Origin of the sequence: Bradyrhizobium sp. F1.13.3 (assembly GCF_040548265.1) — a bacterium.
Taxonomy (GTDB): domain Bacteria; phylum Pseudomonadota; class Alphaproteobacteria; order Rhizobiales; family Xanthobacteraceae; genus Bradyrhizobium.
Genome location: NZ_JBEPRI010000001.1, coordinates 681,207 through 738,877 on the forward strand (window position 1 = coordinate 681,207; position 57,671 = coordinate 738,877).

At 65.8% G+C, this 57,671-nt stretch carries 39 protein-coding genes, 1 pseudogene and 1 riboswitch (1 of these 41 only partly in view); of the genes and pseudogenes, 28 read left to right on the plus strand and 12 right to left on the minus strand.

What is annotated here, in order from left to right; translation table 11 throughout:
- The first annotated feature begins 39 nt into the window (after positions 1-39).
- From ABIB66_RS03135 to ABIB66_RS03145, 3 genes are read left to right on the plus strand one after another with little or no spacing between them, the layout of a single operon-like run.
- Entirely contained in the window at positions 40-813 is a 774-nt protein-coding gene (locus ABIB66_RS03135; protein ID WP_354206614.1) for an SDR family NAD(P)-dependent oxidoreductase, read from the plus strand.
- Positions 814-851: 38 nt separating this feature from the next.
- Positions 852-2,498 (plus strand): FGGY-family carbohydrate kinase, encoded by a 1,647-nt coding sequence (locus ABIB66_RS03140; protein ID WP_354206612.1) that lies wholly within the window; start codon positions 852-854, stop codon positions 2,496-2,498.
- Between the two features lie 5 nt (positions 2,499-2,503).
- Positions 2,504-3,439, plus strand: coding sequence for a carbohydrate kinase family protein (locus tag ABIB66_RS03145; protein ID WP_354206610.1), 936 nt, complete (start codon positions 2,504-2,506; stop codon positions 3,437-3,439).
- 6 nt (positions 3,440-3,445) lie between these two features.
- Here the strand turns inward: ABIB66_RS03145 and ABIB66_RS03150 are convergent, their stop codons facing one another.
- The gene (locus ABIB66_RS03150; protein WP_354206608.1) at positions 3,446-4,333 is read right to left on the minus strand and encodes a LysR family transcriptional regulator; all 888 of its coding nucleotides are present in this window, start codon (positions 4,331-4,333) and stop codon (positions 3,446-3,448) included.
- Between the two features lie 120 nt (positions 4,334-4,453).
- Here ABIB66_RS03150 and ABIB66_RS03155 point away from each other — a divergent pair, with 120 nt between their 5' ends.
- The 7 genes and pseudogenes from ABIB66_RS03155 (at position 4,454) to ABIB66_RS03185 (ending at position 12,885) form a co-directional block, all read left to right on the plus strand.
- Entirely contained in the window at positions 4,454-5,875 is a 1,422-nt protein-coding gene (locus tag ABIB66_RS03155; RefSeq protein WP_354206606.1) for an amidase, read from the plus strand.
- 277 nt (positions 5,876-6,152) lie between these two features.
- Entirely contained in the window at positions 6,153-7,103 is a 951-nt protein-coding gene (locus ABIB66_RS03160) for an ABC transporter permease (RefSeq protein ID WP_354206604.1), read from the plus strand.
- On the plus strand, positions 7,100-7,993 hold the full coding sequence (locus ABIB66_RS03165) for an ABC transporter permease (protein ID WP_354206602.1): 894 nt from the start codon (positions 7,100-7,102) through the stop codon (positions 7,991-7,993). The genes ABIB66_RS03160 and ABIB66_RS03165 overlap by 4 nt, the downstream gene beginning before the upstream one ends.
- Before the next feature lie 2 nt (positions 7,994-7,995).
- Positions 7,996-9,009, plus strand: a complete 1,014-nt coding sequence (locus ABIB66_RS03170; RefSeq protein WP_354206600.1) for an ABC transporter ATP-binding protein — start codon at positions 7,996-7,998, stop codon at positions 9,007-9,009.
- Positions 9,006-10,010 (plus strand): ABC transporter ATP-binding protein, encoded by a 1,005-nt coding sequence (locus tag ABIB66_RS03175; protein ID WP_354206598.1) that lies wholly within the window; start codon positions 9,006-9,008, stop codon positions 10,008-10,010. The genes ABIB66_RS03170 and ABIB66_RS03175 overlap by 4 nt, the downstream gene beginning before the upstream one ends.
- Positions 10,011-10,063: 53 nt before the next feature.
- Positions 10,064-11,560, plus strand: a complete 1,497-nt coding sequence (locus tag ABIB66_RS03180; RefSeq protein ID WP_354206596.1) for an ABC transporter substrate-binding protein — start codon at positions 10,064-10,066, stop codon at positions 11,558-11,560.
- Positions 11,561-11,911: 351 nt separating this feature from the next.
- Positions 11,912-12,885 (plus strand): annotated as a pseudogene (locus ABIB66_RS03185) (magnesium transporter CorA family protein).
- 43 nt (positions 12,886-12,928) lie between these two features.
- Here ABIB66_RS03185 and ABIB66_RS03190 read toward each other — a convergent pair.
- Together ABIB66_RS03190 and ABIB66_RS03195 are read right to left on the minus strand one after the other, a co-directional pair.
- Entirely contained in the window at positions 12,929-13,555 is a 627-nt protein-coding gene (locus tag ABIB66_RS03190) for an alpha/beta hydrolase (RefSeq protein WP_354206592.1), read from the minus strand.
- Positions 13,552-14,490 (minus strand): ring-cleaving dioxygenase, encoded by a 939-nt coding sequence (locus ABIB66_RS03195; RefSeq protein WP_354254110.1) that lies wholly within the window; start codon positions 14,488-14,490, stop codon positions 13,552-13,554. Before ABIB66_RS03195 ends, ABIB66_RS03190 begins: the two co-directional genes overlap by 4 nt.
- Before the next feature lie 129 nt (positions 14,491-14,619).
- Here ABIB66_RS03195 and ABIB66_RS03200 point away from each other — a divergent pair, with 129 nt between their 5' ends.
- Positions 14,620-15,531, plus strand: a complete 912-nt coding sequence (locus ABIB66_RS03200) for a LysR family transcriptional regulator (protein ID WP_354206588.1) — start codon at positions 14,620-14,622, stop codon at positions 15,529-15,531.
- Between the two features lie 52 nt (positions 15,532-15,583).
- Here ABIB66_RS03200 and ABIB66_RS03205 read toward each other — a convergent pair whose 3' ends face one another.
- From ABIB66_RS03205 to ABIB66_RS03215, 3 genes are all read right to left on the minus strand, one after another.
- Entirely contained in the window at positions 15,584-16,465 is an 882-nt protein-coding gene (locus ABIB66_RS03205) for an alpha/beta fold hydrolase (RefSeq protein ID WP_354207331.1), read from the minus strand.
- A gap of 75 nt (positions 16,466-16,540) precedes the next feature.
- On the minus strand, positions 16,541-19,216 hold the full coding sequence (locus ABIB66_RS03210; protein ID WP_354206586.1) for a hybrid sensor histidine kinase/response regulator: 2,676 nt from the start codon (positions 19,214-19,216) through the stop codon (positions 16,541-16,543).
- Positions 19,213-20,244, minus strand: a complete 1,032-nt coding sequence (locus tag ABIB66_RS03215) for an ABC transporter substrate-binding protein (RefSeq protein WP_354206584.1) — start codon at positions 20,242-20,244, stop codon at positions 19,213-19,215. Before ABIB66_RS03215 ends, ABIB66_RS03210 begins: the two co-directional genes overlap by 4 nt.
- Positions 20,245-20,538: 294 nt before the next feature.
- Between ABIB66_RS03215 and ABIB66_RS03220 the strand changes: the two genes are divergently transcribed.
- The 4 genes from ABIB66_RS03220 to ABIB66_RS03235 all read left to right on the plus strand — a co-directional run bounded on the left by ABIB66_RS03220 (position 20,539) and on the right by ABIB66_RS03235 (position 39,411).
- A complete protein-coding gene (locus ABIB66_RS03220) occupies positions 20,539-21,309 on the plus strand; it encodes a hypothetical protein (RefSeq protein ID WP_275167621.1) in 771 nt (256 codons plus the stop codon).
- Positions 21,310-21,378: 69 nt separating this feature from the next.
- Positions 21,379-33,960 carry a leukotoxin LktA family filamentous adhesin gene (locus tag ABIB66_RS03225; RefSeq protein ID WP_354254111.1) on the plus strand — a complete coding sequence of 4,194 codons (12,582 nt, stop codon included), beginning with the start codon at positions 21,379-21,381 and terminating at the stop codon, positions 33,958-33,960.
- Positions 33,961-33,988: 28 nt separating this feature from the next.
- The gene (locus ABIB66_RS03230) at positions 33,989-37,705 is read left to right on the plus strand and encodes a beta strand repeat-containing protein (protein ID WP_354254112.1); all 3,717 of its coding nucleotides are present in this window, start codon (positions 33,989-33,991) and stop codon (positions 37,703-37,705) included.
- A gap of 11 nt (positions 37,706-37,716) precedes the next feature.
- Positions 37,717-39,411 (plus strand): ShlB/FhaC/HecB family hemolysin secretion/activation protein, encoded by a 1,695-nt coding sequence (locus ABIB66_RS03235; protein WP_354206579.1) that lies wholly within the window; start codon positions 37,717-37,719, stop codon positions 39,409-39,411.
- Between the two features lie 18 nt (positions 39,412-39,429).
- Here ABIB66_RS03235 and bluB read toward each other — a convergent pair whose 3' ends face one another.
- The 3 genes from bluB to cobU are packed head-to-tail and all read right to left on the minus strand — an operon-like array spanning position 39,430 to position 41,349.
- A complete protein-coding gene (gene bluB, locus ABIB66_RS03240) occupies positions 39,430-40,062 on the minus strand; it encodes a 5,6-dimethylbenzimidazole synthase (RefSeq protein WP_354206577.1) in 633 nt (210 codons plus the stop codon).
- 4 nt (positions 40,063-40,066) lie between these two features.
- Positions 40,067-40,849, minus strand: a complete 783-nt coding sequence (cobS, locus tag ABIB66_RS03245) for an adenosylcobinamide-GDP ribazoletransferase (RefSeq protein WP_354206575.1) — start codon at positions 40,847-40,849, stop codon at positions 40,067-40,069.
- On the minus strand, positions 40,846-41,349 hold the full coding sequence (gene cobU / locus ABIB66_RS03250) for a bifunctional adenosylcobinamide kinase/adenosylcobinamide-phosphate guanylyltransferase (protein WP_354206573.1): 504 nt from the start codon (positions 41,347-41,349) through the stop codon (positions 40,846-40,848). The genes cobS and cobU overlap by 4 nt, the downstream gene beginning before the upstream one ends.
- A gap of 121 nt (positions 41,350-41,470) precedes the next feature.
- Between cobU and cbiB the strand changes: the two genes are divergently transcribed.
- Both cbiB and cobD read left to right on the plus strand, forming a co-directional pair.
- Entirely contained in the window at positions 41,471-42,412 is a 942-nt protein-coding gene (gene cbiB, locus ABIB66_RS03255) for an adenosylcobinamide-phosphate synthase CbiB (RefSeq protein ID WP_354254114.1), read from the plus strand.
- Between the two features lie 11 nt (positions 42,413-42,423).
- Positions 42,424-43,386, plus strand: a complete 963-nt coding sequence (gene cobD, locus ABIB66_RS03260; protein ID WP_354206569.1) for a threonine-phosphate decarboxylase CobD — start codon at positions 42,424-42,426, stop codon at positions 43,384-43,386.
- Here the strand turns inward: cobD and ABIB66_RS03265 are convergent.
- Together ABIB66_RS03265 and cobO are read right to left on the minus strand one after the other, a co-directional pair.
- Entirely contained in the window at positions 43,375-44,823 is a 1,449-nt protein-coding gene (locus tag ABIB66_RS03265) for a cobyric acid synthase (protein ID WP_354206567.1), read from the minus strand. The two genes, cobD and ABIB66_RS03265, sit on opposite strands and share 12 nt — an antisense overlap.
- 10 nt (positions 44,824-44,833) lie before the next feature.
- A complete protein-coding gene (gene cobO, locus ABIB66_RS03270; protein WP_354206565.1) occupies positions 44,834-45,469 on the minus strand; it encodes a cob(I)yrinic acid a,c-diamide adenosyltransferase in 636 nt (211 codons plus the stop codon).
- 40 nt (positions 45,470-45,509) lie between these two features.
- A riboswitch (cobalamin riboswitch) is annotated at positions 45,510-45,727 on the plus strand.
- A gap of 95 nt (positions 45,728-45,822) precedes the next feature.
- Here cobO and ABIB66_RS03275 point away from each other — a divergent pair.
- Genes ABIB66_RS03275 through cobJ form a run of 7 tightly spaced genes read left to right on the plus strand, consistent with a single transcriptional unit; the run spans position 45,823 to position 53,769 of the window.
- On the plus strand, positions 45,823-46,206 hold the full coding sequence (locus ABIB66_RS03275) for a DUF1636 family protein (RefSeq protein ID WP_275167611.1): 384 nt from the start codon (positions 45,823-45,825) through the stop codon (positions 46,204-46,206).
- Positions 46,203-47,267: a cobalamin biosynthesis protein CobW gene (gene cobW / locus ABIB66_RS03280; protein ID WP_354206562.1), complete on the plus strand. Its 1,065-nt coding sequence runs from the start codon at positions 46,203-46,205 to the stop codon at positions 47,265-47,267. The genes ABIB66_RS03275 and cobW overlap by 4 nt, the downstream gene beginning before the upstream one ends.
- A complete protein-coding gene (gene cobN, locus ABIB66_RS03285; RefSeq protein ID WP_354254116.1) occupies positions 47,267-50,515 on the plus strand; it encodes a cobaltochelatase subunit CobN in 3,249 nt (1,082 codons plus the stop codon). The genes cobW and cobN overlap by 1 nt, the downstream gene beginning before the upstream one ends.
- Positions 50,512-51,675, plus strand: coding sequence for a precorrin-3B synthase (cobG, locus tag ABIB66_RS03290; protein WP_354206558.1), 1,164 nt, complete (start codon positions 50,512-50,514; stop codon positions 51,673-51,675). The genes cobN and cobG overlap by 4 nt, the downstream gene beginning before the upstream one ends.
- Positions 51,675-52,304, plus strand: coding sequence for a precorrin-8X methylmutase (locus ABIB66_RS03295; protein ID WP_354206556.1), 630 nt, complete (start codon positions 51,675-51,677; stop codon positions 52,302-52,304). The genes cobG and ABIB66_RS03295 overlap by 1 nt, the downstream gene beginning before the upstream one ends.
- 2 nt (positions 52,305-52,306) lie before the next feature.
- A complete protein-coding gene (locus tag ABIB66_RS03300; RefSeq protein WP_354206554.1) occupies positions 52,307-53,038 on the plus strand; it encodes a precorrin-2 C(20)-methyltransferase in 732 nt (243 codons plus the stop codon).
- Complete coding sequence (cobJ, locus tag ABIB66_RS03305; protein WP_354206552.1) at positions 53,035-53,769, plus strand: precorrin-3B C(17)-methyltransferase; 735 nt, start codon at positions 53,035-53,037, stop codon at positions 53,767-53,769. The genes ABIB66_RS03300 and cobJ overlap by 4 nt, the downstream gene beginning before the upstream one ends.
- Here cobJ and ABIB66_RS03310 read toward each other — a convergent pair.
- The gene (locus ABIB66_RS03310) at positions 53,745-54,491 is read right to left on the minus strand and encodes a cobalt-precorrin-6A reductase (protein ID WP_354206550.1); all 747 of its coding nucleotides are present in this window, start codon (positions 54,489-54,491) and stop codon (positions 53,745-53,747) included. The two genes, cobJ and ABIB66_RS03310, sit on opposite strands and share 25 nt — an antisense overlap.
- Between ABIB66_RS03310 and cbiT the strand changes: the two genes are divergently transcribed.
- The 4 genes in view from cbiT to ABIB66_RS03330 are tightly spaced (each overlapping or abutting the next) and all read left to right on the plus strand, a layout consistent with a single transcriptional unit that may run on beyond the window.
- A complete protein-coding gene (gene cbiT / locus ABIB66_RS03315; RefSeq protein ID WP_354254118.1) occupies positions 54,490-55,671 on the plus strand; it encodes a precorrin-6Y C5,15-methyltransferase (decarboxylating) subunit CbiT in 1,182 nt (393 codons plus the stop codon). The two genes, ABIB66_RS03310 and cbiT, sit on opposite strands and share 2 nt — an antisense overlap.
- Entirely contained in the window at positions 55,668-56,036 is a 369-nt protein-coding gene (locus tag ABIB66_RS03320; protein ID WP_354206546.1) for a cobalamin biosynthesis protein, read from the plus strand. The genes cbiT and ABIB66_RS03320 overlap by 4 nt, the downstream gene beginning before the upstream one ends.
- Positions 56,033-56,815: a precorrin-4 C(11)-methyltransferase gene (gene cobM / locus ABIB66_RS03325; protein ID WP_354206544.1), complete on the plus strand. Its 783-nt coding sequence runs from the start codon at positions 56,033-56,035 to the stop codon at positions 56,813-56,815. Before ABIB66_RS03320 ends, cobM begins: the two co-directional genes overlap by 4 nt.
- A protein-coding gene (locus ABIB66_RS03330; protein WP_354206542.1) for a cobyrinic acid a,c-diamide synthase CobB crosses the window boundary here: on the plus strand, positions 56,815-57,671 show its 5' portion. Its footprint extends 454 nt past the window's final position; the window shows 857 of its 1,311 coding nt (coding positions 1-857); the start codon lies at positions 56,815-56,817; the stop codon falls past the right edge of the window. The genes cobM and ABIB66_RS03330 overlap by 1 nt, the downstream gene beginning before the upstream one ends.

Below are 57,671 nucleotides of genomic sequence, written 5' to 3' on the forward strand. Positions count from 1 at the left end.
AAGAAACGGCAAGAAACGGCAAGAATCGGAAACAGCAACATGTACCTGGAAAAATTCAAACTGAACGGCAAGACCGCGTTCATCACCGGCGGCGGGCAAGGCATCGGGCTCGCCTGCGCCGAAGCGCTGGCTGAAGCCGGCGCCAGGGTCGTCATCGGCGATCGTGACAGCAAGGTCGCCGACAGTGCGAAAGCCAGCCTGAAGGGCAAGGGCTTCGACGCCGAGACGGCGATCATGGACGTCACCGACACCAAGCGCGTGGCGGAGGTCGCGAACGACCTCGTCGCGCGCCACGGCAAGGTCGACATCCTCGTCAACAACGCCGGCATTGCGCGCAGCGAGACGCCGGCGGAGACCGTGACCGACGAGCACTGGCTCAACGTCATCGACGTCAATCTCAACGGCACCTTCTGGTGCTGCCGCGAATTCGGCAAGCACATGCTGAAAGCGAAGAGCGGCGCCATCGTCAATGTCGGATCGATGTCCGGCTTCATCGTCAACAAGCCGCAGGAGCAGTGCTTCTACAATGCCTCCAAGGCCGGCGTGCACCATCTCACGAAATCGCTCGCCGCCGAATGGGGCGCGCGCGGCATCCGCGTCAACGCGGTGGCGCCGACCTATATCGAGACGCCGCTCAACGCCTTCGTGAAGAGCAATCCGAGAATGTACGACGCCTGGATCGGTGGAACCCCGATGGCGCGGATGGGGCAGGTCGAGGAGATCGCCTCCGTGGTGTTGTTCCTCTCGTCCGAGGCCGCGAGCCTGATGACCGGCAGTGTCGTGGTGGTGGATGGCGGCTACACTTGCTGGTAGGCTTGCGTCAAAACTGACGAGAGCTTCCGGGGGCGACAATGCCGCGAGCGTATATCGGCGTCGATGTAGGGACCACGAGCACGCGAGCAGGGGTGTTCGACGAGGCGGGCACCTTGCTGGCGATCGCACGGCATCCGATCAGGATATGGCACGAGGCCGGTGACATCGTCGAACAGTCGTCCCAGGATATCTGGGACGCTTGCACGGCGTCGGTGCGGGCCGCGATGGCGGAAGCTGCAATCGCGCCCGATAGCGTCGGCGGTATCGGTTTCGACGCCACTTGCTCTCTCGTGGTGCTCGACCGGCAAGGCGAGCCGCTCACCGTCAGCGCTTCCGGTGACAGGCAGCGCAACGTCATCGTCTGGATGGATCACCGCGCCACGGCCGAGGCGCGGCTGATCAACGAGACCGGTGACCCCGTGCTGCGTTATGTCGGCGGCTCGATCTCGCCGGAGATGGAGATGCCGAAACTGCTATGGTTGAAGCGGCATCTGCGCGCGAGCTTCGACGCTGCAGGGCACTTCTTCGATCTGGCGGATTACCTGACCTGGCGCGCCACCGGCTCGTTGCAGCGCTCGACCTGCACCGTCACCTGCAAATGGAACTACCTCGCGCATGACGGCGGTGGCTGGAGCGCGCCATTCTTCAAGCGCATCGGCCTGTCGGACTTCGTCAACGAGAAATACGCACGCATCGGCACCGAAATCGTCGCGCCCGGCACGCGGCTCGGCGCCGGTCTAACCGGTACGGCAGCTGCCGATCTTGGCTTGCCACCGGGCACGCCGGTCGGAGCGTCCCTGATCGATGCCCATGCCGGCGGCATCGGCGCGATCGGCGGGCGCGACGGGTCGGGCGGGATGAGCGATGTTGGCGATCGTCTCGCCTACATCATGGGAACGTCGGCCTGCATCATGGCGACGACGAAAGAACCGTGCTTCGTGCCGGGCGTGTGGGGTCCTTATTACTCCGGCATGGTGCCGAATTTCTGGCTCAACGAGGGCGGGCAGTCGGCTGCGGGCGCTGCGATCGACCATCTTCTCAAGTCGCATCCCGGCCACGCCGAGGCGAGCGCGGCGGCGCGCAGCGAGGGCCTCGACCTTATCGAGTTTCTCGAGCGCCGCATCATCGCACGCACAGGCGGCGCCAGCCGTGTCGCGCTGCTGGCCCGCGACGTCCATGTGCTGCCCGAGTTCATTGGCAACCGCTCGCCCTACGCCGATCCTGACACGCGCGCGGTGATCGCGGGCCTCGATCTCGACACCGACATCGCCTCGATGGAACGGCTGTTCGTCGCCGGTCTGTGCGGGCTCGCCTATGGACTTGCCGAGGTGATCGAGGCTTTTGCCGCGCATGGCGTCCACTCCAGCATCATGATTATGGGCGGCGGCGCCAGCCGCAGTCCGCTGGTGCGGCAGATCATGGCCGACACGACTGGCCTCACCGTGGCGCTGCCGCAGACCAGGGAGCCGGTGCTGCTCGGGGCTGCCATGCTCGGCGCGGTTGCCGGCGGCGCCTATGGCTCGATCGGGGAGACCATGGCAAAGATGTCGGCGCTGGGACGGAAGAGCGAGGCGACCACGCCCGACATCGCCGCCTTTCACGCCCGCAAGCGCGAGGTCTACAAGTTGCTGCGCGAGGTCGATCGCGGCAGCCGCGCCGCGATGCGTGGAATGGCCGGGGGTTGAAACGGATGTTGATTTCCTGCGGCGATGCGCTGATCGATTTCGTCCCGACGCGAAACACCGACGGGCGCGAAGCGGTGATGCCGGCGGTCGGCGGCTCCTGCCTCAACGTCGCAATCGGCATGGCGCGGCTCGGCGCGCCGACCGGCTTTGTCGGCGGCATCTCGACGGACATGTTCGGGCGCATGATCGCCGACCACGCCGCTGCATCCAATGTCGAGCTCGCCCTCGCCACAAACAGCGATCACCAGACCACGCTTGCCTTCGTTCGCATCGTCGCCGGCGAGTCGCATTATGCTTTCTACGATGCCGAGACCGCCACGCGGAACTGGACCTACCGGCGCGGCTCCATTGCGTTCTATACGGTTGAAGCCCTCCATGTCGGCTCGACCACACTCGTTAACGACCAAGGCGCGACCGAGACCAAGGCCCTGATCGCGGACGCACGGGCGTCCTCGACAATCTCCTTTGATCCGAACTGCCGGCCCAACCTCGTGAAGGACAAGCCGGCTTATCTCGCGCGCATGGCCGAGTTTGCGACCAGCGCCGATCTCATCAAGATGTCGGACGTCGATTTTACCTATCTGTTCGCCGACGAGCCGTATCACCAGCGTGCGAGCACGCTGCTCGCACGCGGCGCGAGCCTCGTCGTCATCACCCGTGGTGACAACGGTGCGATCGCGTGGCATGCGGGGGCAGGGCAGATCGAGGTCGCCGCCCCCAAGGTCGTGGTCGCCGACACCATCGGCGCGGGTGACAGTTTTCAGGCGGCGTTGTTGTTCGCCCTGCACAAGCAGGGACGGCTCGCCCGACAGCAACTGAAGGATATCGGCGCGGACGAGCTTCGCCGTGCACTGTCCTTTGCCGCCAATTGCGCCGGGCTAACCTGCACCCGTCCGGGCGCCGATCCGCCCTGGAGTCACGAGATCAGTTGGAGCTCGTAGGCCGCCTCACAGCCGCGCGACCGCCTTCTCGGCGCATTTCAGGAAGGTGCGGATCAGCGGACTCTGGGAGTCCCGCCGCCAACAGACCGCGATATCGATGGAGTCGGTGGCGTCCCGCAGCGGCCGGAACACGACCCCGCGCGGCGCCCCGAGCTGCGCGCAGGCGGGCAGGATGGCGAGGCCTTCACCGGCGAGAACCAGGCTCATCGCCGAATGCACCGTCTCCACCCGGCTCGCAATCGGCATTACGATCTGGTGCCGCCGCAGCAGGGCCGCGACCGCGGAGGAGGAGGGGTCCCGCTCCGGCGGCGGCAGCGCGATCAGCGGACGGCCCTGGAGTCGTATCATTGGCACCGCGCTCAGGCGCGCAAGCGGCGAACGGTTTGGCACCGCCAGCATGAACGGCTGCGCGCCGATCCGGGTCACCTGGATCTCGGGATGGTGGATCACCGGCATGCACAACGCGACCGTGACGCTGCGATCGAGCAGCCGGGCCTCGCGCGTCGAGGCACTGAGCTCGGCGAAATCAAGATCGACGCCGGGAATGGATCGCCGCAGTTCGGGGATGAGGCGCGGCAGCATCGCGTTCGCCAGCACGAACATGTAACCGACGGACAGCCGACCACGGCTGCCGGCCGCGACCGCGCGTGCGGCTTCGATGCCGTCCGCCGCCAGCGCCAGCGCCTCGCCGGCGCGCGCCAGCAGTGCCTGGCCCGCGTCGGTCAAATCCATGCCGCGCGTGCCGCGGCGGAACAGCGGTGCACCGACCTCGGCCTCCAGCTTGCGGATCTGGACCGAGAGCGGCGGCTGCGCCATCCGCAGCCGCTCGGCAGCCTTGCCGACACTGCGCGCCTCGGCGACGGCGACGAAATAGCGGAGCCGGCGAAGATCCATTGGCATACCGAAAATGTATGGGTTGGTGTTCAAAATCGTATTGGCGGCGAGTTAACAAAACTGTCATCCTGGCTGTCAATGCTATCGGCCACCGGCGGCCGGCTTCGGAGCGATGTGACGATGAACGGCGATCCTTGCCAGCTATCCGCAACCGTGCTGCGCGGCCTCATCGCGACAAAGCAGATATCGCCCGTCGAGCTCACCCGCGCGGTGCTCGCCCGTGCCGAGGCGCTCCAGCCCGAGCTGAACTGCTTCATCACGATCTGCGGCGACGAGGCGCTTGCGGCTGCGCGCGAGGCCGAGCGCAAGGTGATGGCCGGCGAGCCGCTCGGCCTGCTGCACGGCATTCCCGTCACCGTCAAGGACATCGTCAACACCAAGGGCGTCAAGACCACCTTCGGTGCCGTTCCCTACAAGGACAACGTGCCGGCCGAGGACGCCGTCGCGGTCGCGCGGCTCCGCGCGCAAGGCGCGATCCTGATCGGCAAGACCACGACGCCCGAATTCGGCAGCAAGTGCCTGACCGACTCGCCGCTGTTCGGCCGCACCCTCAATGCGTGGAGCGCCGAGCGCTCCTCCGGCGGCTCCAGCGGCGGCGCAGCGGTGGCGGTGGCGAGCGGCATCGCGCCACTTGCGATCGCGACCGATGGCGGCGGCTCGACGCGGATTCCCGCCGCCTGCAACGGCGTGGTCGGGCTGAAGCAGAGCAACGGCGTCATCCCACACAGCCAGGCGCTGGACGCGTTCGGCAACCAGACCTATGTCACGCCGATGACTCGGACCGTCGCCGACACCGCACTGATGATGCAGGCGATGGCCGGCGAGGATTCCTGCGATCCCTGGTCGATCGGCATTCCCGTGACCGACTTCGTCGGCACGGCCACCCCGCGCGGCGATCTGCGTGGGCAGAAAATCCTGTACTGCCTCTCGCCGCCCGGACGCCCCGTCTCTGCCGATGTCGAGGCCGGCTTCAAGGCGAGCCTCGATCGGCTCGCGGGCCTGGGTGCCGAGCTCGAGGAGTTTTCGGGCGAGGGGTTCGACATCGAGCCGATCTGGCGCGCCATCAATCACACGGTCTGGCGGACGCGCTTTGCAAAACTCGCAGCCGAGTATGGGCACGCGCTGAGCGAGGCCTTCCTCAAGCAGCTTGCGCTTGCCACCGACGTCAGCGGCGTCGCCTATCAAGAGGCGATGTTCGCGCGCGCGGCGCTGTTCCGCCGGGTGCAATCCCTGCTTGCGCGCGGGCATCTGCTGGCGATGCCGACCATCACCCGCACCGCGCTGCACATCGATCAGGACCTGTTCGGCACCATCGAGATCGACGGCAAGCACTTTGACAGCGTCCGGCCGCACTGGTTCCCCTGGACCATGCCGTTCAACATGACCGGACACCCCGCGATCAGTCTGCCCTGCGGCTTCGGCCGCGATGGCCTGCCGATCGGATTGCAACTCGTGGGCCGCTTCCGCGCCGATGCGGACTTGCTGCGCGTAAGCGCGCTGTTCGAGGCCTCGCATGACCTCCTGTCCCGCTGGCCGGCTTGAGCAGATGGGCATGCAGCAAAGCACTTGCCTCCGGCCCTCGGACATGTTGATCGTGCCGCGGATGCCCCCTGAATCCGAACGCCCATGAGCCTATTTGTCCCCGTGCGGCATGACGCCCGCATCCGCCTCGGTGTCGTCCTGGCGAAAGCCAGGACCCATACCGCGGAATTGATCGGTGACGGGCAGTGCCAGTACCGAACGACGAGTCTTAGCCAAACTGCTCCCTGGGGGTATGGGTCCTGGCCTTCGCCAGGACGACGTCGGAGCTCGTGAGCGCATGAGTGTATTTGTCCTCCGACGTGTGCTGACCTTGCTGGCGACGCTGGTCGGCGCTTCCGTGATCATTTTCCTGGTGCTGGATGCTCTTCCGGGCAACGCCGCGCAGATGCTGATGGGCGCCGATGCCTCGCCAGATGCGGTCCGCGCGCTCACCGTCAAGCTCGGGCTCGATCAGCCGCTGGCGGTTCGCTATTTGCGATGGATCAAGGGGCTGCTCGTCGGCGATCTCGGCAACTCCTATGTCTACGGCACCCCGGTTGCTGCCTTGATCGCGGAGCGGCTGGTGCTGACCATTCCGCTCGCGATGATGTCCATGCTGATCACGGTGACGCTGGCGCTCTCGGCCGGCATCTACACCGCCGCCAACCACAACAAGCTCGGCGATGTCGGGGTGATGTCGCTGACGCAGGTGGGCATCGCGCTGCCGAATTTCTGGTTCGCGATCCTGCTGGTGCTGTTGTTCTCGGTGCGGCTGCAATGGCTGTCCGCGGGCGGCTTTCCCGGTTGGGAGGACGGCATCTGGCCCGGCATCAAGTCGCTGCTGCTGCCGGCGATCTCGCTCGCGGTGGTGCAGGCCGCGATCCTCGCGCGCGTCACGCGTTCTGCGGTGCTGGAAGTGCTGCGTGAAGACTTCGTCCGCACGGCGCGCGCAAAAGGCCTCGGCAAGCGCGAGGTGCTGTGGAGCCACGTGCTGCGCAACGCCATGATCCCCGTGATGACCGTGATGGGGCTGCAATTCGCCAATCTGCTCGCCGGCACCATCGTGATCGAGAACGTGTTCTATCTGCCGGGCCTCGGCCGCCTGATCTTCCAGTCGATCGCCAACCGCGACCTCATCGTGGTGCGCAACTGCGTGATGCTGCTCGCGACCATGGTGGTCATCGTCAATTTCGTGGTCGACGTGCTCTATGCCTTCGTCGATCCCCGCATCAAGGTGCACGATCTGTGAGTGATCCGCTCGTCACCCTCGTCGATGCGCCGGCCTTAGCGCGCCCTCTGCCGGCCCGGACCTTCTGGCGCCGCGCGCTGCGTCATCGCAGCTTCGTGCTCGGCGGCGCGCTGAGCCTGCTGGTGCTCGCCTCGGCGCTGCTGTCGCTGCTGTGGACGCCCTGGTCGCCTTATGAGATCGACATTGCCTCAAAGCTCCGGCCGCCCTCGGCCGCGCACTGGCTCGGCACCGACGTCTTCGGCCGCGACATCGTCTCGCTGCTGCTCGCCGGCGCCCGCTCCACCATCATGGTCGGCATCATCGCGGTCAGCATCGGCCTCACCTTCGGCGTCTGTCTCGGCCTGATCGCGTCGGCCAAGCGCGGCTGGACCGAAGAGATCATCATGCGCTTCTCCGATTTCACCTTCGCCTTTCCGGCCGTGCTCTCCGCCATCATGCTCGCTGCGGTCGTCGGGCCCGGCATGGTGACCTCGATCGTCGCCATCGGCATCTTCCAGATTCCCACGCTGATCCGGCTGACGCGCGGCTCGGCCAACGCGATCTGGGCGCGTGAATTCGTGCTGGCCGCGCGCGCGGCGGGGAAGGGCAAGTTTCGCATCACCATCGAGCACGTGCTGCCCAACATCCTCTCGATCCTGATCGTGCAGGCGACCATCCAGTTCGCGCTTGCGATTCTAGCCGAAGCCGCCTTGTCCTATCTCGGGCTCGGCACGCAGCCGCCGCAACCGTCCTGGGGCCGCATGCTGAACGACGCACAGACGCTGCTGTTCCAGTCGCCGATGCTCGCCGTCTATCCGGGCGCTGCGATTGCAATCGCGGTGCTCGGCCTCAATCTGCTCGGCGACGGGCTGCGCGATCTGCTCGATCCCCGACTGGCGCGGGAGCGATGAGGATGGGCGAGCGCTCGACCATGCCGCTGATCGAGGTCGAAAATCTCGGCGTGCGCCTCAATACCAGCCGCGGGCCTGCACAGGCCGTGCGCGGCGTCAGCTTTGCCCTGAAGCGCGGCGAGACGCTCGGGCTCGTCGGCGAATCCGGCTGCGGCAAGTCGGTGACGGCGTTGTCGCTGATGGGACTGCTGCCGGACAGCGCGGTCGTCACCGGCAGCATCAAGCTGGATGGCGGCGAACTCGCTGGTTTGTCGGACGCGGAGTATTGTCGGCTGCGCGGCAATCGCATCAGCATGATCTTCCAGGAGCCGATGACCGCGCTCAACCCGATGCACACGATCGGCCACCAGGTCGCCGAGCCGCTGCGGCGTCACAGGAAATATTCGGCATCGCAGGCGCGGCGAGAAGCGATCGCCTTGCTCGACCGCGTCGGGCTGCCTGATCCGGCGCGGCGCGTCGATGCCTATCCGCACCAGTTTTCCGGCGGCCAGCGTCAGCGCGTCACGATCGCGATGGCGCTCGCCTGCGAGCCCGACCTGCTGATCGCGGACGAGCCGACCACGGCGCTCGACGTCACCATTCAGGGCCAGATCCTAGACCTCATCGCCGATCTCGTCGAAGAGCGCGGCATGTCGATGATCCTGATCTCGCACGATCTCGGCGTCATCGCCGAGAACGTGCAACGCATGATGGTGATGTACGGCGGCACGATCATCGAGAGCGGACCGACCGACGAGGTGTTCCGCCGGATGGGACATCCCTACACGCAGGGCCTGTTCCGCGCCCGGCCGAAGCTCGGCGCGCGCAAGGGGACGCGGCTGACGACGATATCGGGCACGGTCCCGGAGCTCGCCGATCTGCCTTCCGGTTGCACCTTCGCCGACCGGTGTCCGCTCGTGATCGAGCAGTGCCGGGCCGCGCTTCCACCGATGGTGGACGTTGGACCCGGCCATTTCGTGCGCTGCATCCGGACCGACGTCTCCATGGCCGAACGCGTCGGAGCGCTGACCGTATGAGCACGGCGCCTCTTCTCGACGTGAAGGATCTCGAGCAGCGCTACACGCTGCCGCGTGAAAGCGTATTTCGCCTGCCGGGGCAGGTGCGCGCGCTCAATGGTGTCAGCGTGCGGGTCGAGGCCGGCAAGAGCCTCGGCATCGTCGGCGAATCCGGCTCCGGCAAGTCGACTTTCGCGCGGGTGGTGATGGCGCTGGAGCGGCCGACATCGGGCCAGGTCGCGCTGCTCGGCCGCGACCTCAACCGCATCTCCGCGGACGAGCTGCGCCGCGCCCGCCGAGATTTCCAGATGGTGTTCCAGGATCCCTACGGATCGCTGGACCCACGCCAGACCATCGCGCGCATCGTGGCCGAGCCGCTCACCGTGCTTGATGGCGCCGACCGCAATACGTTCCGCGAGCGCGTCTCCGCGGTGCTGCAGCAGGTGGGCCTGCGTAGTGCCGACATGGAGAAGTATCCGCACGAATTCTCCGGCGGCCAGCGCCAGCGCATCGCCATCGCACGCGCGCTGATCACCCAACCGAAACTGATCGTCGCCGACGAGCCGGTCTCCGCGCTCGACGTCTCCGTGCAGGCGCAAGTCTTGAATCTGATGCAGGACCTCCAGGAGCAGTTCGGCCTCAGTTACGTCCTGATCAGTCACGATCTCGCCGTCGTCGACTATCTCTGCGACGAGGTCGCGGTGATGTATCTCGGCCGCATCGTCGAGCAGGGCCGTCCCGAGGATTTGTTCGAGCGCTGCGCCCATCCCTACACGCGAGCGCTGCTGGATGCCGTGCCGCGGGTGCGCGCCGGCGGCGGCCGGCGGCGGCGCGGGGCTCAGGCGATTGCCTCGCAATCGGCGGTCGCGACCGGATGTCCCTATGTCTCGCGGTGCGCTCTCGCCGACCAGCATTGCCGCGAGGTTCTGCCTGAGCTACGCAAGGTGGGCGAGACGCATCTGGCCGCCTGCCACAAGGCGGAAGCCGTGATGGCGTTGCCGCCATTGCCCGTGGAAGGTTAGCGTCTGCAGCGGGATTGGCGTAGGCTGGGATGAGAGAAGGCCGGGAGTAACGCATGTTCAGGAAACTATCGATCGTCGCATTCGCCGCCGCGCTTGCCGTGGCTCCGTTGCCGGTGCTGGCGCAGTCCAAGAAGGACAGCGTCGTCATGGCGATGGCGCTGGAGCCGCCGGGGCTCGATCCCACCAACGCCGCCGCCGCCGCGATCGCCGAGGTCACGCTCTACAACATCTATGAGACCCTGACCAAGATCAACGAGGACGGCACCACTTCGCCGCTGCTCGCCGAAAGCTGGACTGCATCGCCCGATCTGAAGACCTATACGTTCAAGCTGCGCAAGGGCGTCAAGTTCCACAACGGCGAGCCGTTCGACTCCGCTGCCGTGAAGTTCTCGTTCGAGCGCAATGCTGTGGCCACCAGCACCAACAAGGACAAGAGCCTGTTCCAGAGCTTCGAGAAGGTCGACGCGCCCGATCCCGATACGGTCGTGATCAGCTTGAAGAATTCCGAGCCTAACCTGCCGTTCCTGCTGGGGCAGGCGAGCGGCTCGATCGTCGAGCCGAAGAGCGCTGCGACCAATATCACGCAGCCGGTCGGGACCGGGCCCTATCAGCTGGGCGCCTGGGCCAAGGGCTCCTCGATGACCCTGACCAAATGGGCCGACTACCGCAACGCAGCCGCGATCAAGCTCTCGAAGGTGACGATCCGCTTCATCTCCGATCCGTCCGCGCAGACAGCGGCGCTGCTGTCGGGCGATGTCGACGCGTTTCCTCGCGTGTCTGCCCAGCGCACCATCGCTCAGTTCAAGGCCGATCCGCGCTTCAACGTTATGGTCGGCGGCTCCAGGGCGAAGACCATCGTCGGCATCAACCATCGCAAGAAGCCGCTCGACGATGTTCGCGTGCGCCGTGCGATCCTCGCTGCGATCGATCGCAAGGCGATGATCGACGGCGCGGTCGATGGTTTCGGCACGCCGATCGGCAGCTTCTACGTGCCGAGCGCGTTCGGGTATGTCGACACGACCGGCATCAACCCGTTCGATCCCGAGAAGGCAAAAAAGCTGCTCGCCGAGGCCGGCATCACCACGCCGCTCGAACTCTCGCTGAAGCTGCCGCCGCCGTCTTATGCGCGGCAGGGCGGCGAGATCCTCGCGGCCCAGCTCGCCAAGGTCGGCATCATCGCCAATATCGAGAACGTCGAATGGGCGCAATGGCTGTCGCAGGTATTCGCCGGCAATGGTCCACACAATTTCGACCTCACCATCGTCAGCCATGTCGAACCGTTCGATCTCGTCAAGATCACCGAACAGGACTACTATCTCGGCTACAACAACGAGGCGTTCAACGCGCTGTACAAGCAGATCGTGTCGACGCCGGATGAAGCTGCCCGTGCCAAGCTTCTCGGCGACGCCCAGCGCATGCTGGCCACCGACGCGGTCTCGGGCTATCTGTACCAGCCGCAGCTGATCACCATCACCAACAAGAAGCTGAAGGGCGTCTGGAAGGACGTGCCCCAGTACGAGAACGACTTCTCGACGTGGGCGTGGGAGTAGGGTCGCGGAGGTCGATTGCGTGATGTCGGTGACGATCGCTCCCAACGGAGAGATCGTCACGAGACCGGTCCAAACAAAAACCTGAAAAACAACCCCATGCACAGTAGCCGGGGATAGTCATTTCAATGACTTGCGCGTCACGCAATTGAATGGTTTGCGTTGCGCGATGCCGTTGACCCGTCGGGCAAAACACTGGCATGATGGCATCATCGAAGGAGGCGCGCCCGCTTGGTTTGATTGCGCCGGCCCGATGCTCACCGACTGTGAACGTTCGGAACCCTCATGCGTTAGCTCGGCGCAGGATGGCCGCAGGCCGTGCGATCCGGCGCGAGGGTATGCGGAGTTCGATTCTTGCTCAAACTGTACAGGTGGCCATCCGACGACTGGCAGAAAATCGGCGGGGAGATGCCGTCCGAGATCATCTGGGCGGATCTTTTGGACGCGACCGCAGAAGAAAAGCAGTTCGTCGAACGATTGCTCGGGATCCGCGTTCCGTCCGAGGATTCGCTCAGCGAGATCGAAGCGTCGAGCCGGCTGATCCTCGACAAGGGCACGCTCTATCTCAGCTCGCCTGCGGTCCGGCTCAACGAGGACAACGAGGCCGAGATCACGCCGGTGGGATTCGTCATCGGCCCGCGCGTGCTGGTGACGGTACGCTTCGCGCAGCTGCCGATCTTCGACGACATCGGCAAGCGTATCGGTTCCGATGACAGCCTGGAGAACGGCATGTGCGTGTTCACCAGTCTGGTCGAGGCGATGGTCGACCGTGGGGCCGATGTTCTTGAGCATCTCGGCGCGAAGGTCGACAGGCTCTCGCGGGGCGTCTTCAAAGGCGGGCTCGTCCGCACCCAGCGGCCGGTCCGCTCCAGCCGGCGGATGCGCGAGGCGCTGGAGAACATCGGGGAGTTGGCTGATCGGCTCCCAAGGCGCGCGATGTCCTGCTTGGTGTCGGCCGCGTCGCCTCGTTTGCCGGCGATGTCGGGAGTGAATGGATCACGGCCGCGTCGAAGAAGCGCCTCGAGGCCGTCTCGAAGGATGTCGCTTCGCTCGGCGACTACGAGACGCGATTGTCGGACAAGATCCAGCTTTTGCTCGATGCCGTGCTCGGCTTCATCAACATCCAGCAGAACGAGCTGTTCAAGATCCTGACAATCGTTTCGGTCGTCGGCGTACCGCCCACGATCATGGTCGGCATCTGGGGCATGAACTTCAAGCACATGCCGGAGCTGGACTGGACGTTCGGCTATCCGCTGGCGTGGCTCGCCATCATTGCCAGCGGCGTGCTGCCGCTGATCTGGTTCAAGCGCCGCGGCTGGTTCGAGTAAAGCCGCGGCGCACCGCTCGAAGACGATGCGCCGCTTTTGGGGATCAGGCGACTTCGGCGGCGAATTTGCCGACCCAGTCGCGGGCGAGCGTCAAATCGGCTTGCGACAATTGATGGCCCGCCGGCAACACCTTGTGTTCGACCCGCGCTCCGGCTTCCGACAACAGCGACGCAAGCTTCCCCGAATTGCTCGCCGGAACGATCGGATCAGCCTGCCCTGACAGAAGCAGGACGGGCTTGCCGCCGAGCTCAACCTTCGGCGGATCCGACAGCGGCACCATGGCGCGGAGCAGGATCGCGCCTGCCAACACGTCCGGCTCCAGCAGCAACAGCGCGGCCGCGATGTTGGCGCCGTTGGAGAAGCCGACCGCGACCGGTGCGGCGAGGCCGTAGCGCTGCCGTGCCTCGCTGACGAAGTCGCCGAGCTCGCGCGCGCGCCGCCGCACATCGTCCTCGTCGAACACGCCCTCGGCAAGGCGGCGGAAGAAACGCGGCATGCCATGCTCGAGCACGCGGCCGCGCGGCGAGAGCAGGGCCGAGCCAGGCGAGATCATCTTGCCAAGCCCGAGCAGATCGTTCTCGTCGCCACCAGTGCCGTGCAGCAGCAGGAGCGGAGGAGAGCCCGCGCTGGTCGCGGGCTCGAAACGATGGACGAATGAACTCTCGGTCATGACACGCTCTCTGCCAAATTCGGCAACACAGCCTCGATCTGCTTGCGCTGCGCTTCGAGGAAGCCAGGTAGCTTCAGGTCACGTCCCAGCGTCGCCACGGGCTCGTCGACGGCGAAGCCGGGGATATCGGTCGCGATCTCGAACAGCACGCCGCCGGGCTCGCGGAAGTAGATCGAGCGGAAGTAGTTGCGGTCCCTTTGTTCGGTCGGGTGCAGGCCGTGATTGCTGACGAGCCTCTGCGCCATCTTGCCTTGCTCGGCGTCGTCGGCTGCGCGGAAGGCGATGTGATGCACGGAGCCGCCACCCTGGTGCCCGCGCAGGAAGCCCTTCGCCTCGTAGATGTCGACAACGCTGCCTTCGACATCGCCCGGTGCCTTGAAGCGGATCACCGAGCCTTCACGCGCCATCTCTTTGAAGCCGAACACGTCGGTGAGGACGGCAGCCGTCTTTGCCGCGCTGTCGAGCAGCAAGGTCACGCCGTGGAAGCCGCGGATCGCATGCTCGGCCGGCACGTCGCCGTTGCTCCAGGCGGGCTCGCTCTCGGCACCGGGAATGCCGACGAGCGCGAGCGCCATGCCATCAGGGTCTGTGAACGGCAGAACGGATTCGCCAAAGCGCTTCTCCAGCGCCTCGTAAGCGATGCCCTTCTCGACGAAGCGCTGCGTCCAATAGCCGAGCGAGCGCTGCGGCACGCGGAAGGCGGTCTGGTGGGTCTCGCCGACGCCGCGGCGCCCGGCCGGCACGCCGGCCCACGGAAAGAAGGTCAGGATGGTGCCGGGGCGGCCGGTCTCGTCGCCATAGTAGAAGTGATAGGTGCCGGGATCGTCGAAATTGACCGTCTTCTTGACGAAGCGCAGGCCGAGATCTCGGGTGTAGAAGCCGAAATTCCTGATCGGGTCGCCGGCGATCGCGGTCACATGGTGCAGTCCAGACATTGTCGTCCTCCAACGCTAGGGGAGCGGTCTTGCTCTGGCCGGAAATATCGCTCCGCTTTGAATTGGAGACAATCCATGCAAATATGACGTCTATGTCTACGATTTGGAAACAATCCACGGGGCCGACGCTTGGATAAGGTCGCCAGCCTCCGGGCCTTCGTAAAGGTGGTCGAAAGCGGCAGTTTTGCCGAGGCGGGCCGTCAGTTGCGGCTGTCACGCTCGGCGATCAGCAAATACATCGCCGACCTCGAGGAGAGCCTCGGCGTGCAGCTCCTGAACCGGACCACGCGCCATGCGAGCCCGACCGAGAACGGCCAGCGCTATTTCGAGCGCGCGGTCGTAATCCTGTCGGAGATCGAGGCGGCCGACCAGGCCGTGGCGCAAGCCCAGTCGGCGCCGCGCGGCCTGTTACGCGTCAACGCGCCGATGTCGTTCGGCACCCTGCGGCTCGGGCCGGTGCTTGCCGATTTCATGGCGCGATATCCGGAGCTGCAGCTCCAACTCGTGCTCAGCGACGATCTGCTCGATCCCGTCCAGGACGGCTTTGACGTGACCTTGCGGATCGCGGAATTGGAATCGTCGAGTTTGATCGCGCGAAAAATCATGCCGGTGGCGCGCATGATCTGCGCTTCACCCGATTATCTCGCACGTCACGGCACACCACAACATCCGCAGGATCTCCGCGAGCACACCTCGCTGACCTACGGCTTCCTGCTGACGGGCAATCAGTGGAAGCTCACCGGCACCGACGGTGATCACTGGATCCAGCCGGCTTGGTCGCTCTGTGTCAACAATGCGGAAGTGCTGCGTGATGTCGCGATCAAGGGCAGGGGGCTCGCGCTGCTCCCGGAGTTCATCGCCGCCGGCGCCTTGAGGACAGGCGAGCTGCGGACTGTGCTGGACGAGTATTCGGCGCCGCCGCTCGCGCTCTATGCGGTCTATCCGCCGACCCGGCATCTGTCGGTGAAGGTGCGGCTGTTCATCGATTTTCTGGTCGAGTGGTTCGGCCGGGAGGATGAAGCGTCGGGCCGATTAAAATGACCCGCGCGGAAGGCCCGAGCCGAGATATGTCGGCTCCGCGCGGCGCGCTGCTCTATTTTTTGGTATCGAGGAATTGGCGTATCGCCTTCACGGTCGCCGCCGGTTGCTCTTCCATCAGCCAATGACCGGCGTCCGGAATGACCAATTCGGTGACGTCAGTCGCGGCGTTTCGCATCACGACGGCCTCCGTCGCACCAAAGGATTTCTCACCCCCGACGGCCAGCACGGGAATGGTCAACTTGGTCGCGATCGCCTTCTTGTTGTCCTCGGCGTCGGTTCGGATCGACCTGAACTGGGCGAACGCAGCACGCATGGCGCCCGGCCGCGCATAGAGCGCTGCGTAATGACGGCGTGTCGCTTCCGCGATCCTGGAGGGCGTGCCCGCGAAGTCATTCCAGAAGCGGTCGAGGTAGATGCGCTCGCGGCCCTTGACCAGCCGCTCCATGTCGGGGCCTCCGAGATCAAAATGCCAGAGCTGCGGGCTGCGAACGACCTCGTCCCACGGCGGCACCCCGGGCACCGGGGCATCCATGACGATCAGCTTCTCGGTCAGGTCGCGATATCGGGCCGCGTAGGCATAGGCTACCATGGTTCCGATGTCGTGGCCGACAACGGCGGCCTTTTCGATGCCGAGCGCTGCGAGAACGGCCCGCATGTCGGCCGCCTGGGACCATTTGTCGTAGCCATTGTCGGGCTTGCTCGAGAGGCCCATACCACGCAGATCGGGCACGACAACGGTATGGTCGCGCACGAGGTCAGCGGCGAGCTTGACCCACATGTCGCCGGTATCACCGAAACCGTGGATCAGGATCACGGCAGGCCCCTGACCGCCGACGCGAACATGAATCTGCGTGCCGTTGGCCGCGATGGTTCTGGTCTTGAAGCCGGACGGGAACTGTTCGACCTCGGCGCGCGCGGCAGGGGCGAGCAGCATGAGAACAATGGCGAGATATCTTGCGCGCACCGGCGCCTCCGATCATCTTGTATTTCAGTCAGTGACCGAAGGCTCTTAGGCCGGCCGAAGCAGATCGTCCAGCGCGCTCATCGAGGCCTTCCGAAGCGCGGCGAGCTCGCGGGCGGCGCTGTGGGATTCGGGCGGGGACATCGTGACTGCCGCCAGCTCGACCTCATGGCAGAATTCGAAAAGGCGGACGAGGCCGAGTGCACTCGCGGCGCTCCCGAGTTGATGCGCGCAGCGTGCGAGCTGCGTGGGATCGCCAATCACTGCTGCCTTGGCGATGTCCTCGACCAGCTTTTTGCTCGTCTCTTCCAGTAGGCGGTGGAGTTTTGCGATCTGCGCCGCGCCGAGCAGCTCCTTCTGGTCATCGAGGAAATGCCGGTCGATCAAAGCGCCTGCCGCGAGCTGCGCCGCGGCGGGCTGGTTCTGCGCATCGTCCTCGATCGCCTCACGCAGCGCATTGATCAGGATCGGCTTGCTGACGATCCTGGCAATGCCTGCCCCCGCGAGCCGCTCGCGGGCGCGGCGCGACATGTCGGCGGTTACCGCGATGATGCGCGGCATGGTGGGCACACCGAGCGTTCGAATCCGCGATGCCGCCTCGACGCCGTCCATATCGGGCATGTGCAGATCCATCAGGATGATGTCGAAGGCCTGATCGCGGGCGAGTGCGATGGCCGCCGCGCCGTTCGTGGCGATGGTGGCGTGGTGGCCGAGCCTCTTCAACATCGCTTCGCCGACCTCGCAATTGACGGGGTCGTCGTCGACCAGCAGCACGCGAAGCTGCCGCGATGGCGGCTGGTCCGCGCCTTGCGCGATGCCGTTCGCGGCGAGGCCAAGCGGTATCTCAAGCATGAACGAGCTGCCCGTACCCGGCGTGCTCGCCACCGTCAACTCGCCGCGCATCAGGCGGGTGAGGCGCCGCGCGATCGCCAGTCCGAGGCCCGTGCCGCCAAACCGCCGCGCGATGCTGTCGTCGGCCTGGACGAAATCCTCGAAAATCCGCTCGTGCATGTCGGGCGCGATGCCGATGCCGGTATCGCGAACGGTGATGCGCAGCAGGACATGTTCGTCATGTGCCTCGGCGGCCGCGCTCAAGCCGATGCCGCCGCGCGGGGTGAACTTGATCGCGTTGCCGATCAGATTGAGCAGAATGCGATTGAGCCGCACCGGATCGCCGTGCACGGAGATATTGACCGTCTCATCGCAGGCGAGATCGAAGGTCAGGCCCTTGCCAACGGCCTGCGGACGCATCAGATCGGCGGCCGTTTCGATGAGCTGGTCGAGGCGGAAATCGCGGGTCTCCAGAGTCTCGGCGCTGGCCTCCAGGCGCGCATATTCGAGGATGCCGTCGACCAGCGCGATCAGCGTTTCGCCGGACGCGGCCGCGGTCGTGAGGTGGCGCCGCTGCGCTTCGCCGAGGCTGCCGTCGTCGAGCAGTTGCAGCACGCCCATGACGCCGTTCAGCGGCGTGCGCAGCTCGTGGCTGACGACCGCGAGAAAGCGCGATTTGGTCTCATTGGCCGCCACCGCCGCGCTGCGCGCGCGCTCGGCGGCATCGTGCTCGGCAAGGGCCTGGTCGCGGGTCCTTTCAAGCTCGGAGGTGCGCTCGATTACCTTGCGCTCGAGCGTCGCATAGGATTCGCGCAAATGAGCGGCCATCCGGTTGAACTGGTCGCCGAGCGCCTCCAGCTCGTCACCGGTCTTGATTGCGAGCCGCAGGCCGAGGTCGCCGCTGCCGATCCGCCGGGCGCCCTGCGTCAGGATCTGGATCGGCACGGTCATGCGCCGGCTTAGAAACAGAGAGACCAGCACCGCACATGCGAGCAGGATGACCAGGAGAAAAGTCGAGCGTCCGATCGACGCATAGATCGGCGCATAGGCCTCGGTGAGCGGCAGCTCGACGAACACCAACCAGCCCAGCGAGGGGACCGTCGCATAGGTCGACAGCACGCGTTGACCGGAGAGATCCTCCTTGACCAGGCCGCCGGAGGGCGGCCCGACGCCATCGAGCGCGGCGCGGACGTCGGCATGGCCGGAGAGATCGCTGCGACGCAACGCCGGCCACAAATCGGGATGCGCGATCAACAACCCCATCCGATCGACCACATAGGCCTTGCCGGTGTTGCCGACCCTGATCCCGGCGACGAGATCCCAGATGAAGCGAAGATTGACCTCGGCGACAATCACATCGGGCGTCAGGCCGGTTCCGCGCGTGGCGAGCGTCATGAACGGCTCGGTGTCGCCGAGGAAGTAGACCGGCCCGTAATAGGCGCGGCTTTCATTCGCGCCGCGGAACGCCTGCGAGGCGGAGAGGTCGGCCTTGCTGCCGATCCTGTCCGCGACACGGCGCGACACGCGCACCTGCTCGCGACCCTGCGCGTCGAGCTCGGCGATTTCGGCGATCGCAGGCGAGAGGCGCAGGAGGCGGATGGCGTTCAGACGCTGGTCCTCGTTCGTGGACAGCTCCGGGGGCAGGCGCGAGAGCCATCTGATCTGGCTTTCGATCTGGCCAATGAACTGGCCGATCTGGATGGCGGCGCTTGCTGCCTGCTCGCGCTGGGTCGCCGCCAGTAGCTGTTTCTGCTCGCGATAGGAGAACCAGACGTCGAAGCTGGTGTTGATGGCTAGCGCGGCAAAAGCGAGCGCGACGATCGAGTAGAGGTATTTGCGGAACAGCCGGCCGGGAGGTGGCCGCAAATCTCCCTGGTCGATCGTCTCGTTCACTCGCGGATCTCGTCGGCGCGCGCGAGCAGCGTGAATGGTATCGTCAAATCCAGCGTGCGGGCGACCGTGCGGTTGATCAGGAGTTCGTATTTGCGCGGCGATTGCACCGGCAGATCGCCGGCCTTGGTGCCGCGCAGGATGAGATCGACATAGTCAGCCGAGCGCACTTCGAGCGTCGGCCCGTAGCTCATCAGCCCGCCCGCATCCATGAAATAATGGAAGGGGTAAATCGTGGGCACGCGATATTTGGCGGTCGCCGCGATGATCGCCTGCCGGTTGACCACCAGAAAGCTGTCGACGAGCGCGATCATCGCCGCCTTGGGCGGTTCGGTAAAGCGCCTGACGGCTTCGTCGATGTCCGTTGGCGCGCTGACCGGGGCGGGGACCACGGACACGCCGGACAGTGCAGCCTCTTGCTCGATGGAATCGAGGAAGAAGCGGCCGCCGCGAGGTGTGGTCGCCGGATTGAACAGGATGCCGACGCGCGCAAGATCCGGCACGGCCTCCCGGATGAGCTGAAGCCATTTGCCGCCCATCTCGGCGGTGCTGTTGGTGAAGCCGGTCACATTGCCGCCGGGATGGGCAAGGCTTTCGACGAAGCCGTTGCCGACGGGATCGTTGGCGGTCGCGAACACGATCGGGATGGTCTTGGTGGCTTCCAGGACCGCCGCGGTTTCGACCGTCGAGCCGGTCAGGATCACGTCGGGCTTGAGCGCCAGCAATTCCTGAACCGCGGTCTTCAGTCTATCCGGCGCGCCGAAGGTCGAACGGAGCTCAAAGCGGAAATTGACGCCTTCGACCCAACCTCGCTGCCTCAAGCCCACGATGAGACCACCCAGGCGAGAGGTCGGGCTGTCGATCATGCTTCTTCTGGTCAATTCGTCGTCGAGCCGCAATGCGGTCAGCGATGCGACGACGCGCATGCGATCAGATGTTGCGCCGAGCGCCAGCCATCCCGCAGCGGTGGTGCCCGCAAGGCGAATGAACCCGCGGCGATCGACCGCGAGAGCGGAAGGCCGTTCGGTCATGAATGTCTTTGCATGATGGTTTGCCCCAACCCGATGCTTAGCGCGAACAGCCGGCGTCCACAATTGATGAAAAAATGCGTTTGTGACTGCTCATTCGCAGCGTTTGGCAGCCCGATACCGTATTCCTACGCCGCCAAAGAGTCGCTGTTTCGAACCTTGCCTCCTCCGTGACGCCTTGTAACGCACTGCGGCGTTGCAACATTTTCCGTCTCGGTCGTGATGACGGTTCGGGGAGGCCGATTTCGTAGCTGCCGATTTTTGAAGCGTTGTTTCAAATTTTTTCGAAGGTTTTCGATGCGCAAAATCTATCTCGTTCCGGCCCTCGTTGGCCTGCTCACCACCGTTGCAGCGGGGCCCCTTGCGGCCCAGGGCGCCGTACCAAAGCAGAAAGCTGCGCCGGCACCGAGAGCCGCCGGTGCTGCCCCCGCAGCAGCCGGTACGCCGGTCGCCGCTGGCGCGACGTCGGCAGCCGCCGCCGAGACAGCGGCCCCGGACGACAAGTCCAAAGCGGTCGACTCCAAGGCGATCGACGGCTTCCGCTCCGCCAAATTCGGGATGAACGAGGCCGACGTGCGCGCGGCGATAGCCAAGGATTTCAGCGCAAAGCCCGACGCTATCAGGGCGCAGGACAATGCGTCCGAGCTGACGCACAGCCTGCTCTATTCGGCGCCCGAGCTGCTGCCGAACGGCGGCACCGCGGAGCTATCCTACGTGTTCGGCTACAAGTCGAAGTCGCTGATCCAGATCGGCGCGGTCTGGTCGAAGGGCACCGACACGGCGATCACGCCGGAGAAGCTGTTCTCCAACGCCAACATCCTGCGCGCCCATTTCCTCAGCGAAGGCTTCAAGCCCGACTCCATCGCGGTCAACATGCCCGTCAACGGCGGCATCGTGATGTTCCGCGGCAGCGACGCCAAGGATCGCTCGGTCATCCTGCTGCTCCAAGGCACGTTCGAGAACAAGGACAACAACCAGCGAGTGCTGACGCCGACCAGCCTGCTGTTGTTCTACGTGGCCGACGCCAAGAGCCCCGACATCTTCAAGCTGCCGCCCGGCCAGTTCTGATGCCGCGCTTCGACGACATTCTCCCACCCGGTTGTGGATCGGCGCCAGTGCCGATGAAGAGGATCTGAAATGCGCCGACCATCTGCAAGGCGTGAGAATGACGAGCTGACGCTACGGGGGCTTGCGCGTTTCCGTTCGATGTCACTGCTCTGCGCGATGCAGATGGTCTTCCTGCCGGTGTTCAGCGTCCGTCTGCAGGCGCAGACGGCGAACGTGATTACGCCGGACGGCCGCACCGGGACCAGCCTTCAGACGTCCGGCAGCGTAACCAACGTCACGACGTCGACCGTCTCCGGCAACAGTGCCTTCAACTCGTTCTCACGGTTCAGCGTCGGGCAGGGCAACACCGTCAATTTGCAACTGCCGACCGGCACACAAAATCTCGTCAACATCGTTCGCGACGCACCGGTCTACGTCAACGGCACGCTGAACTCCTACATGAATGGCGCGATCGGCGGTAACGTCTATTTCGCCGATCCCAAGGGCTTCGTGGTCGGCCGCAGCGGCACGGTCAATGTCGGTAGCCTCAACGTTTCGACGCCGACGCGCGAGTTCACGGACAGCCTGATCGGCGCGCAGGGGCAGATCAACGGCTCCGCCGTCGCCAATCTGATGGCGGGCTCGTTCCCGGTCTCGCCGGACGGCAACATCCGGATCTACGGCCGGGTCAATGCCATCGACGGCGTGCGCCTGACCGGGCAGAACGTTCTTGTCGGCGGTGCCAGCCAGCGAGACATCGCCAATCTCGATCACGCCGCGAAGTTCGCAGCCTCGGTGAATTCCAAGGGGCTGCGCAGCGCCGCCGCGATCTCCGTGCGCAACGGCTCCATCCACATTGGCGCCGTCAACAACGTCAGTGTCAACGGACGGCTGAGCGTGCGAAGCAAGACCACGACGCCGAGCAACATCACGGTCGTGGCCGGCAACCAGGCCGAACTCGGCAAGAATGCGCGGTTGAGCACGGCGAGCCGGACTGCGGATGCCGGCGGCGTCCTCGTCAAGGCCGGCAACGACGTGACCGTGAAGACCGGCGCGAAGATCAATGCCAGCTCGAAAACCGGCAATGCGGGGCTGGTCGAGCTGAGCGGAAACGGCGTCATCGACGTGGGCAGCGGCGTTACGATCAACCTTGCCGCACCCAGCGGCCGGGCCGGCACGCTGCTGATCGACCCGACCGATGTGGTGATCGGCGACGCCAGCCAGGGCGACGTCGGCGTAACCCTCGGCAACACGTCCGTCGCCAACGCCATCGCGGCGCTGAGCGCCGGTGGCACCTATGTAGTTCAGGCCGACAATTCGATCACGCTGGCCGCGCATGCGGTGATCGATGCCCGTAATCTTGACGCCACCAAGACTCATTCCGTCGGCAACGCCATCAACGTCGAGATCGACGCGCCGACCATCAGCGTGGTCAACGGGGCGAAGATTCTCGCCCAGGCGATCAATATTGGCGGAACGAACTACGCCAGCGGCAGTGTCACACTGACCGCGACGGCGAGCGACACCAAGCTGTCGGGCCAGGCCACCGCCACCACAGGGATCACGATCGATGGCCAGATCACTGGCGGCGACATCTCGATCGGTGCGACCTCGACGGCGACATCGAGCTTCACCAGCTCGGTTCCCGGCCTCTTCACGCTGGTCGGCACCACGCTTGCGGCCTCGCTGCTCGGCCTCAACGGCGGCTATGTGGCCGCGAGCGCCACGGCGACGGTCAACATCAACGGCCACGCCAACATCAACGGCGTCGGCAACGTCGACATCAAGTCGCACGGCTCGGAAACGGCGCAGGATCCGGCGCTGGCGAGCACCTTGCTCGGTGGCTCGCCGATCGGCGCCGCCGCCGTCGTCGGCAAGCTCGACGGCAACGTCACCACCAACGTGGCCTCCGGCGCCACGATCAGCGCGGGCGGCAACCTCAACATCCACGCCACCAATGACGCCACGTTGAACGTGACTGCGGTCGCGGCGACGTCCAGCGCGCAATTCGTCGCGACCGTTGCCTATTCTACCGGCTCGGTCTCGACCACGGCCAATGTCGCGACCGGCGCGAACCTCTCCGTCGGCAACGTGATTGCATCCGGCAATTCGCTGACGGTGCGTGCGATCAACAACAATTCGTTCTCGACCAGTGCCACCGCGGTCGCGCTGAGCACACCGAACGCGAGCGGCGGCATCGGCGGGGCGCTCGCCATCAGCGACGTCACCACGTCGGCCACCGCAAAGCTCGGCGCATCACTGGGCACCAGCACGTCGTCACGGATGAACGGCTCCGTGATGGTCGAGGCGACGTCGAACACCACGAGCAACTCGACCATGGCTTCAACCATCGTCGGTACGCCGGCCGTGATCGGCGCGATCCAGGATTTCATGGTCTCCACGGCCAGCCCGGGTTCGATCATCGCTCAGCATATGATCCCGCTGATGCCGGTGAATTTCAATTTGAAGGCCGCCGCCGCGCTGTCGCTGGCCAACAGCACCGAAAACGCCACCGCGTCGATCGGCCAGAATCCGAACGGCGGCGCACCGAGCCTCTATGTCAGTGGCAACGTCGCCGTCGTCAGCACCCTCGTCGATCGAGGTGTGCGCAGCAACGCCACCGCGTCTGCGATTGCCTCGGACCCCACGAGCGGCGAGGGAGTCGCGATCAGCGCCGCGGTCGCATGGGGCAATTTCAATCATAATTCGAACGCCTATGTCGGCGGCGGCACCGTGATCAATGCGGCCAACATCGCCGTCGACTCCAGCACCTGGATGCCGATCACCAATACCTGGCTGAAGTGGGACGGATTGACCGAGGTTCTCAGCCACCTCAACGGCAATCTCGGCGTCGGCGGCAACATCCTGACCAGCTATGCCAACGCCACGGCCGACGCGGGCGATACCGCCGCCGTGGCCGGCTCGGTGAACCATTTTGTCGTGAACAACGATACGACGGCGTGGGTGGCAAGCAGCGCCAGCCTGACCGCGACATGCACGGCGGCTTGCGGCAGCAGCTGGTCCGCGACGCTGAACAACGGCGACGTCCACACTTACGACGCCAGCATCCAGATCGCGGCAACGACGACGACGGCGTCGATCGACGCCGCCGGCAATGTCGGTACACTCGGCTTCCTGCCCGGCAACACGTCCGGCGGCTCCTCGGTGGGCGGCTCGCTCAATTTCGTCCAGTTCAACACCAGCACGATCGCCGGCGTTTCGGAGAGTGCATCGCTGCGGGCGGCGGACGATATCGCCGTCAATGCGATCACCTCGGACCAGTTCGTCGCGGTCGCGCCGTCATCCGGAAAGGCCGGTGGCGCGCTGGCGCTGAACGGCATCACCTCGCTCGGCTTCCTCAACAACACGACGCACGCCTCGATCTCCAGCCAGGCCAGCGTCTTTTCTCCGACGCTCGGCGTCCTGGCGCAGCAGGATCTGTCCGTGGTGACGATCGCCGGCGCGGTCAATGTCGGCGGCGGTTCGGCGGTTGGATTGTCCGTTGCCTATCTGGGCGCGAATATGGATACGTCCGCCTATATCGGCGACAACCATTCCGACATCCGGCCGGGGCCGTTCAGTAGCAACGATCCGTTTGCCGGCAACGGCGGCGGAAGCGGCTTCGTCAACGCCGACAACCTCACGATCAGCGCCACCACCTCTGGCCGGATCACGTCTGCGGCCGTCGCGGCTTCGATTAGCGAGCCGTCATTGTCCAGCTTCGCCGACAAGGCGAACGCCGCCGGTGCCGCCGCGACCGGCGGGCCGGCCGGGATCGCGCTGGCTGCAAACAAGATCAGCTCGGGCTCGGGATCGAGCACGAGCGGCTTCACCATGGACCTTGCGGGCAGCTCGTCCGTGAGCGACGTCTCGCTCGGGACCAGTGCTTATATAAAGAATACGTCGGTCAACAAATTCACCACGGCGACCGCGGTGAACACGAATACGATCGTGCAGGCGCTCAACGACACGATCCTCAGCAACGGCTCCGGCTCCGCCGCGGCCAATATGTCCGGCGGGTCGTCTCAGGGAGCAGCGATCGGCGCCGCCATCGCGGCGGCGATATCCAACAATGCCACGCTCGCCTATATCTCCGGCACCACGATGCAGAACCAGATGTCTGTGACGGTGCAGGCGCTCAATGGCGGGTCGGAGACCGTCGTCGCACTCGGCGTGGCCGGCGGAACGTCGGCCAATGCGCTCGCTCTGTCGGGATCTGTCGGCATCGTCACCGACAGTGCCAATGCATATATCGAGAACTCGACGATCACGGGCGTCGCGACGGGGACCAATCGCGCGATCGAGGTGGATGCCTATCAGACCACGAACATCGCAATCGGCGGCGGTTCGCTCTATCTGTCGGGCGGCAAGGCCGGTGTCGGCATCGCGCTGACCTATGCGTCGATTGCCGATCCCTCGGGCGGCAACGCCACCGACGCGCATATCCGCAACACGTCGATCTCGAACTATGACAGCCTGCTGGTGCTGGCCGACAGCGCCAGCGTGATTGCGGCCGGTGCGGCCTCGGGCGGGGCAGGGAGCAACGCCAACGGACTTGCCGGGGCGATCGTCGTCGACGAGATTACGCCCACGACCACGGCCTATATCAGCAGCAGCGCGACGGTGAACATCAACGTCGGGCGCGTGACAGTGCTTGCTGACAGCGGCGCCGTGTCGGACCTCGATACGGCGCTCGGCGATCTCGTCAGGAAGTCGAACAACAATCATCTCGCGTCCGACACGTGCACTGCCGCCGCCGGCAATGGCACGCAGAACTGCATCGATTTCAGCGCGGCGGCGCTCAACGGTGGCACGGGTAACGGTCCGGGTGCCAGCATCATCTCCGTTGCGGGCACCATCCAGGCCGGCAAGAACAATGTCGGCGCCTCGATGGTGTACGATACCATCGCAACGACGCATTCGGCCTATATCGCCAACGTCCGGATGTCGGCCCTCGGCAGTGTCAGTGTGAATGCGGTCGACATCACGAAGATCCAATCGGTCACGATCGGGTTCGGCCTGGCGAGCGGCCAGTTTGCCGGCGTCGGCGGCATGACGATCAGCTCGATCGCCAATACCGTTTCGGCGGCGATCGGCAATAGCCAGTCCGACACGACACAATCAACGGTCACGGCCTCCAACATCTCCGTCACCGCGAGCGACAATTCGAGCATCACCGGAGCCGCCGCAGTCGCTGGCGCCTCGACGCAAGGCAGCGCCGCGGGCCTGGCACTCGTCTACAGCAGCATCGCCAACAATGTCAGTGCAGGCGTCACCGGCTCCAAGCTGACCGCCTCGGGCAGCGTGGCCGTCAACGCGAACTCGAACGCTGGCATATCGACGGTTGCCGTCGGCATTGCGATTTCTTCGCAGATCGGCCTTGCGGGTTCGGTCGCCACCAACCTGATGGGAACCAACGTCTCCGCCAGCATCACCGGCGGGGCCGACGTTACCGCGAACAACAACGTTGCCGTGATTGCCGGCAACAATGACAAAGCGGGCGTTTTCGCCGGCGCCGTGTCGATCAGCAAGGGCGCGGCCGGCGGTGCAGGCTCGATGGTCACGAACAAGATCACCGGCACCACCGCGGCCTATATCAGCGGGACGACGACGAAGGTGGATGCGCTCGGAACCAGCACGAGCGACGTGCTTTCGGTCAACAGCGGCACGCTCGCGCATGCGATCGATCTCGGCGGCTTCAGCGCGCCCACCGACACCACGCCCGATCTGAGCGAGACCCAGGAGAGCGTACGCGGCCTCGCCGTCGTCGCCAGTTCGCACCAGGCTGTCGTCACCAACGTCGCAACGCTGTCCGCGGGCTCGGGCATCTCCATCATGATCAATCCGATCACCAATGTGATGAGCGGATCCACCAAGGCCTATATCGACGGCGCGGCGATCGACACGCGGCTGGCAAGTTCGACGCTCGACCCGCAGATCGACGTGGCCGCCAGCAGCTTCTCCTATTCCGGCGCGTTCGGCGCCGGCGTGGTACCGCCAACCGGGAGCGGGGGCGGCGGTGCGACCATTCTCAGCACGACGATGTCGCGTGACACCGAGGCCTACATCACCAATGCGACCGTGGGCGGTGTGCAGTCGGCGAGCGCAACAGTGGGCGCCGTCACCGTGAAAGCCAATGCCGAGCAGGACGCGTCATCGATCGCGGTCGGTTTCGGCACCGGCTCCGTCGGGTTGAACGTCTTCGTCGCAACCACCGAAGCCTATGTCGACGGCGGTTCCCTCACGGCGTCCTCGCTCACGGTCAATGCCTACGACGCCACCGGTATAGCGTCGGCGAACGGCTCGGGCGCCTATGGCAGCCAGGCCGCGATCGGTGCGGCCTTCCTGGTCCAGGTCTCGGCGAACCGGACCGAGGCCTACGTCGGCGACGAGTTCCACTACCAGGGCAACGGCGCGGCGCACACGACCGCGGTCAATCTGAGCGGCGCGCTCGACGTCACGGCAACGACGAAAAACCGCTTCCAGGCCTATTCGATCGGCGGGGCGCTTTCGACCGGCACGGCGGCGATCGCCGGCATGGCCAACATCGAGATCGCCAACAACACCACCATCGCGGGCGTTTACGACACTACGCTGCAGTCCCCCACGGGGGGCGCGGCCGGGGCCGTCACCATCAACGCCACCGAGGACGTGGCGATCAAGGAGATCGCCGGCGCACTTTCGATTGCAGCCAGCGGGTCCGGCGTCGGTGTCGGCGCGGCGGCGAACGTCATCGTCTTCAAGAGCCAGACCATTGCGGAAAGCCGCAACAGCAACCTCAATTCGTCCGGTGCGATCAATGTCGGCGCGCTCAGCACCAAGGAAGTGCTGTCCTACGCGGTCACCGCCGGCATCGGCGGCAGCATCGGCATCGGCGCGACCGTCGGCGTCATCATCATCGGCACCAACACCGCCGATCCGGATACGCAGGGCGAGCAGACCGGCCAGCTCAACCAGGGCAACAACGGCACCATCGCGTCGGTGAACGCGGGCACCAATTCCTCGCACGGCAGCGACGCGGTCGCGAGCGGCACCTCGGGCAATCCGAGCAACGCCAACGCAACCTCGACCTACGACGTCAGCACCGTGCTGACCGGCGGCAATGACGGTGTCACCGCTCAGATCGCGGGTGGCAATGTCACCGGCACGCAGGTCAACGTCGGCGCCACCAGCGCCAACGCGACCAAGATGTTCCTGCTCGGCGCCGGCTTTGGCAAGAATATCGGGATCGGTGCCGGCATCGGCTACACCAGTGTCAACAGCAGCGTGCTCGCCAATCTGAGCGCGATCGTTGCGGCGCCTTCCGTGACGGTCGCCGCGCGGGTCAAGGACGCCGACACCGGACCTTATTCGGGCAAGACCGTCGACAGCGAGGCGATCGCCGGCGGTGCCGCGCTCTACTTCGGCGCGGATGCCGCCGTGGCGGTCGGCAACGTCGCCAACACGGTCACGGCGCAGCTCGGTGGCTCCGTGACCGGCTCGGGCGGCACCGGCGTCGCGGTCATGGCGATGGACAGCTCGACCCAGAGCGTGACCGCGGGCGGCGGCACCGGCGGCCTCGCGGCCATCGGGGTATCGATCGCCACTACGGGACGATCCAGTTCGGTCGCGGCAAAGGTGCTGTCGAACGCGACGGTGAACAGCTCGACCCTTGCGGTTGGCGCAGGCGAGGCCGGCGCAATGTCGGCCTCCGCGACCGCGGTCGCCGGCGGCATCGTCGCCGGTGACGGGGCAGTCGCCACCGCAAAGGAAAATTCGACTGTTCTGGCCGAGATCGGTTCCAGCGCCTCGATCACCACCTCCGCGGCCGGCGTCGGCACGCTGGTGTCGGCATCGCTCACCCCCAATCTTTCGAGCGAAGCGATCGGCGTCGCGGTCGGCGGCGGCGCCATCGGCGTATCCGTCGCGGAATCCTTGGTGACGGCCACTGTCACCGCCGATGTCGGCGACAACACCAGCTTCTCGGGCGGTGCGCTCGCCGTAACCGCGATGGCGCTGGTTCCGACGAGCGGCACGACGACCTACGCCTGGTCGCTCGCCGGCGGCGGCGGTTCGCTGATCGGTGCACAAGGCAGCTACGCCAGGGCGTCCGAGAACGCGACGGTGAGTGCGTATGGAGGCACCGGGATTACGCTTCCCAACGCCGACGTGGTCATTACGGCCCAGAACGACAGCAGCCAATACGCCCAGGCCACCGGACTTTCGACCGGCTTCCTGGCAGTGGGTGCGACGGTCGCCCAGACGTCCTCGAGCGCGCACACCTACGCCTATCTGGGTGCCCCCGACGATATGGACGCGACCCATCTGAATCACACCGACTACACCGGCATCCTCCAGATCACCGCAACCGGCAAGGACATCAACGTCTCCAACGCGACGGTCGGCGCGGGCGGCACTTATGCCGGCGCCGCCGCGGTCGCAACGACCAGCTCGACCGCCGTGACCAATGCGCGGTTCGACGGCGGCACGACGGATGACACGCTCTTCTTTGGCGGCCTCAACATCCAGGCCAAGCACACCACGAACTATGCCGCCAGCGGCGACGCCTACCAGGCGTCCACGGCCGGCGTCTCCGGTGGCAGCGCGCAGAACGACGTCAACGCCACCACGACCGTCGACATTGGACCTCATCTGATCATCAACTCGGCCGGCGGCGACATGGTCGTCATCGCCAACGACATCGTCAACCAGGCTGGTGGCGGCGCGCGGTCGGGCTCCGGTGGCGTGTTCGCTGGTGCAGCGGCACTGAGCAACACGCATGTCACCCAGACCGTCACCACCAACATCGGCGCCGGGGCGGTGCTGAGCCTCAACGGCGATCCGCGGACATCGGCGGCGGTGATCAACATCGAGGCCTACAACACGCTCAATACCAACGACACGGCGAGCCTGGCCACAGCCGCCTTCTTCGCCGGCGGCGGCGCCGAATCCAACATGACGGCGAACGCCACGCTCGCGGTCAACATCAATGCCCGCGAACTCTTCAGCGCCGGCAAGATCTATATCGGCACGGCTGCGAAGATGGCGGCGGCCAACAACGCCAATGCCAGTCTCTACGGCGCGATCGCCGGCGTCGGCGCCAGCACCAACAGCTGGGTTCATGCCAACCAGGCCGTCACCGTCGGCAACAACGCCAAGGTCGAGGCCTGGGGCCAGATCAACATCTATGCCGGCATGTCGGGCGACACCATCATCTTCAGCAGCGTGCAGGCAAGCGCGACGACGGTCGTCTACAACAACACCGCCATTCCGATCTCCACGCTCTACCGCGGCACGGCCAATGCCGATGACACCACGAGCCTGACGCTCGCCAACACCTCGAGCGTGCTTGGCGTCCAGAACATTTCCCTGGGAGCGACCCAGGGGCAGGTCACGGCTTCCGGCAACGGTAGCAACTACAATCCGTATCTGGACATCTTCAGCGCCAAGAACAGCGACAACCACAGCCACACCAGCGGAACCGGCGATGTCGCGCTCAATGGCCTGGTGGTCGCGGGCATTAACAACGACATCACCATTACGATCGACATAGGTGCGAGCGCGCCGACTGCGAGCACGACGAGTCCTTACTCGTCACTGCTGTCCGGCGGTTCGTCGACCCCCACGCTCGAATATGTCGCCGACGTCGATCACTTCAACCCGATGATGAGCTGGAACCACCAGGTGGTCCAGTACACCATCGTCGGCGGCTTCAATCCCTATCAGAGCGTCGTCAACCAGCTCGCCGCGCTGACCGGCCTGACCGCGACGCAGATCCGCACACAGCTCGCGGCGGCGACGCCCGCGGCCCCCGCCACGATGTCGCCATCCGGCACCGATCCGACCGGCGACTTCCAGCGCCAGATCAACGCGCTGATCCAGCAGGCGCCGTATACCTCCGACGCCGCCGGCGATGCCTTCGCATTCGGCGATATGCTGGTGTCCGCCGGCAACGTCTCGATCCTGGCGCAGAAGCTGACCGGAAACAGCGGCACGAATCCGATTGCGCCGGCGGTCATCGCGCGCAGCTCGCCGATGATCAAGATCGAGAACAGGGGTCTCGACTTCATGGACCTGGCCAACCTCACGGTCACCAATATCACCGGAGGAAACATCACCTATCGCCAGATCGACCATGTCGATCCGGATTCGCACTCCAATGTGACCTTCACCGCCACGCCGAGCGCGACGCCGATCATCGACATTTCGGCCACCTACAACCGCCTGGATCCCTCCAGCGGGCTCGGCGTCGACCAGAACGGCAACCAGCTGGCCCGCACGCCCGACATCTATTTCGACGGCGTCGTCAACAACGAGAACGGCCTGCTCAAGATCACAAACAATCTCGGCAGCATCGTCGCGTCGCAGTCGCTCAACGCCGCGACCGTCCAGATGGTGGCGCCCAACGGCTCGTTCGTCTTCCTCGGCGGCATCGGCAGCTTCTATACCTCCAACCACGATGTTCTCTCGCAATGGGCGGGTGTCCAATTCAAGCCGGGTGACAACGACACGCTGACGGCGGTGATGGCGGCGGCAACCTATCTTGGCGCCTATGGCGACTACGCGACTGCTCCGCATATTGCAGGGGGAGCGGGCCACCCGTATTCGTACTATTGCTGCGTCGACGGCAATAACGGCGTTCAGCAGACGGCGAGCAACAGCACCATCTTCACCGCGCGCATGCTGAATCTATATTACGACGGCCTGTCGCTCTATTCGGCGATCTTCCTGCCGATGGGCCAGGGTGCGCCCGGCAACGGTAACCCGAACGTCGGCAGCGTGCCGAACGCTGCTACGCTCGCGATCATGGAGGGGCCGACGGCTCAGACCATCTCCACCGCGCCGTGGGAGCGAAATACCTATACCGGCCAAGGCGTCTACAGCAACTCGACCTACGACTACACCACGACCTCGACAGATGCACAGGGCAACACCACCACCACCAACCACACGGCGACGTATTACTCGCCATTCAATTGCGCGGGGTGCTCTGCCTATTTCCAGGTCGTCAATATCCAGCCGGACGTGATCACGCCGAAGACTGCGTCTTCGAACTCAGCCGCGAACTCGAGCACGGGGACCAACCCGCCGGCTAACGCGCCCTTCATCTTCGGCAAGGCGATCATCATCTCGGCGGGGGTCATCAACATCAACGGCACCATCCAGAGCGGCACGAGCAGCGATTACTCGGTCGACATCGGCGGCTCCACGTTGACCGCCATCAACGACCTCAAGAGCCGCAATGCGGGCGCGGACTTTGCCCAGGCCCAGGTCAACGCACGGAACGGCAGCTATTACGACATCACGGCGTCTGCGACGACGGAGGCCGCCGGCGACATCAAGATCGGGGTGAAGTACAACGCTCTCACCGACCAGATACTCGTGAACGGCGTGGTGCAGGGCTCGGGCGGCTACGTCTATCTGAACGGCAGGATCATCTCGACCTCGACCCAGGACGGTGTCTCCCAAGGCACTATCGCGGTCAAAGGTGGCGCCGGCTCGATCACGGTCAACAACACAACCGGCCTGCAGCTCGTCACCAACACCATCAATACCGGCGTCAGCGCGCCGAGCGTGATCGAGATCGTCGATCAGCTCAAGCAGCAGACGACGTGGTACGTCTACAATCCGTCCGCTGCGGGCGGCCAGCAGGTGTCGACGTATCAGACGAGCGGCGTCAATGCGAGCCAGTACACAGACACGATGTTGACGAGCCTCAGCGGCACGGCAGGTATCCAGTACGCGACCAAGGCAAACATGTTCTACCAGTGGGTCGATACGGCTACGCTGGATCGTCCGACGAGCTCGACGCAGTTCGACTACGGATGGCACTATACGCCCAACTCGGCCACCGGGCAGAACTGGACCCGCACCATCAGCCTGGTTTCGGACGTGCAACAGGCCCAGGGCGGCGGCGGCAGCACTGGCCCACAGACATCGAACTTCCAGGAAGTCGTCACCGCGACCGGTTCCTATCACACCGGTGGCGGCAACACCCATCCCGAGAAGTGCTGCGGCACGGACAACCAATACAACTGGTACCAGAATATCTATGATCACCTGACCCTGACGCTGACCAATACGGTGAAGGCGTCGAACCCGATCAACATCTCGTTCAGCGGCGGCGGCAACAGCACGGTTCTGGTCACGTCCAACTCCGGCATCGTCGTCAACGGTCCGATCAACAACCTCTCGGGTACGACGACGGTCAGCGCCACGGGGGCCAATTCGGCTATCACCAGCGGCACGAACGCGAACAACCCGGTGATATCGGGACGGAGCGTCATTCTCTCGGCGGATGGCGGCATCGGCACGATCGGCGCGAACGGTGTTCCCGTCCAGGTGCAGGTCTATGGCGGCAGCCTGACGGCCAGTTCAATCGACCACGACATCGCGATCGCGGCCGTCGGCTCGCTTTCGATCAATCAGGTGAAGGTGAATTCGGCGGGCAGCACGCCGCAGGGCAGCGTCTTTATCTCGGCGACCGGCGACATCAACTCGGCCTCGCCCTACGACGTCGCCAACGCCGTCGTGATCGGCAAGAACGTCGAGATCAACTCCACCGCCGGCGCGATCGGTGCGACGAGCGCCGTCATCAATGGCGCGAGCACGCTGACCAACATCAATCCGCTCGTGATCCAGGCGACGGCGCACCACGCAGGCCGGCGGCAATGTCGATGGCGGGGTTCTTGACAGCGCCTCGGCGACCGGCACCTACATCGTGCAGTCCAAGGGCGATCTGCGCCTCGGCACGGTCCAGTCGAGCGGCGGCCCGGTGTTCCTCGAGGCGGCCGGCTCGGACGGCAACCAGGCCAGCATCCTGAACGGAAGGGCGGCGGTTGGTCTCACCCAGGCGCAGAGCCAGCATCTCCAGGACGTCTGGACCAGCCTCGACCTGCTCAGCGGCAACGCCGCGACCAACGCCGTCAACAGCTACCAGTCGATGGTGACGTCGGCCTATAACGACTACTTCCAGCTCAAGAACATCGCCTTCGCGAACGGCAGCACCTACAACCCGACTTCGGTGGGATTGACCGTGCTGCGGGCGCAGGTGGCGGCCAAGCTCGGCATCGATCCCGCGAACGTCTCGACGACGGACATGAAGGTCGAGGCCACGACGCGGTTCCTGAGGGACCAGTTCCTGCTCGGCAAGATCACGACCGATGAGCTCAAGACCTCACTGACGACATTGCTCGGCACCGCACCGGCAGATCCGCTGGGAACCGTGTTCGGCAGCTCGTTGTCGTCGACCCTGTTCACGAAGCTGTTCGACGGCGTAACGACAGCCAATCAGCGCCTGCCGAGCAATACGGCGCTGCAAACGGCGCTGAACACCTACAATGCGAACTACGCCTATACGCTCGCGTCGACCGAGCGGGTCTACGGCATCATCACCGCGGGCGCGCAGTGGACGCAGAGCCAGCTCGCCTACACCGTCTCGTCGTCGGCCGTCGGCGCGGCACCGCCGCCGATCGACGAGAACGTCGTGGCCAACGTCAGCGCCAACCAGATCATGCTCTACGCGCCGCACGGCTCGGTCGGCAATTCGGCTGCGCCCCAGACGTTCACCTTCACCAGCGTCGATTCCTCGTCGCTGACGCCGGCGCAAAGGGGATTGCTCGCGACGGCCGGTCCGGGTCAGCTCACCGTCGGCGCGGTCACGGATCCGACCACCCACGTCGTGACCTATACGGTCAGCCTGTCGCAGCAGAACCTCGTCGTTGTCGACAACCCGATTGCGATCTCGGCCAAGGCGCTGACCAATGTCTATCTCGGCAGCAAGAACAGCCTCACGCTCGGCGGCATCACCGCGAACTACGGCCCGATCGCGGCCGCGCAGGCCAACGGCATCGAGGTGACCGGCCGCGGCGACGTCAAGCTCGACGCCGTCACCAGCATCACCGCCGCCGCGGGCGTGACCGGTACGCCGGTGATCTCCGGCGATATCGGCAACCTCACCCTGATCGCCGAGCACGGCAATGTCGGCGCTCCCGGGGCTGCCGGAAGCAATCCCGCGACCAACGCGAACGCGATCCAGATCGCCTTCGCCGACCCGGCCAACGACCAGCTCGACCAGGTTTCGTCGGCGCAGGGCATCTATGTGAAGCAGACCACCGGCGATCTCATTCTCGGCAACATCGCCGCCGGCAATGCAATCCAGCTCGCGGCGACCGGCAGCATCTACGCCGAGTCCGGCTTCACGGACCGTACCGCGATCCATATTCTCGGCACCGACCTCGATCTGCGCGCCGGCGGCAGCATCGGCTTCAACGGCTCGACCTTCCAGCCGGTGCAGGTGAATATCTCCGGCGCCGTGACCGGCTCGGCGGTCGGCGATCTCAGCATCCTCGCGGTCACCGGCGATCTCGTGGTCGGCACCAACGGCGCCTATGGGACGCTGACATCCGGCGGCGCACAGACGCTGAACGTTGCGCGCGGCGCGCTCACCATCAATGCCGACCTCGCCAGCGGCGGCTTGATGCAGCTCCTCGCCAACCGTGGCATGACCTTCGCGGCCGGCATCGGCACGGCCCCCGTGACAGCGACCAGCAGCGTCGGCGGGGTGACGCTGGTAGCCGCGACACTGTCGATGGGAGCTTACTCCGCCATCAACGCGGCCGGCGCGATCTCCGTGACCACCACCGGCGACGCGAGCATCGGCCAGCTGAATTCATCGCTCTCCTATACCGCGGCCTCGAACACGCCTTCGATCATCGTCACCTCCGGCGGCGTCGCCTCGCTCGGAGCCATCATCGACAATGGCGACGGCCAGACCAAATTCGTCGCGTCCGGCTCGGGTGCCGAAGTTTCGCTGAGCGCATCCAACGGCATCGGCAACGCGACGAGCCGGTTCATCCTCAGCGCCGCGCGGCTGTCGGCGAGCACGAGTGCCGGCGACATCTATCTGAAGTCTCTGACCGACACCGAGGCGAGCCTGCTCTCGGCAGTGAAGGGCAGCGTGGACATCCTCGGCACCGGTGGGCTGACGCTCGATCAGGTGCTGGCGGGTACGGCGGCGGGTGCGAGCGGCACCTTCAGCGCCCTTGCGAGCAATGGCAGCATCGTCATCGGCACCGCCGACAGCAGCGGGTCGCAGACGGTCCACGCCACCCAGAACGTGACGTTCAAGTCCCTCGCGGCCACCGGCTACAGCGGCGACGTCGGCAACATCAACGTCACCGCCGACAACGGCTTCATCCTGGCGCAGACGGTGATGTCGGGCGGCGTGCCGACGCTCGGCTCGGTCTCCGCCAACGGCTCGGCAAGGCTGATCGCGGCAGGCAGCAACACCGGTCATAACCTCACGGCCACGACCGGCACCGCGGCCTTGAGCGGCACTGTCGTTCATTGGGATAATCTCACGACCCGCGGCACGCTCGACGTCACCGCGACTGCCGGGGGGATCACCGTTGGCACCGCGATCAGCGGCGGCACACAGACCCTGCATGCCGTCAACGACATCGTCTTCAGCCAGCTCACCACGACAGGCATCCCGGGCGATGCCGGCGACCTCAACGTCAAGTCCGACACCGGCTCGCTCCGCGGCGGATCGATCTCGGCCAGCGGCGATACGCATTTCGATGTGGCCGGATCGGTCTCGCTGGACCGGGTCAGCGGCAATGTGATCAAGCTGACTTCATCGGGCGACCTGACCATCGATTGGGTCAGCGTGGTCAAGGAGCTCGACCTCGCCGCCGATACCATCAACGTCAAGGGCGAGCAGGTTCGCTCGAACCCGTCGGTTCCGCTGATCATGAACATCACCGGCTACAACGGCGGCACCGCAACCTCGGCCAACGTCTCGATCGATCCGGACAGCATCATCATCAACCAGTTCAGGGTCGTGGACGCCAACTTCTGGAGCGATGCGCACGCAGTTGCGATCCTGAACGGCTATGTGCCGGGCCAGTTGATGCTGACCACGGCAACCCAGCAGGTGCTGCTCAACAACCGTACGCCGGCCCCGTCCAACTGGCCGTCGCTCCAGCTCTACCAGCCGGGTGGCGTGTTCACGATGAACCAGGTCGGGAATGCCAATGTCAGCAACGCCTATGTGGTGTTCTACACCGGCAACGTCTCCGCGACGGTCACCAACTATGGGCCGACCCACACCTGCTGCAACGACTTCACCGGCGCGAGCATGGTGCGCAACATCTCTGTCGATGGCGAGGGCACCGAGAGCATAGAGACCTGGCTCGCGAAGAAGGACGGGGGGACCTTCTACCTGCTCGGTCTCTCCGGCAAGGCGCGGCTCGATGCACTGCTGATGCCGCGGCCGGTCGAGACCATCGGTTCTGGTCCCGCCGTCAACGTCGAGGGGCTGAGCGACATGCGCAAGCTGCGCCGGCAGGGCCAGCGCGTGGGACGCGCCGGCTGGAAGGACGCGGCGATCGAGGCGGTGAAGCCGGCTATCGGCCGTCTCGCACAGGCATGGTAACGGGACCAGGGATGCGGATTCTGGGGGCGGCATTAGGAGTTGGGCTCGCAGCGTCGTGCATCGCTTCCGCGCGGGCGCAGATTCCGTCGATCAATCCCGGCGTGATCCAGAACGACGTCGACCGGCAACGAAGGCAGCTCGAACAGCAGAGCGCGCCGCCGAAGCTCAACGGGCCGGCGGTGATTGGTGGCGAGCGGGAGAAGTCCCAGCTCCTGAAGCCGGGCGGGCCGAAATTCCGCCTGCGCAAGGTCGAATTCGACGCTTCCAAGTTCATCACCCCGGCCGAGCTCGACGAGATCGCCAAGAAGTATGTCGGCAAGAACGTCGACATCGCCTCGCTGCTGCAGCTCGTCGCCGACATCAACGCCATCTATACCGAGCGCGGCATCGTCACGGGCATCGCGACGCTGCCCGAGCAGGATGCCAAGGGCGGCATCGTCCGCGTCAAGCTGACCGAAGGCCGGCTGCAGAAGACGACCATCGAGGGCAACAAGCAGACCCGCACCGAATACATCCTTCAGCGCGTGAAGGAGCCTGAAGGCGAGGTTCTCGACGTTCCAAAACTCAATCGCGACGTGATCTGGTTCAACCGAACCAACGACGTGCAGATCAAGGCGCTGCTCCAGCCCGGCACGAGCTTCGGCCTGACCGATCTCCAGTTCGCCGTGATCGAGCCGCCGGTCGATACCTTGCAACTCTTCACCGACAACCAGGGCGCGGAAAACACCGGGCGTTGGGAGGGTGGGGCCTTCTACAAGCGCCACGGCCTGTTCGGCGTCGACGACCGCCTGACCTTCTACGGCGTCCGCTCCGACGGTAATCTCAACGGCAACGTCGCCTACAGCATTCCGGTCAATCCCTGGGGCGGCCGCGCCGGCGTCAGCTATACCGAAGGCAAGATCAAGATCATCCAGGGGCCGTTCGTCGCGCTCGACGTCACCGGACGCTCGAGCCAGGCCGCGGTCAATTTCAGCCAGCCGATCTGGGTCACGCAGAACTGGCTGGTGCTGCTCAACGCCGCGGAGACCGAGGGCAAGACGGTCAGCCGCTTCGCCACGGTCGCCGTGACCCATGATCATTACGACAAGGCCACGGCGGGCCTCTCGGTGACCAATTCCGGCAACACCTATTCGATCACGGTTTCGCCGGCGGTGAACTACATCACATGGCAAGACCACGTGCTGGGCAATAATCGCACGTTCAACACCTATACCGGTTCGATGTTCGCGACCAGCGCCGCGGGCCCGGCGAATTTCAGCACCAATGTGCTGGCGAGCTGGCAGTACACGCAGGAAAAGCTGCTGCCGGGCGACCAGATCTTCTCGATCGGCGGTCCCACCACCGTGCGCGGTTATCCCTCGAACTCGGCGTCCGGTGACAGCGGCTACTACTTCAATGCCGAGCTGCACTACAATTGGTCGCAATGGCTCAGGGGTTTCGACACCTACATCTTCACCGACTGGGGCGCGGTGTATTCGACGTTCCCCGGGATCACCGAGCTGGGCTCGGTCGGCGTCGGCTTCTCCTGGACCTACGCGTCGTTCATGACCTTCGAGGCGAATTACGCGACGCCGCTGAAGATGGCGGTCTCGACCCAGCACCACTACGAAGCCTATGGCCGTATCATTCTCCGGCCGTTGTTGATGTTCCAGAAGCAGGAAACCCCTGCGCCTGTCGCGGCGGTTGCTGGCAGGAGCAGGTCGTAGGCCGTACGGGGCACGCGCTTACCGCCGCAGCGTGAACTCATCCGCGCCGCGGCGCTGCTCCCACTTCGCCTGTTCCAGCTCGGGCCGGTCGCATTCGATTTCCGGATAACCGATGCAGAGATAGGCGATGAATTTCCAGGTGTCCGGCACGTCGAGAATGGCGTGAATGCGATCCGGATGGAGGATCGATACCCAGCCAAGCCCGATGCCGTCGGCGCGCGCGGCCAGCCACATCGCGGTGATCGCCGCGACCACGGAATATTCCGTCGTCTCCGGCATCGTCGCGCGGCCGAGGCCGTGACCGACATCGCTGGCCTTGTCGGCGAAAACGGCGAGGTGGCCGGGGGCCAGTTCGAGACCCGACAGTTTCAGCGTGGCATAGCGCGCCGCGCGCTCACCGGCATAGGCATTCAGTGCGTCGGCGTTGCACGCTTTGAAGTCGTCGATCACGGCGCGACGCCGTGCAGCGTCATCGACGATGACGAAGCGCCAGGGCTGGCTGAGGCCGACCGAGGGTGAGAGACAGGCTATCTCGATCAGGCGATCGATGGCGCCGTCCGGCAACGGGTCGGTGCGAAAGCGGCGCACGTCACGGCGCCACACGAACAGCTCGCGCAAGTGCTGGCGGAAGGTGTCATCGAACTCGACCATGACGTCAGTGTCCGATCTGGAAAGCTGCGGCAACCAGCAGGATCAGAATCTCGCCCGTCTGCTCGAACGCGCCGAGGATGTCGCCGGTCTGCCCGCCGATCTGGCGGATGGCAAGTCGCGCCAGTATCAGGCCGGCGAGCGAGAGCAGGATCAGGCTCACCAGCGCCTTGCCCGGCCCAAGCGCGAGCACGAGCGCGAGGATCCCAACGGCGAAGGCGATCGCAATGCTGCGGCCCGGCGGTGATCCCGCACTCGCCGACAAGCCGTCAGGTCGCGCAGGTGGAACCTGCGACATGAAGGCCGGCAAGCCCGCGCGGGCAGCAGTATGCGCAGCGCACAGCGCGAGCGCGACGGCCCACGGATTGGCGATCGCCGCGAGCGCGCTCCAGCGCAGGCCGAACGACAGGATCAGCGCGCAGACGCCATAAGTGCCGATCCGGCTGTCGCGCATGATCTCGAGCTTGCGCTCGCGCGTGCGGCCGCCACCGAGCCCGTCGGCAGTATCGGCAAGGCCGTCCTCGTGCAGCGCGCCGGTCATGAGGGCGGTCGCGGCCAGCGCGAGCAGGGCGGCAAGATTCGGTGCCAGACCGAACCGGCTGGCGATCGCATAAACCAAAGCGCCGCTAAGGCCGACCGCCAGCCCTGCAACGGGAAGCGCCCATGCCGCGCGCGCGATGGCCCCGTCGCCGGCTGGCTTCGACGAGGCGACGGGAAGGATCGTCACGAACGATGTCGCGATCCTGAGATCGGCGATGACGTCTCGCAAGAGTTCGTCGCGCGGCATCATTTCAGCTTCATCGGCAGGCCGGCGACGACGAATTCGACCTCGTCGGCAACGGCCGCGATGGCCTGGTTCATGAATCCGGCCGCGTCGCGGAAGCTCCGCGCCAGCGCATTGTCGGGGACGATGCCGAGGCCGACTTCATTGGTGACGAAGACGACGGGGCTCTTCTGGGCGCGCAGGAAGACGGCGAGCTTCATGACTTCGTGATCCCAGTTGCGCTGCGCATGCATCATGTTGGAGAGCCACAGGGTCAGGCAGTCCACCAGTCTAGGCCCGCCGCCATCGGTTTCCATCAGCGCCTGCAGAAGATCGAGCGGTACCTCCCGCTCGATCCAATCGGTTGAGCGTCGTCTGCGATGCTTTTCGATGCGTGCTTCCATTTCCGCGTCGAGCGCCTCGGCCGTCGCGATGTAGACGGGACGGCCCGGAAAGCTGCGTGCGCGTTTTTCCGCATGGGCGCTCTTGCCCGATCGCGCTCCGCCCGTGATCAAGATGACGGCCATAAAGGTCTCCTGTGGGCCTGACTAATCACCAAACGCGGCCAAAGACAAAGCCGAAATCAGGCAGTCGGGGGCTTGCGTTCGGCCTTCGCTTTGCGCAACAGGGGCAAGACAGGAGGCGGGTGTGGGTTTTGCGGGTGCGATGGCGGTGGCGATGGCGGTGGATGTCCTGTTGGGCTGGCCGTCGTGGTTGTTCGCGCGGATCGGCCATCCCGTCACGTGGCTGGGCCGGCTGATCTCTGCCATCGATAACGCCTGGAATCGACCGTCCGATCCGCCGGCATTTCGCCGCGCCGCTGGTCTCGCCGGAGCACTCGTCGTGATCGTGCTCTCCGTCGCGCTCGGCTGGGCAGTTCAATCCTTGCTTCCCTTAGGCTGGATCCAGATCGTGCTGGTCGGCGTCCTGGGCTGGCCGCTGGTCGCCTTGCGTTCGCTGCACGACCACGTTGCTGCCGTCGCAAATCCCATGCGGGCCGGTGACATCGCCGCCGCGCGCGACGCGGTCTCGCGCATCGTCGGCCGCGATCCCGCCGCGCTCGACGAGGCCGGCATCGCCCGCGCGGCGATCGAGAGCCTCGCCGAGAATGCATCCGACGGCATCGTCGCACCGGTGTTCTGGGGCGCGCTGTTCGGTCTGCCCGGCATTTTGGGCTACAAGGCGATCAACACGCTGGACTCCATGATCGGTCACCGCAACGAACGGCACGAAGCCTTCGGCTGGACCGCGGCGCGCATCGACGATGTCGCCAATTTCATTCCGGCGCGGCTGACCGGATTTCTGTTCGTACTGCTGGCGCCACGACGATCGGAGGCGCTGTCGTGCATGACGCGGGATGCACGCCGACATCGATCGCCCAATGCCGGCTGGCCGGAAGCCGCCATGGCGGGTGCGCTTGGTGTGCGGCTCAGCGGTCCGCGATTCTATCACGGGAGCACCACCAACGAGCCATGGTTGAATGAAGCTGCGCGCGATCCGCTTGCCGCCGACATCGATCGAGGATTGACGGTCTACCGCCGCGCTATGCTGCTGCTCGCCGGTGTCCTTGCGATCCTGGCCTTCGCGTGAAAGAACAGCGCATGCGCGAGCACGGTGGAAATCTCGATCAGGCCCAGCAGCGCTTCGGCGGTCGCGCGGAGGACTGGATCGATCTGTCGACCGGGATCAACCGCCTGCCTTATCCCGTGGGCGAGGTGAGCTCGCGCGCATGGAGCGCGTTGCCGTCGCGCGGCGAAATCGAGGCGCTGCATCAGGCGGCGCGGCACGCTTACCGCACGAGCGCGGCGGTTGTCGCGCTCGGCGGCGCACAAGCCGCGATCCAACTGCTGCCGCAACTTGCGCCGCCCGGCCGCGCGCGCATCCTCGCGCCGACGTACAATGAATATGCCGGGGTCCTCTCGGCCGCGGGCTGGGAGGTCCAGGAGGTCGGGGAGCTCGACGCGCTGGCGGGCGCCGACCTCGCGATTGTCGTCAATCCCAACAACCCTGACGGCCGATGCCACACACCAAGGGATTTGCTGGCGCTTCTGCCACGCGTCGGCCGTCTCGTCATCGACGAGAGTTTTGCCGATGTGGCCCCGCAGCTATCGCTTGCATCCGAGGACCGGCCGGGGCTGCTGATTCTGCGCTCCTTCGGAAAGTTTTACGGCCTTGCCGGCCTGCGGCTCGGTTTCGCGCTCGGCAATTCGTCCGACATCGCCAGGATCGCCTCGATGTCGGGGCCTTGGCCGGTCTCGGGAGCGGCGATCGCGATCGGTTGCCGCGCTCTGCATGACGATGCCTGGGCCGAGGCCACGACCGCGCGGCTCGCGCGAGACTGCGGTCGCCTCGACGGCATGGTGCAGTCGCAAGCTTGGACGGTCACTGGCGGGACGCCGCTGTTTCGTCTCTACGAGACGCCTGACGCGCTTGCCGCGCAGGAGAAGCTGGCGCGTCACCATATCTGGTCGCGCGTGTTCGCGCGAGAGCCGACATGGCTGCGCCTCGGGCTTCCGGGCGGCGAATCCGAATGGACGCGCGTGGCCGAGGCGCTAGCGCGCTAGCGCGAGCAGGCCTTCCACGTCGAGATGGGTTTCGATGTGATCGGCGAGCGCGTCGAGAGCGCTCTCGACCCTTGCGTGATAGGGCTCGTTGCCCGCGGGAATGTCGAGCTTTGCCAAGAACGCCTTGCGGAAATCATCCGACGTGAAGAGGCCGTGCAGATAGCTGCCTTGCACGCGCCCGTCGCGCGAGATCGCGCCTTCCGGTTCGCCGTTCAGCCTTGCGAATGGCCGCGCGCGATCCGGCCCATCGGTGCGGCCGATGTGGATTTCATAGGCCTCAATCGGCTGTTCTGTTGCGGCATGCACGGCCGCAACGCGCGTCAGCGTCTTTTGCGGGCTCATCACCGTCTCGACGTCCAGAAGCCCGAGGCCCGCTGTGTCGCCCGCGAGGCCCTCGATCCCATCGGGATCCGTGACGCTGCGTCCGAGCATCTGATAACCGCCGCAGAGGCCGAGCACATGGCCGCCTCTGCGGTGATGCGCCAGGAGATCGATGTCCCAGCCTTGCGCGCGCAGAAAGGCAAGATCGCCGCGGGTGGATTTCGAGCCGGGGATGATGACGAGGCGCACGTCGCCGGGAATGGCTTCGCCCGGCCGCACCATCACGAGATCGATGCCGGGCTCGAGTTTGAGTGGATCGAGATCGTCGAAATTGGCGATCCGCGACAGCGCGAGACAGGCGATCTTGCATTGGCCGGGCTTGCGCGCATCGCTCAGGCCCAGCGCATCCTCAGCCGGCAACTCGCCGGCGCGCCCGAACCAGGGCAGCACGCCAAAGCCGCGCCATGCGGTCTTCTCTTCGATCAGTCTGTAGCCGTCGTCGAACAGCGTGGGATCGCCACGGAACTTGTTGATGACAAATCCCTGGATCATCGCGGCATCATCGGGGTCGATCACCGTCTGGATGCCGACGAGTTGCGCGATGACCCCGCCGCGGTCGATGTCGCCGACCAGCACGACCGGCACATCGGCTTTGCGCGCAAACCCCATATTGGCGATGTCGGCCTTGCGCAGGTTCACCTCGGCCGGGCTGCCGGCGCCTTCCACCAGCACGAGATCGGCACGCGCCTTCAGCCGTTCGAAGCTCTCCAGCACCGCAGCCATCAATGACGGCTTCATCGCCGCATATTCACGCGCACGCGCGGTCGCAATGCGCTTTCCGTGCACGATCACCTGCGCGCCAACATCCGTCTCCGGCTTCAGCAGCACCGGGTTCATGTCGGTATGCGGCTCGACGCGCGCGGCGAGCGCCTGGAGCGCCTGGGCGCGGCCGATCTCGCCGCCGTCGACGGTGACGGCCGCGTTGTTCGACATATTCTGCGGCTTGAACGGGAGCACGCGCAAGCCGCGACGCACAAAGGCGCGCGCGAGGCCGGCGACGATGAGCGATTTGCCCACGTCCGAGCCGGCCCCCTGGATCATCAATGCGCGCGCCATCGCGAGTTTCTTAGAACTCGACGCCGGCTTGCGCCTTGATGCCGGAGCGGAAGGGATGCTTGACCAGCGTCATCTCGGTGACGAGATCAGCGACCTCGATCAGCTCGTCCTTGGCGTTGCGTCCGGTGAGCACGACATGCGTCATCGGCGGCTTCGAGGTCGTCAGGAATTCGACGACCTCCGCGATGTCTAGATAGTCGTAGCGCAGCGCGATGTTGATCTCGTCGAGCACGACCATGCGGAGATTCTGGTCGAGGATCAGCTCCTTGGCCTTCTCCCAGCCGGCGCGCGCGGCGGCGATATCGCGGGCGCGGTCCTGCGTCTCCCAGGTAAAGCCTTCGCCCATGGCGTGGAACTGGCAGAGGTCGCCGAAATGGCCGGTCAGCATGCGGCGCTCGCCGGTATCCCAGGCACCCTTGATGAACTGCACGACGGCGCAGGGGAAGCCGTGGGCGACACAGCGGACGATCATGCCGAAGGCTGAGGAGGACTTGCCCTTGCCGGCGCCGGTGTGGACGATGATGAGGCCCTTTTCGCCGCTCTTGGTCGCCATGATCTTGTCGCGGGCGACCTTCTTCTTCGCCATTTTGGAGGCGTGGCGGGCGTCGGTTTCGTCGGCCGTCTGGGTATCCGGTTCTGACGTCATCGGACGGGGTCCTTCGGCTTGACAAGAGGCGGTCGGGGGCAAATGGTGGCCCGGCGTTGGTTCCTGTCCTACGACAGGCGAAGAGGGAATGCGATAGGGTCCGAATCGGCAAGATTTGGTTCCAAAATGCAGCCGCCCCCGCGACCGTGACCGGAGAGATGCCCGAAGCCACTGATCCCCTGGGGATCGGGAAGGCGGGGATCGAAGGGGAAACCCTGCTCCGCAAGCCGGGAGACCTGCCAACGCGGACGATTTTGGACCGGCGGACGGGGTGTTCCGCGACGGGGAAACGGGCCTTCGCAAGAACGGTTCGTGGGCCTCTTCGCTTCCCGCTGTTTATTCTGGAAGAAGCGATGACCGTCACACTTCATGTCTGCATCACCTGCCGCGCCGGCCAGACGCTTGGCGAGGGCGAGACGACGCCCGGCAAGCGCCTGCATGGTGCGATCCTCGAGGCCGGCGTGCCCGACGGTGTCAGCGTGGTTCCCGTCGAATGCCTGTCTGCATGCAACCAGGGTTGCTCCGTCGCGCTCAGCGCGCCCGGCCGCTGGTCCTATGTCTATGGCCGTCTGTCGGATGCGAATGCGAGCGACGTGGTCGCGGGCGCCGCGGCCTATGCGGCCGCGTCCGACGGCCTCGTGCCCTGGCGCAGCCGCCCGGAGATCTTCCGCAAGCAGTCGCTTGCCCGCATTCCCCCCATTCTCCCCTTGGCCGTCGTGCCGGAGGCCGCCGAATGAATTCGCTCGCAAAAGTCCCGGTCACGGTCGTCACCGGCTTTCTCGGCTCAGGCAAGACCACGCTGATCCAGCATCTGCTTGCCAATGCCAACGGCAAGAAGCTCGCGGTGCTCGTCAACGAGTTCGGCAGCGAGGGCGTCGATGGCGAGATTCTGAAATCCTGCGCCGATGCGAATTGCCCAGAAGAGAACATCATCGAGCTCGCCAATGGCTGCATCTGCTGCACCGTCGCCGACGATTTCATTCCGACCATGGAGAAGCTGCTGTCGCGGCCGGTGCGGCCCGATCATATCCTGATCGAGACCTCGGGCCTGGCGCTGCCCAAGCCGCTGCTGAAGGCGTTCGACTGGCCGGAGATCCGTTCGCGCATCACGGTCGATGGCGTGATCGCGCTGGCCGACGCCGAAGCTGTCGCTGCCGGCCGTTTCGCGCCGGATCCTGACGCCGTCGAAGCGCAGCGTGCGGCCGATGAAAATCTCGATCACGAGACCCCGCTATCGGAAGTGTTCGAGGACCAGATTGCCTGCGCGGATATCGTGCTGCTGACGAAGGCGGATCTTGCGGGCGCGGCAGGCCTCGAAGCGGCCAAGGCGGCGATCACCGCCGAGATGTCGCGCCGCGTGCCGATGCTGGCGATCACCGACGGTGCGATCGACGCGCGCCTCATCCTCGGCCTCGGTGCTGCCGCCGAGAACGATCTCGCCGCGCGTCCATCGCATCATGACGGCGAGGAGGATCACGAGCACGACGATTTTGCCTCCGTCGTGATTGATCTTCCTGAGGTCACCGATATCGACACGCTGGTTGCATCCGTCCAGCGTCTGGCGCGGGAGCAGAATGTGCTGCGCGTCAAGGGTTACATCGCGGTGGAAGGCAAGCCGATGCGCCTCTTGCTGCAAGCGGTCGGCGAGCGCGTGCGCCACCAGTTCGACAAGCCCTGGGGCGCAGGTGCGAGGCAATCAAAGCTCGTCGTGATCGGCGAGCATGGCGATATCGACGAGGCCGCGATCAGGGCAGGACTTGGTATTTCAGGACTTGGTCTTTCAGGAACTGGAATCTGATGCACGTCGTCTTCCGCGAGAGCCGCGGTCTCGAGGAGACCGCGATACCAAGGGACATCGGCCAGGATCCGGCCGATCTCGTGGTGCTCTCGTATTCGGATTCCGATCTTGCCGCATTCGCGGCCGGCTGGCGCCGTGGTCGCGACAGCCTGCCGTCACTACGGCTCGTCAATCTCGCAGAACTCCGCCATCCGCTCTCGGTCGACACCTATATCGAGCGCACTCTGGCGCAGGCGCGCGGCATCCTCGTGCGTCTGATCGGCGGCGAATCCTATTGGTCGTACGGGCTCGCGGCCCTGCAGCAACTGGCGAAGGAGCGCGGCATCGTGCTGGCCGTGCTGCCGGCGGACGGCCGCGGCGACACGCGGCTGGATGCGTATTCGACCCTGCCGGTCTCGACATTGCGGCGGCTCAAGGTGCTCTGCGACACCGGCGGCCCCGTCGCAGCGCAAGCCGCGATCGCGCAGCTTGCGCTGGCCTCTGGCCTTTATGCCGGCCCGGTCATCGGCGAGATGACCGTCCCCGAGATGGGCTTTTATGATCCGGCGCGCGGCGTCATTGCCGCGCCGGCGTCGGGTGAGGGCAGGCCGCGAGCGCTCGTGACCTTCTATCGCTCCTACCTCACCGCCGCGGATACCGGCCCCATCGATGCGATGATCGCGACGCTGCGCGAGCGCGGCTTTGACGCGCATGGTGTGTTCGTCACCTCGCTGAAGGCCCCGGGCGTTGCGGATTGGTTGCGCGGGTATTTCGCGCAAAATCCTCCGGCCGCGATCGTCAATGCGACGGCGTTCTCGGCGATGGGCGACGACGGCACGACGCCGTTCGATGCCGCATCCTGCCCGGTGTTCCAGGTCGCGCTCTCCACGGCACAGCGCGAGGATTGGGCGAGCTCGCTCCGCGGCCTGTCGCCCGGCGACCTTGCGATGCATGTGGTGCTGCCCGAGGTCGACGGCCGCCTGTTTGCGGGCGTGGTGAGCTTCAAATCGGCGGCGATGCGCGATCCCGATTTGCAATTTTCGCATCTGGCACACAGGCCCGATGAGGAGCGCGTGAAGGCCGTCGCCGCGCGCGTAGCGGCCTGGCGTCGCCTCGCCGAGAAGCCGGCCGCCGACAAGCGCATGGCAGTCGTGCTCTCCAACTATCCGGGCCGCCCGCATCAGATCGCGCATGCGGTGGGTCTCGATGCACTGGCCTCGGTCGAGGCCCTGGTGTCCGACCTCGCGAAAGCTGGCTTCGATGTCGATCCGGTCCATGCGCTTGGCGAGACGCTGCTCAAGCGGACCTTGAGCTGGAGCGTTGCCGATTACCGCGCTGCGCTCTCGCACCTTCCGCAAGTGTTGCAGGATGACCTCGCGCAAGCCTGGGGCACGCCGGAAACCGATCCGGGGTGTCGCGACGGCGCGTTCCATTTCGCAGCGATTCCATGTGGCCGGTCGATCATCGCGGTTCAGCCGGAGCGTGGCGATGCGACCACGCGCGATGCCGACTATCACGATCTCGCCCGCACGCCGCGCCATGCCTATGTCGCGTTCTATCTCTGGCTCCGCGAGCAGGGCTGTGATGCGGTCGTGCACATGGGCGCGCACGGCACGCTGGAATGGCTGCCCGGAAAATCCGTGGCGCTGTCGCAGGCGTGCTGGCCGGAAGCCCTGATCGACGAATTGCCCGTCATCTATCCCTTCATTGTCAACGATCCCGGCGAGGCCGCGCAGGCCAAGCGGCGCGTGGGTGCCGTCACGATCGGCCATCTGCCGCCGCAGCTCGCAGCATCAGCGGTGCCGGACGGGCTGCGCAGGCTTGAACAGCTCCTCGACGAGTACTCGACGGCCGATGGCCTCGATCCCGCCCGTCGCCAGCGTCTGATCGCCGCGATCCGCGACGAGGCGCGCGCGGCTGGCCTCGAAGACGATCTCGGCCTCGATGCAGCGGCCGCGCCGGCCGAAGCGATCCCGCGGATCGACCGTTTCGTCTGCGATCTCAAGGAAAGCCAGTTCGGTGACGGCCTGCACGTGTTCGGCCGCGGCGCCTGCGGCGACGCTGAACGTGACGCGCTACGTGCCGCGCTTGCGGGACGCCGCGTCGCGCCGGGGCCGTCGGGCTCGCCCTATCGCGGCCGCCAGGACGTGCTGCCCACGGGACGTAATCTGTTCGCCGTCGATCCGCGCGCGGTGCCGACGCCGTCGGCGCATGCGCAAGGCATCAAGCTCGCGGAAGAATTGCTCCGCCGCCATCTGCAGGATCACGGCGACTGGCCAAAGGGCCTTGTCGTCGATCTCTGGGGCTCGGCGACGATGCGGACCGCGGGCGAAGAGTTTGCCATGGCGCTACATCTGGCCGGCCTCGCACCGCGCTGGGATCACGCATCCGGCCGTGTGACCGGCTACGACATCATCGCGCCGGCCGAGCTTGGCCGGCCCCGCATCGACGTCACGCTGCGTGTCTCGGGCCTGTTTCGCGACGTCTTCTCAGGCCTCGCGCAATTGTTCGAGGCGGCAGCCGAGGCGCTGTCGGGCCGCGAGGACGAGGGCGACGAAAATCCATATCGCCACCGCACATCGCGCGTGTTCGCGCCGCGTCCCGGACAATACGGCGTCGGCCTCTCGGCAATCCCGGACGCCTTCACGCCCGAGACGCGCGACGCCGCCGGCGAAGCGTGGCTCTCGGCATCGTCATGGGCGTTCTCGGCCGATGGCGAGATCAGGCTTGATCGTGCCGGTATCGAGAAGCGGCTCGCATCCGCCGATGCTTTCGTGCACGTGCAGGATTTGCCGGAAACCGATCTTCTGCTCGCGGCCGACTATGCCGCGCATGAGGCCGGCATTGCGGCCGCTGCAGCCCATCTCGGCGCGGCAGGACCATCGCTCTATCATCTCGATGCGACGCGTCCCGAGCAGCCGCATGCGCGTACGCTGACCGAGGAAATCTCCCGTGTCGTCCGCGCGCGCGCGGCCAACCCGGCCTGGATCGCCGGCATGATGCGCCACGGTTTTCGCGGGGCGGCCGAGATCACCGCGACGCTCGAGCACATGGCCGCCTTCGCGCATCTGGCCGGCGCCGTGCCGCCGCATCTGTTCGACCTCTACTACGATGCCACGCTCGGCCATGACGACGTCCGCGCCTTCATGGCCCGTGAAAATCCGGCGGCGCTGGCGGCGATGGAGACGTGTTTCAAGCGCCTGTATGAAGCTTCGCTCTGGCGAACGCGCCGCAATTCGATCGCGGCTGCGCTGCGGGAGGCGTCATGAGCGCTTCCGTGGTCAAGGGCTGGTGTCCCGGCGCGCTGCGCCCGATGCAATCGGGTGACGGGCTCGTGGTCCGCGTGCGTCCTTTCGGCGGACGGCTCGAAGCGGCACAAATCTCCGGATTGGCCCATCTCGCCGAACGCCATGGCAACGGCCTGATCGACGTGACCAGCAGAGCCAATCTCCAGATCAGGGGCGTCAACGAGACCAGCCACAGGCTGCTGCTCGACGGCCTTGCGCAACTGGCGCTGCTCGACCCCGACGCCGACACCGAATCCCGTCGCAACATCCTTGTGACGCCGTTCTGGCGTGCCGGAGACGCAACACAATCGCTCGCTGCCGAACTCGAGGAGGCGCTCGCCGATAGCACGCTCGAACTTCCAACCAAGTTCGGCTTCGCCATCGATGACGGCACTTCACGCGTGCTTGCGGGCGATTCCGCCGACGTGCGGATCGAACGCGATCGTTCCGGCGGACTGCTGGTGCGGGCTGATGGCGACAAACTCGGCCGCGCCGTCGCGCGTGGCGAGGCCGTGACCACCGCTCTCGCATTCGCCGATTGGTTCGTGATCTCAGGCGGCGCCAGGGGCGGGCGGGGGCGGATGGCGGCGCATCTTTCAGCCGGTGCAATCTTGCCGGCGGCCTTGCGCGGCGAGGCCGAGCCGGCGCCGATCATGGCCGCGGCGCGTCCCGGCCTCTATTCGCAAGGTGCGATGGTCGGGGTCGCCTTCGGACAGATGGCGCATGCGACGCTCGACCAGTTCGCCGGTTGCGGACATGCGCTACGCATGACGCCATGGCGGATGGTTTTGAGCGAAGGCAAGCGCGCGATGCCGAGCGCGCCCGGTCTTATCACCGAGGCCTACGACCCTGCGCTGCGCGTGATCGCGTGTAGCGGTGCGCCACGCTGTCGCGAGGCGCATGCCGATACCCGCGGCCTTGCCGCAGCCCTGGCGCCGAACATCGGCGCGGCCGCACGGCTCCACGTCTCCGGCTGTGCCAAGGGTTGCGCCCATTCCGGTCCCGCGGCCATCACTCTGGTCGCGACCGGCGCAGGCTTCGATCTCGTGCGCGGTGGGTCGACACGCGATGAGCCCATCCTGCGGGGACTGAACCGCGAAGACATCGTCAAGGATCCCTCCATCCTGATGGGAGGGCACTGATGCCGCACACGTACGAGACCGACGGCGCGGCGATCTACCGGCAGTCCTTTGCGACCATCCGGGCCGAAGCCGATCTTGCGCGCTTCACGCGGGATGAGGAGCAGGTGGTGGTGCGGATGATCCATGCCGCCGGCATGGTCGGCCTGGAGGCGCATATCCGCTTCACATCAGGCATGGCGGTGGCTGCGCGCGCGGCCTTGCAGAAGGGCGCGCCGATCCTGTGCGACGCGCGCATGGTCTCCGAAGGAATTACGCGCGCGCGGCTTCCCGTCGCCAACGCCGTCATCTGCACCTTGGGCGACGAGACCGTTCCCGCGCTCGCGCAGTCCATGCGCAACACCCGTTCGGCTGCGGCTTTGGAGCTATGGCGCCCGCATCTCGACGGCGCGATCGTGGCGATCGGCAATGCGCCGACTGCGTTGTTTCATCTCCTCAACATGCTGGAGGACCGAGACTGTCCGCGGCCCGCGGCGATCATCGGCTGTCCCGTCGGCTTTGTCGGCGCGGCCGAATCCAAGGCTGCGCTGATGGCCAATCCCCCGGTGCCGGCGCTGACGGTCGAGGGCCGCCTCGGCGGTTCCCCGATCACGGTCGCCGCCGTGAACGCACTGGCGAGCCGGAGCGAATAGCGATGGGACGCATCATCTGCTGCGGTCTCGGCCCTGGTGATCCTGATATGATGAGCGTGCGCGCCGATCGCATGGTGCGCGGGGCGAAGCATGTCGCCTATTTCCGCAAAAAGGGCCGGCCCGGACAGGCGCGCCGTATCGTCGAGGGCATGTTGGCTGCCGACGTCACCGAATATCCGATGGAATATCCGGTCACCACGGAAATCGCCTTCGACACGCCCGAATACATCCAGCTGCTGGCCGGCTTCCATGACGAATGGGCGGAACGTCTGGCGCGGCTGGCGCGCGCGGTCGATGTCGTCGTGCTCTGCGAGGGCGATCCATACTTCTACGGCTCGTTCATGCATCTGCACACGCGCCTGCAAGGCCGTGTCGAGATCGAGGTGATCGCCGGGATTCCCGGCATGGTCGGCTGCTGGAATGGCGTCGGACAGCCGATCGCGCTCGGTGATGACGTGACGACGGTGCTCATGGGCACGCTCGCCGAAGCAGAGCTCGAACGCCGCATGCGCGATTCCGATGCGCTCGTGGTCATGAAGACCGGGCGCAATCTCGCCAAGGTGCGCCGCGCGCTCGCGTCCGCCGGACGGCTGGACGACGCGTGGCTGGTCGAGCGCGGCACCATGCCCGGCGAGCGCGTGGTGCGGCTCGCGGAGATCGATGCCGCCGACTGCCCCTATTTCGCGATCGTACTCGTGCACGGCAAGGGCCGGCATCCGGACGCCGCCGAATGAGGGGCACGCTGACCATTGCGGGCCTCGGACCGGGCAGCGATGCGCTGGTGACGCCCGAAGTCTCCGCCGCGCTTGCCGCCGCGACCGACATTCTGGGCTACGCGCCCTATGTCGCGCGCGTGCCAGCGCGGGCAGGGCTCACTTTGCATCCGTCCGACAATCGCGAAGAATTACAGCGCGCCAGCGAGGCGCTGCGGCTCGCGGCCGAAGGCGGGCAAGTCGTCATCGTGTCCTCCGGCGACCCCGGCGTGTTCGCGATGGCGTCCGCCGTGTTCGAGGCGCTCGAACGGGCGCCGCGATGGCAGGAGCTGCCGATCCGTGTGCTGCCTGGCGTCACTGCGATGCTGGCGGCTGCCGCGCGCGCCGGCGCGCCGCTCGGCCATGATTTCTGTGCGATCAATCTCTCCGACAATCTCAAGCCGTGGGCGGTGATCGAGAAGCGCCTGCGGCTCGCCGCGGAAGCCGATTTTGCCATTGCGATGTATAATCCGCGTTCGGCGAGCCGGCCGGAAGGATTTGGCCGTGCGCTCGCAGTGCTGAACGAGGCCGGCTGCGGCGAGCGCCTCGTGATCTTCGCGCGCGCGATCAGCGCCGCTGATGAAAAGATCGAAACCGTCAGGCTGAACGAGGCGACGCCCGAGATGGCCGACATGCGCACGCTGGTGATCGTCGGCAACTCGCAGACACGCCGGGTCGGCCGCTGGGTCTATGCGCCGAGGCAGGCCCGATGACCCAGCCACTGCATGATCTCGGCCGCGCTCTCGACCCGCAATCGTTCCGGCAGTTGCGGTCGCGCGATCATGACCACAGGCAGGCCGAGCCTGCGGGCTGCGTCTATCTTGGCGCGGGCGCCGTCGCCGCCCGAATTGCGGGCGACGATCCGGGTGATGCCTCGCGCGCGCATCATCTCCAGTTCGCTCTCAAGCGTGAACGGCCCGCGCGACACGATCACGTCCGCGGCGAAGGGCAGCGTCGCTTCGGGCGGATCGACGAATCTCAGCGTGTAGGCGTGCTGCGGCTTGGTCGCGAACGGTGCGACGTGCTGGCGGCCGATGGCGAGGAACACATTGGCCGCCGCCTCAGGCAGTGCGGCGACCGCGGCGTTGACGTCTGGTATTTCGATCCAGTTATCGCCGGGCGCTTTAGTCCAGGGCGCACGCTCAAGAGCGATCAGTGGCGTGCCGGTTTCCGCGCATGCCGCGACCGCATTGCGGCTCATCTCGGCGGCAAAGGGATGCGTCGCATCGATCACATGGGTGATCTCTTCGCGGCGGATGTAATCGGCAAGGCCGCTGACGCCGCCAAAACCGCCGATCCGCGTCGGCAACGGCTGACCGGCGGGCGCGCGGGTGCGGCCGCCATAGGAATAGATTGCGTCAATGCCGGCACGCGCGATCTCCGCCGCAAGCAGGCTCGCGTCGGCCGTTCCGCCCAGAATGAGGGCGCGCGTCATGGCTGATCCCTGGCTGACCATCATTGGTATCGGCGAAGATGGCCTTGCCGGGCTGTCCGAGGCAAGCCGAAAGGCGCTCGATAATGCTGAAACTGTGTTTGGCGGTGAACGGCATCTTGCACTGGCCGGCGTCACCGGGCGCGGCCGTCCATGGCCGGTGCCGTTCGATGCAGAGGTCGTGCTGAGCCGCCGTGGCCGCCCAACGGCGGTGCTCGCCTCCGGAGATCCGTTCTGGTTTGGCGCCGGCGCGAGCCTCGCCGAGAAGCTGGACGCCGGCGAGTGGATTGCGCATTCCGCGCCGTCGACCTTCTCGCTCGCCGCCGCGCGACTAGGCTGGCGCCTCGAAGCGATTGCCTGTCTCGGCCTCCACGCTGCGCCATTCGAGCGTCTGGTGCCGCATCTGGCGCGAGGTGCACGCATCATTTGCCTTGTGCGCGATGGCAAGGCGGCAGGCGATCTTGCGAAATGGCTGACGCAACGCGGATGGGGTGCCTCGGCATTCTGGACGCTCACCGCGCTTGCCGGGCCGCGCGAAAGTATCGACGAGCATCGCGCCGACAGCTTCGCAGGCGATCTTGCCGGAAGTCTGGTCGCGGTGGCCGTGGAGGCGAGAGGAACGCAGGGTCTTCCCCGCAGCTCGGGACTATCGGACGAACTCTTCGTCCATGACGGCCAGATCACCAAGCGTCCAGTCCGTGCGCTCGCGCTCTCGGCGCTGGCGCCGCGTCCCGGCGAACGGCTGTGGGACATCGGCGCCGGCTCCGGTTCGATCTCGGTTGAGTGGGCGCTGTGCGGCGGGACGGCGATCGCCATCGAAGCGCGCGAGGATCGCGTTGCGAACATCCGCAACAATGCGGCGGCGTTCGGATTGGCGCATCGAATCACAGTCATCACGGGAAAGGCGCCTGAGGCGCTTGCTGCCCTGGACGGGCCTGACGCCGTCTTCATCGGCGGCGGTCTCGACATCGCGACGTTCGACGCAGTCTGGTCGCGGCTCGCATCCGGAACGCGACTCGTCGCGCATGCAGTGACGCTGGAGACGGAAGCGCTGTTGGGTGAGCTGCACCAGCGCGATGGCGGCGAACTGATGCGGGTTGAGATTGCGCATGCCGCTCCGCTCGGCCGCTACCGCGCCTGGCAGGCGGTGCGGCCGGTGGTGCAATGGAGTGCGGTCCGATGAAGGTGGCCGGGCTCGGATTCAAGCGGGACGTCACGCTGGCTTCGCTGCGTGAGGCGCTTCTGGCGGCCGGCGGTCCCGAAGGCCTCGCAGCGGTGGCAACGGTCAGCGACAAGGCGGACGCGGAAGTGCTGAAGCAGCTTGCGCGCGAATGCGGCGTGCCGATCAAGGCGGTCCCCGCCGAAATGTTGGCTGGCATCGACACGCCAACGCGGTCAAAACTCGTCGCCGAAAAATTCGGGACGGGATCGGTCGCCGAAGCGGCGGCCCTCGCGGCAGCTGGTCCGCGCGCGCGATTGATTGCGACGCGGGTGGTCTCGCAGGATCGCACCGCGACCGCGGCAATTGCGGAAGGGGACGGCGCATGACGGTGCACTTCATCGGTGCGGGGCCGGGTGCCCCTGACTTGCTGACGTTGCGCGGCCGCGACCTCATCGCCGCCTGTCCGGTCTGTCTCTATGCCGGCTCACTGGTGCCCGAAGGCGTGCTGGCGCATTGCCCGCCCGGTGCGCGGATCGTCAACACCGCGCCGCTGTCACTCGACGACATCATCGCGGAGATCGCCGCCGCGCATGCGGACGGCAAGGACGTAGCGCGGCTGCATTCGGGCGACCTCTCGATCTGGTCGGCGATGGGCGAGCAGCTCCGCCGCCTGCGCACGCTCGACATTCCCTACACGGTCACGCCCGGCGTTCCCTCCTTCTCGGCCGCCGCGGCTGCGCTGGAGGCCGAGCTGACGCTGCCCGGCCTTGCCCAGACGGTGGTGCTGACGCGCACGCCTGGCCGCGCCAGCGCGATGCCGGAAGGCGAGAAGCTCGCCGCGTTCGCCACCACCGGCGCGGTGCTCGCGATCCATCTGTCGATCCATCTGCTCGACAAGGTTGTCGCCGAGCTGACGCCGCACTATGGCGCGGATTGCCCGGTCGCGATCGTTTGGCGTGCGAGCTGGCCCGACCAGCGCATCGTCCGCGCCACGCTCGCAACACTCGACGCTGCTGTCGGAGCCGAGATGGAGCGTACCGCGCTTATCCTGGTCGGCAAGACTCTGGGCGCGGCGGATTTTTCCGAGAGCCGTCTCTATGCTGCCGACTATGATCGCCGCTATCGGCCGGTCGGCGCCGAGCCGCGCTTTCCGGAGGTGTCCTGATGGCGGCAGGGCTCGTCATCTCCGCGCCGGCCTCCGGCGTCGGCAAGACGACGCTGACGCTGGCGCTTGCCCGCGCCTGGCGCAACAGCGGATTGCGGGTGCAGTGCTTCAAGAGCGGCCCCGATTACATCGATCCCGCGTTTCATGCAGCCGCGACAGGACGCGCTTCGGTCAACCTCGACAGCTGGGCGATGGATCGCGGGACAATCTCGCATCTCGTCAGTCGCGGCATTGACGCCGATGTCGTGCTGGCCGAAGGCTCGATGGGCTTGTTCGACGGCGTGGCCGCGCGAGGCGTCTGCGGCACCGGGGCGACCGCCGACATTGCAGAGATGCTGGACTGGCCGGTGCTGCTGGTGATCGATCCCTCGGGACAGGCGCAAACGGCGGCGGCGATCGCCGCGGGCCTTCGCGACTATCGTCCCGGCGTGCGGCTCGCAGGCGTCGTGCTCAATCGCGTTGCGAGCCCCCGCCACGAAGCTCTCGTGCGGCATGCGCTGCTGGATGCCGGCATCGCCGTGTTCGGCGCGCTGCCGCGCCATGCCGAGATCAGCCTGCCGAAACGGCATCTCGGGCTGGTGCAGGCCGAGGAGCAGGCGGAGATCGGCAAGCTGATCGACGAGGCCGCGCGCTTCGTCGCCGAGCACGTCGATCTCGACGCAGTGCTGCGTTCGGCTGCCACCTGGTTGCCACAACCCGTCGCGAGCGGCATCAACGTGACGCCGCCCGGCCAGCGCATTGCGTTGGCCCGTGACGCCGCGTTCTCCTTCGTCTATCCGCATATGCTGGAAGCGTGGCGCGCGGCGGGTGCGGAGATATCGACATTCTCGCCGCTTGCCGATGAAGGCCCTGATCC

Bases quoted from the DNA above. Each gene is read 5' to 3' on its own strand.
- ABIB66_RS03175 (WP_354206598.1), top strand. From the start codon at position 9,006: ATGAGCACGGCGCCTCTTCTCGACGTGAAGGATCTCGAGCAGCGCTAC.
- ABIB66_RS03150 (WP_354206608.1), bottom strand. From the start codon at position 4,333: ATGGATCTTCGCCGGCTCCGCTATTTCGTCGCCGTCGCCGAGGCGCGC.
- ABIB66_RS03205 (WP_354207331.1), bottom strand. From the start codon at position 16,465: ATGCTGCTCGCCCCTGCCGCGCGCGCCGAGGTCGAACAGTTCCCGTCC.
- ABIB66_RS03235 (WP_354206579.1), top strand. From the start codon at position 37,717: ATGCGGATTCTGGGGGCGGCATTAGGAGTTGGGCTCGCAGCGTCGTGC.
- cobJ (WP_354206552.1), top strand. From the start codon at position 53,035: ATGAGGGGCACGCTGACCATTGCGGGCCTCGGACCGGGCAGCGATGCG.
- ABIB66_RS03135 (WP_354206614.1), top strand. From the start codon at position 40: ATGTACCTGGAAAAATTCAAACTGAACGGCAAGACCGCGTTCATCACC.
- ABIB66_RS03265 (WP_354206567.1), bottom strand. From the start codon at position 44,823: ATGGCGCGCGCATTGATGATCCAGGGGGCCGGCTCGGACGTGGGCAAA.
- cobW (WP_354206562.1), top strand. From the start codon at position 46,203: ATGAATTCGCTCGCAAAAGTCCCGGTCACGGTCGTCACCGGCTTTCTC.
- ABIB66_RS03220 (WP_275167621.1), top strand. From the start codon at position 20,539: ATGCGCAAAATCTATCTCGTTCCGGCCCTCGTTGGCCTGCTCACCACC.
- cobO (WP_354206565.1), bottom strand. From the start codon at position 45,469: ATGACGTCAGAACCGGATACCCAGACGGCCGACGAAACCGACGCCCGC.
- cobS (WP_354206575.1), bottom strand. From the start codon at position 40,849: ATGATGCCGCGCGACGAACTCTTGCGAGACGTCATCGCCGATCTCAGG.
- ABIB66_RS03300 (WP_354206554.1), top strand. From the start codon at position 52,307: ATGGGACGCATCATCTGCTGCGGTCTCGGCCCTGGTGATCCTGATATG.
- cobG (WP_354206558.1), top strand. From the start codon at position 50,512: ATGAGCGCTTCCGTGGTCAAGGGCTGGTGTCCCGGCGCGCTGCGCCCG.
- ABIB66_RS03195 (WP_354254110.1), bottom strand. From the start codon at position 14,490: ATGTCTGGACTGCACCATGTGACCGCGATCGCCGGCGACCCGATCAGG.
- cobD (WP_354206569.1), top strand. From the start codon at position 42,424: ATGCGCGAGCACGGTGGAAATCTCGATCAGGCCCAGCAGCGCTTCGGC.
- ABIB66_RS03225 (WP_354254111.1), top strand. From the start codon at position 21,379: ATGCGCCGACCATCTGCAAGGCGTGAGAATGACGAGCTGACGCTACGG.
- cobN (WP_354254116.1), top strand. From the start codon at position 47,267: ATGCACGTCGTCTTCCGCGAGAGCCGCGGTCTCGAGGAGACCGCGATA.
- ABIB66_RS03160 (WP_354206604.1), top strand. From the start codon at position 6,153: ATGAGTGTATTTGTCCTCCGACGTGTGCTGACCTTGCTGGCGACGCTG.
- ABIB66_RS03295 (WP_354206556.1), top strand. From the start codon at position 51,675: ATGCCGCACACGTACGAGACCGACGGCGCGGCGATCTACCGGCAGTCC.
- ABIB66_RS03180 (WP_354206596.1), top strand. From the start codon at position 10,064: ATGTTCAGGAAACTATCGATCGTCGCATTCGCCGCCGCGCTTGCCGTG.
- ABIB66_RS03310 (WP_354206550.1), bottom strand. From the start codon at position 54,491: ATGACGCGCGCCCTCATTCTGGGCGGAACGGCCGACGCGAGCCTGCTT.
- ABIB66_RS03145 (WP_354206610.1), top strand. From the start codon at position 2,504: ATGTTGATTTCCTGCGGCGATGCGCTGATCGATTTCGTCCCGACGCGA.
- cobM (WP_354206544.1), top strand. From the start codon at position 56,033: ATGACGGTGCACTTCATCGGTGCGGGGCCGGGTGCCCCTGACTTGCTG.
- ABIB66_RS03215 (WP_354206584.1), bottom strand. From the start codon at position 20,244: ATGACCGAACGGCCTTCCGCTCTCGCGGTCGATCGCCGCGGGTTCATT.
- ABIB66_RS03275 (WP_275167611.1), top strand. From the start codon at position 45,823: ATGACCGTCACACTTCATGTCTGCATCACCTGCCGCGCCGGCCAGACG.
- ABIB66_RS03140 (WP_354206612.1), top strand. From the start codon at position 852: ATGCCGCGAGCGTATATCGGCGTCGATGTAGGGACCACGAGCACGCGA.
- cobU (WP_354206573.1), bottom strand. From the start codon at position 41,349: ATGGCCGTCATCTTGATCACGGGCGGAGCGCGATCGGGCAAGAGCGCC.
- ABIB66_RS03155 (WP_354206606.1), top strand. From the start codon at position 4,454: ATGAACGGCGATCCTTGCCAGCTATCCGCAACCGTGCTGCGCGGCCTC.
- cbiT (WP_354254118.1), top strand. From the start codon at position 54,490: ATGGCTGATCCCTGGCTGACCATCATTGGTATCGGCGAAGATGGCCTT.
- ABIB66_RS03170 (WP_354206600.1), top strand. From the start codon at position 7,996: ATGGGCGAGCGCTCGACCATGCCGCTGATCGAGGTCGAAAATCTCGGC.
- ABIB66_RS03320 (WP_354206546.1), top strand. From the start codon at position 55,668: ATGAAGGTGGCCGGGCTCGGATTCAAGCGGGACGTCACGCTGGCTTCG.
- bluB (WP_354206577.1), bottom strand. From the start codon at position 40,062: ATGGTCGAGTTCGATGACACCTTCCGCCAGCACTTGCGCGAGCTGTTC.
- ABIB66_RS03190 (WP_354206592.1), bottom strand. From the start codon at position 13,555: ATGACCGAGAGTTCATTCGTCCATCGTTTCGAGCCCGCGACCAGCGCG.